This is a genomic window from Escherichia marmotae (assembly GCF_002900365.1).
Taxonomy (GTDB): Bacteria; Pseudomonadota; Gammaproteobacteria; order Enterobacterales; family Enterobacteriaceae; genus Escherichia; species Escherichia marmotae.
In genome coordinates this window covers 573,244-628,816 of the sequence record NZ_CP025979.1, presented here as the reverse complement: position 1 = coordinate 628,816, position 55,573 = coordinate 573,244, and the positions used below count along the sequence as shown (strand labels likewise).

64 protein-coding genes and 4 pseudogenes (2 of these 68 running past the window's edge) are annotated in these 55,573 nt (G+C 50.0%); 28 read left to right on the top strand and 40 right to left on the bottom strand.

The window, feature by feature from the left end:
- Positions 1-86, top strand: the end of a protein-coding gene (dgcJ, locus tag C1192_RS03390) for a diguanylate cyclase DgcJ (RefSeq protein WP_001516279.1). 1,405 nt of this gene lie to the left of the window's left edge; only the last 86 of its 1,491 coding nucleotides appear in the window; its start codon lies beyond the left edge, outside the window; the stop codon is at positions 84-86.
- 42 nt (positions 87-128) lie between these two features.
- Complete coding sequence (gene yeaK / locus C1192_RS03385) at positions 129-623, top strand: mischarged aminoacyl-tRNA deacylase (protein ID WP_038355619.1); 495 nt, start codon at positions 129-131, stop codon at positions 621-623.
- Here the strand turns inward: yeaK and yoaI are convergent, their stop codons facing one another.
- Positions 624-728, bottom strand: coding sequence for a small membrane protein YoaI (gene yoaI / locus C1192_RS03380; protein WP_050558860.1), 105 nt, complete (start codon positions 726-728; stop codon positions 624-626).
- A gap of 168 nt (positions 729-896) precedes the next feature.
- Here yoaI and C1192_RS03375 point away from each other — a divergent pair.
- Both C1192_RS03375 and C1192_RS03370 read left to right on the top strand, forming a co-directional pair.
- Positions 897-1,328: pseudogene (locus tag C1192_RS03375) on the top strand (DUF441 domain-containing protein).
- Between the two features lie 97 nt (positions 1,329-1,425).
- Positions 1,426-1,773 (top strand): DUF488 domain-containing protein, encoded by a 348-nt coding sequence (locus C1192_RS03370; RefSeq protein WP_038355620.1) that lies wholly within the window; start codon positions 1,426-1,428, stop codon positions 1,771-1,773.
- A 21-nt stretch (positions 1,774-1,794) separates the two neighbouring features.
- Here C1192_RS03370 and C1192_RS03365 read toward each other — a convergent pair whose 3' ends face one another.
- A complete protein-coding gene (locus C1192_RS03365) occupies positions 1,795-2,049 on the bottom strand; it encodes a putative hemolysin (protein ID WP_038355621.1) in 255 nt (84 codons plus the stop codon).
- A 184-nt stretch (positions 2,050-2,233) separates the two neighbouring features.
- Between C1192_RS03365 and C1192_RS03360 the strand changes: the two genes are divergently transcribed.
- From C1192_RS03360 to yoaJ, 3 genes are read left to right on the top strand one after another with little or no spacing between them, the layout of a single operon-like run.
- The gene (locus C1192_RS03360; RefSeq protein WP_001516275.1) at positions 2,234-3,259 is read left to right on the top strand and encodes a sensor domain-containing diguanylate cyclase; all 1,026 of its coding nucleotides are present in this window, start codon (positions 2,234-2,236) and stop codon (positions 3,257-3,259) included.
- Positions 3,260-3,291: 32 nt separating this feature from the next.
- Positions 3,292-3,390 (top strand): YoaK family small membrane protein, encoded by a 99-nt coding sequence (locus tag C1192_RS03355; protein WP_001219350.1) that lies wholly within the window; start codon positions 3,292-3,294, stop codon positions 3,388-3,390.
- Between the two features lie 2 nt (positions 3,391-3,392).
- The gene (gene yoaJ, locus C1192_RS03350; protein WP_001386836.1) at positions 3,393-3,467 is read left to right on the top strand and encodes a protein YoaJ; all 75 of its coding nucleotides are present in this window, start codon (positions 3,393-3,395) and stop codon (positions 3,465-3,467) included.
- A gap of 58 nt (positions 3,468-3,525) precedes the next feature.
- Here the strand turns inward: yoaJ and C1192_RS03345 are convergent, their stop codons facing one another.
- The 5 genes and pseudogenes from C1192_RS03345 to C1192_RS03325 all read right to left on the bottom strand — a co-directional run.
- Positions 3,526-3,774, bottom strand: coding sequence for a GlsB/YeaQ/YmgE family stress response membrane protein (locus tag C1192_RS03345; RefSeq protein WP_000512152.1), 249 nt, complete (start codon positions 3,772-3,774; stop codon positions 3,526-3,528).
- A gap of 148 nt (positions 3,775-3,922) precedes the next feature.
- Entirely contained in the window at positions 3,923-4,105 is a 183-nt protein-coding gene (locus C1192_RS03340) for a DUF1869 domain-containing protein (RefSeq protein ID WP_000513737.1), read from the bottom strand.
- Positions 4,106-4,108: 3 nt separating this feature from the next.
- Positions 4,109-4,468, bottom strand: coding sequence for a DUF1971 domain-containing protein YeaR (gene yeaR, locus C1192_RS03335; RefSeq protein WP_000939314.1), 360 nt, complete (start codon positions 4,466-4,468; stop codon positions 4,109-4,111).
- A gap of 171 nt (positions 4,469-4,639) precedes the next feature.
- The gene (leuE, locus tag C1192_RS03330; RefSeq protein ID WP_000457213.1) at positions 4,640-5,278 is read right to left on the bottom strand and encodes a leucine efflux protein LeuE; all 639 of its coding nucleotides are present in this window, start codon (positions 5,276-5,278) and stop codon (positions 4,640-4,642) included.
- A gap of 126 nt (positions 5,279-5,404) precedes the next feature.
- Positions 5,405-5,725, bottom strand: a pseudogene (locus C1192_RS03325) (LysR substrate-binding domain-containing protein); the annotation flags it as partial.
- Between the two features lies 1 nt (position 5,726).
- On the opposite strand from C1192_RS03325, the pseudogene C1192_RS03320 reads away from it, so the two are divergent.
- Positions 5,727-5,835: pseudogene (locus tag C1192_RS03320) on the top strand (tartrate dehydrogenase); the annotation flags it as partial.
- Between the two features lie 97 nt (positions 5,836-5,932).
- Here C1192_RS03320 and rnd read toward each other — a convergent pair.
- The 5 genes from rnd to yoaA all read right to left on the bottom strand — a co-directional run bounded on the left by rnd (position 5,933) and on the right by yoaA (position 12,304).
- Positions 5,933-7,048: a ribonuclease D gene (rnd, locus tag C1192_RS03315; protein ID WP_001516274.1), complete on the bottom strand. Its 1,116-nt coding sequence runs from the start codon at positions 7,046-7,048 to the stop codon at positions 5,933-5,935.
- A gap of 81 nt (positions 7,049-7,129) precedes the next feature.
- A complete protein-coding gene (gene fadD, locus C1192_RS03310; protein ID WP_103194775.1) occupies positions 7,130-8,815 on the bottom strand; it encodes a long-chain-fatty-acid--CoA ligase FadD in 1,686 nt (561 codons plus the stop codon).
- 204 nt (positions 8,816-9,019) lie between these two features.
- Positions 9,020-9,601 (bottom strand): Slp family lipoprotein YeaY, encoded by a 582-nt coding sequence (gene yeaY / locus C1192_RS03305; protein ID WP_000290579.1) that lies wholly within the window; start codon positions 9,599-9,601, stop codon positions 9,020-9,022.
- A gap of 39 nt (positions 9,602-9,640) precedes the next feature.
- Positions 9,641-10,336, bottom strand: coding sequence for a tRNA (adenosine(37)-N6)-threonylcarbamoyltransferase complex dimerization subunit type 1 TsaB (gene tsaB, locus C1192_RS03300; protein WP_001221005.1), 696 nt, complete (start codon positions 10,334-10,336; stop codon positions 9,641-9,643).
- A gap of 57 nt (positions 10,337-10,393) precedes the next feature.
- Positions 10,394-12,304, bottom strand: a complete 1,911-nt coding sequence (gene yoaA / locus C1192_RS03295; protein WP_000128825.1) for a DNA repair helicase YoaA — start codon at positions 12,302-12,304, stop codon at positions 10,394-10,396.
- 131 nt (positions 12,305-12,435) lie between these two features.
- On the opposite strand from yoaA, the gene C1192_RS03290 reads away from it, so the two are divergent.
- Positions 12,436-12,780 carry a RidA family protein gene (locus C1192_RS03290; protein WP_010376144.1) on the top strand — a complete coding sequence of 115 codons (345 nt, stop codon included), beginning with the start codon at positions 12,436-12,438 and terminating at the stop codon, positions 12,778-12,780.
- A gap of 419 nt (positions 12,781-13,199) precedes the next feature.
- Entirely contained in the window at positions 13,200-13,499 is a 300-nt protein-coding gene (locus C1192_RS03285) for a DUF1889 family protein (RefSeq protein WP_001112001.1), read from the top strand.
- 91 nt (positions 13,500-13,590) lie between these two features.
- Here C1192_RS03285 and C1192_RS03280 read toward each other — a convergent pair whose 3' ends face one another.
- Both C1192_RS03280 and C1192_RS03275 read right to left on the bottom strand, forming a co-directional pair.
- Positions 13,591-14,043: a pentapeptide repeat-containing protein gene (locus C1192_RS03280; protein ID WP_038355624.1), complete on the bottom strand. Its 453-nt coding sequence runs from the start codon at positions 14,041-14,043 to the stop codon at positions 13,591-13,593.
- Between the two features lie 6 nt (positions 14,044-14,049).
- A complete protein-coding gene (locus C1192_RS03275; RefSeq protein WP_000457334.1) occupies positions 14,050-14,229 on the bottom strand; it encodes a YoaH family protein in 180 nt (59 codons plus the stop codon).
- A gap of 73 nt (positions 14,230-14,302) precedes the next feature.
- On the opposite strand from C1192_RS03275, the gene pabB reads away from it, so the two are divergent.
- The 4 genes from pabB (at position 14,303) to pdeD (ending at position 19,522) form a co-directional block, all read left to right on the top strand.
- Complete coding sequence (pabB, locus tag C1192_RS03270; protein ID WP_038355625.1) at positions 14,303-15,664, top strand: aminodeoxychorismate synthase component 1; 1,362 nt, start codon at positions 14,303-14,305, stop codon at positions 15,662-15,664.
- 3 nt (positions 15,665-15,667) lie between these two features.
- On the top strand, positions 15,668-16,246 hold the full coding sequence (locus C1192_RS03265; protein ID WP_000456725.1) for a CoA pyrophosphatase: 579 nt from the start codon (positions 15,668-15,670) through the stop codon (positions 16,244-16,246).
- 183 nt (positions 16,247-16,429) lie between these two features.
- Positions 16,430-17,794 carry an L-serine ammonia-lyase gene (gene sdaA / locus C1192_RS03260; protein WP_000624308.1) on the top strand — a complete coding sequence of 455 codons (1,365 nt, stop codon included), beginning with the start codon at positions 16,430-16,432 and terminating at the stop codon, positions 17,792-17,794.
- Positions 17,795-17,923: 129 nt separating this feature from the next.
- Entirely contained in the window at positions 17,924-19,522 is a 1,599-nt protein-coding gene (gene pdeD, locus C1192_RS03255; RefSeq protein ID WP_038355626.1) for a cyclic di-3',5'-guanosine monophosphate phosphodiesterase PdeD, read from the top strand.
- A gap of 3 nt (positions 19,523-19,525) precedes the next feature.
- Here pdeD and yoaE read toward each other — a convergent pair whose 3' ends face one another.
- Together yoaE and C1192_RS25870 are read right to left on the bottom strand one after the other, a co-directional pair.
- A complete protein-coding gene (gene yoaE, locus C1192_RS03250) occupies positions 19,526-21,082 on the bottom strand; it encodes a CNNM family cation transport protein YoaE (protein WP_038355627.1) in 1,557 nt (518 codons plus the stop codon).
- A complete protein-coding gene (locus C1192_RS25870) occupies positions 21,070-21,228 on the bottom strand; it encodes a protein YoaL (RefSeq protein ID WP_269471531.1) in 159 nt (52 codons plus the stop codon). The genes yoaE and C1192_RS25870 overlap by 13 nt, the downstream gene beginning before the upstream one ends.
- Positions 21,229-21,544: 316 nt before the next feature.
- On the opposite strand from C1192_RS25870, the gene manX reads away from it, so the two are divergent.
- The 5 genes from manX (at position 21,545) to mntP (ending at position 25,740) form a co-directional block, all read left to right on the top strand.
- The gene (gene manX / locus C1192_RS03235) at positions 21,545-22,516 is read left to right on the top strand and encodes a PTS mannose transporter subunit IIAB (RefSeq protein ID WP_038355628.1); all 972 of its coding nucleotides are present in this window, start codon (positions 21,545-21,547) and stop codon (positions 22,514-22,516) included.
- Between the two features lie 62 nt (positions 22,517-22,578).
- The gene (gene manY / locus C1192_RS03230; RefSeq protein WP_000406934.1) at positions 22,579-23,379 is read left to right on the top strand and encodes a PTS mannose transporter subunit IIC; all 801 of its coding nucleotides are present in this window, start codon (positions 22,579-22,581) and stop codon (positions 23,377-23,379) included.
- Positions 23,380-23,391: 12 nt separating this feature from the next.
- Positions 23,392-24,243, top strand: coding sequence for a PTS mannose transporter subunit IID (manZ, locus tag C1192_RS03225; RefSeq protein WP_001516270.1), 852 nt, complete (start codon positions 23,392-23,394; stop codon positions 24,241-24,243).
- A 54-nt stretch (positions 24,244-24,297) separates the two neighbouring features.
- Positions 24,298-24,756: a DUF986 family protein gene (locus tag C1192_RS03220; protein ID WP_000156311.1), complete on the top strand. Its 459-nt coding sequence runs from the start codon at positions 24,298-24,300 to the stop codon at positions 24,754-24,756.
- Between the two features lie 417 nt (positions 24,757-25,173).
- Entirely contained in the window at positions 25,174-25,740 is a 567-nt protein-coding gene (mntP, locus tag C1192_RS03210; RefSeq protein WP_001027737.1) for a manganese efflux pump MntP, read from the top strand.
- Here mntP and rlmA read toward each other — a convergent pair.
- The 5 genes from rlmA to mgrB all read right to left on the bottom strand — a co-directional run bounded on the left by rlmA (position 25,737) and on the right by mgrB (position 28,243).
- The gene (gene rlmA / locus C1192_RS03205; RefSeq protein WP_000010094.1) at positions 25,737-26,546 is read right to left on the bottom strand and encodes a 23S rRNA (guanine(745)-N(1))-methyltransferase; all 810 of its coding nucleotides are present in this window, start codon (positions 26,544-26,546) and stop codon (positions 25,737-25,739) included. The genes mntP and rlmA overlap by 4 nt on opposite strands.
- Before the next feature lie 166 nt (positions 26,547-26,712).
- A complete protein-coding gene (cspE, locus tag C1192_RS03200) occupies positions 26,713-26,922 on the bottom strand; it encodes a transcription antiterminator/RNA stability regulator CspE (RefSeq protein ID WP_001062678.1) in 210 nt (69 codons plus the stop codon).
- A gap of 39 nt (positions 26,923-26,961) precedes the next feature.
- Positions 26,962-27,078 (bottom strand): DUF2627 domain-containing protein, encoded by a 117-nt coding sequence (locus C1192_RS03195; RefSeq protein WP_032141266.1) that lies wholly within the window; start codon positions 27,076-27,078, stop codon positions 26,962-26,964.
- A gap of 659 nt (positions 27,079-27,737) precedes the next feature.
- Positions 27,738-28,025: a YebO family protein gene (locus C1192_RS03185; RefSeq protein WP_001006870.1), complete on the bottom strand. Its 288-nt coding sequence runs from the start codon at positions 28,023-28,025 to the stop codon at positions 27,738-27,740.
- Positions 28,026-28,099: 74 nt separating this feature from the next.
- Positions 28,100-28,243 (bottom strand): PhoP/PhoQ regulatory lipoprotein MgrB, encoded by a 144-nt coding sequence (mgrB, locus tag C1192_RS03180; protein WP_000714549.1) that lies wholly within the window; start codon positions 28,241-28,243, stop codon positions 28,100-28,102.
- 157 nt (positions 28,244-28,400) lie between these two features.
- Here mgrB and C1192_RS03175 point away from each other — a divergent pair, with 157 nt between their 5' ends.
- Entirely contained in the window at positions 28,401-28,640 is a 240-nt protein-coding gene (locus C1192_RS03175; protein WP_001211005.1) for a YobH family protein, read from the top strand.
- A gap of 154 nt (positions 28,641-28,794) precedes the next feature.
- Here the strand turns inward: C1192_RS03175 and kdgR are convergent, their stop codons facing one another.
- Positions 28,795-29,586, bottom strand: coding sequence for a DNA-binding transcriptional regulator KdgR (kdgR, locus tag C1192_RS03170; RefSeq protein ID WP_001262177.1), 792 nt, complete (start codon positions 29,584-29,586; stop codon positions 28,795-28,797).
- Between the two features lie 176 nt (positions 29,587-29,762).
- Here kdgR and C1192_RS03165 point away from each other — a divergent pair, with 176 nt between their 5' ends.
- Positions 29,763-31,136, top strand: a complete 1,374-nt coding sequence (locus C1192_RS03165; RefSeq protein WP_010376166.1) for an MFS transporter — start codon at positions 29,763-29,765, stop codon at positions 31,134-31,136.
- Positions 31,137-31,182: 46 nt separating this feature from the next.
- Here the strand turns inward: C1192_RS03165 and htpX are convergent, their stop codons facing one another.
- From htpX to msrC, 4 genes are all read right to left on the bottom strand, one after another.
- Entirely contained in the window at positions 31,183-32,064 is an 882-nt protein-coding gene (htpX, locus tag C1192_RS03160; RefSeq protein WP_038355629.1) for a protease HtpX, read from the bottom strand.
- 191 nt (positions 32,065-32,255) lie between these two features.
- Positions 32,256-34,304 (bottom strand): carboxy terminal-processing peptidase, encoded by a 2,049-nt coding sequence (gene prc / locus C1192_RS03155; protein ID WP_001516268.1) that lies wholly within the window; start codon positions 34,302-34,304, stop codon positions 32,256-32,258.
- A gap of 19 nt (positions 34,305-34,323) precedes the next feature.
- Positions 34,324-35,022: an RNA chaperone ProQ gene (gene proQ, locus C1192_RS03150; RefSeq protein WP_000431382.1), complete on the bottom strand. Its 699-nt coding sequence runs from the start codon at positions 35,020-35,022 to the stop codon at positions 34,324-34,326.
- 96 nt (positions 35,023-35,118) lie between these two features.
- Positions 35,119-35,616 carry a free L-methionine (R)-S-oxide reductase MsrC gene (msrC, locus tag C1192_RS03145; RefSeq protein ID WP_024193572.1) on the bottom strand — a complete coding sequence of 166 codons (498 nt, stop codon included), beginning with the start codon at positions 35,614-35,616 and terminating at the stop codon, positions 35,119-35,121.
- Between the two features lie 129 nt (positions 35,617-35,745).
- Here msrC and yebS point away from each other — a divergent pair, with 129 nt between their 5' ends.
- The 5 genes from yebS to C1192_RS03120 all read left to right on the top strand — a co-directional run bounded on the left by yebS (position 35,746) and on the right by C1192_RS03120 (position 41,798).
- Entirely contained in the window at positions 35,746-37,029 is a 1,284-nt protein-coding gene (gene yebS / locus C1192_RS03140) for a membrane integrity lipid transport subunit YebS (protein ID WP_001516266.1), read from the top strand.
- On the top strand, positions 36,998-39,631 hold the full coding sequence (gene yebT, locus C1192_RS03135) for a lipid-binding membrane homeostasis protein YebT (RefSeq protein ID WP_038355630.1): 2,634 nt from the start codon (positions 36,998-37,000) through the stop codon (positions 39,629-39,631). The genes yebS and yebT overlap by 32 nt, the downstream gene beginning before the upstream one ends.
- 79 nt (positions 39,632-39,710) lie before the next feature.
- Positions 39,711-41,150: a 16S rRNA (cytosine(1407)-C(5))-methyltransferase RsmF gene (gene rsmF / locus C1192_RS03130; protein WP_061090891.1), complete on the top strand. Its 1,440-nt coding sequence runs from the start codon at positions 39,711-39,713 to the stop codon at positions 41,148-41,150.
- A 115-nt stretch (positions 41,151-41,265) separates the two neighbouring features.
- Complete coding sequence (locus C1192_RS03125) at positions 41,266-41,502, top strand: YebV family protein (protein ID WP_001516264.1); 237 nt, start codon at positions 41,266-41,268, stop codon at positions 41,500-41,502.
- 104 nt (positions 41,503-41,606) lie between these two features.
- Positions 41,607-41,798 (top strand): YdfD/YebW family protein, encoded by a 192-nt coding sequence (locus C1192_RS03120; protein WP_001516263.1) that lies wholly within the window; start codon positions 41,607-41,609, stop codon positions 41,796-41,798.
- Here C1192_RS03120 and pphA read toward each other — a convergent pair whose 3' ends face one another.
- A complete protein-coding gene (pphA, locus tag C1192_RS03115; RefSeq protein ID WP_038355631.1) occupies positions 41,799-42,455 on the bottom strand; it encodes a protein-serine/threonine phosphatase in 657 nt (218 codons plus the stop codon).
- A 509-nt stretch (positions 42,456-42,964) separates the two neighbouring features.
- On the opposite strand from pphA, the pseudogene C1192_RS03105 reads away from it, so the two are divergent.
- Positions 42,965-43,070 (top strand): annotated as a pseudogene (locus C1192_RS03105) (YkgJ family cysteine cluster protein); the annotation flags it as partial.
- A 74-nt stretch (positions 43,071-43,144) separates the two neighbouring features.
- Here the strand turns inward: C1192_RS03105 and C1192_RS03100 are convergent.
- Genes C1192_RS03100 through tnpA form a run of 3 tightly spaced genes read right to left on the bottom strand, consistent with a single transcriptional unit; the run spans position 43,145 to position 45,760 of the window.
- Positions 43,145-44,716, bottom strand: coding sequence for an IS66-like element ISCro1 family transposase (locus C1192_RS03100; protein WP_000381395.1), 1,572 nt, complete (start codon positions 44,714-44,716; stop codon positions 43,145-43,147).
- Between the two features lie 19 nt (positions 44,717-44,735).
- Positions 44,736-45,083, bottom strand: coding sequence for an IS66 family insertion sequence element accessory protein TnpB (gene tnpB, locus C1192_RS03095; RefSeq protein WP_000624622.1), 348 nt, complete (start codon positions 45,081-45,083; stop codon positions 44,736-44,738).
- Positions 45,083-45,760: an IS66-like element accessory protein TnpA gene (tnpA, locus tag C1192_RS03090; protein WP_001339397.1), complete on the bottom strand. Its 678-nt coding sequence runs from the start codon at positions 45,758-45,760 to the stop codon at positions 45,083-45,085. Before tnpA ends, tnpB begins: the two co-directional genes overlap by 1 nt.
- A 472-nt stretch (positions 45,761-46,232) precedes the next feature.
- On the opposite strand from tnpA, the gene C1192_RS03085 reads away from it, so the two are divergent.
- Entirely contained in the window at positions 46,233-48,056 is a 1,824-nt protein-coding gene (locus tag C1192_RS03085) for an NEL-type E3 ubiquitin ligase domain-containing protein (protein ID WP_103194773.1), read from the top strand.
- A gap of 70 nt (positions 48,057-48,126) precedes the next feature.
- On the opposite strand, the gene C1192_RS03080 is transcribed toward C1192_RS03085, so the two are convergent.
- The 10 genes in view from C1192_RS03080 to C1192_RS03035 are tightly spaced (at most 12 nt apart) and all read right to left on the bottom strand, a layout consistent with a single transcriptional unit that may run on beyond the window.
- Positions 48,127-48,654, bottom strand: a complete 528-nt coding sequence (locus C1192_RS03080) for a tail fiber assembly protein (protein ID WP_103194769.1) — start codon at positions 48,652-48,654, stop codon at positions 48,127-48,129.
- Position 48,655: 1 nt separating this feature from the next.
- Positions 48,656-50,041 carry a phage tail protein gene (locus tag C1192_RS03075; RefSeq protein WP_103194772.1) on the bottom strand — a complete coding sequence of 462 codons (1,386 nt, stop codon included), beginning with the start codon at positions 50,039-50,041 and terminating at the stop codon, positions 48,656-48,658.
- Entirely contained in the window at positions 50,028-50,633 is a 606-nt protein-coding gene (locus tag C1192_RS03070) for a DUF2612 domain-containing protein (protein ID WP_038354845.1), read from the bottom strand. Before C1192_RS03070 ends, C1192_RS03075 begins: the two co-directional genes overlap by 14 nt.
- A 1-nt stretch (position 50,634) precedes the next feature.
- Positions 50,635-51,876, bottom strand: coding sequence for a baseplate J/gp47 family protein (locus C1192_RS03065; protein ID WP_038354844.1), 1,242 nt, complete (start codon positions 51,874-51,876; stop codon positions 50,635-50,637).
- Positions 51,873-52,229 (bottom strand): contractile injection system sheath initiator, encoded by a 357-nt coding sequence (locus C1192_RS03060; RefSeq protein ID WP_038354843.1) that lies wholly within the window; start codon positions 52,227-52,229, stop codon positions 51,873-51,875. The genes C1192_RS03065 and C1192_RS03060 overlap by 4 nt, the downstream gene beginning before the upstream one ends.
- Positions 52,230-52,241: 12 nt before the next feature.
- Complete coding sequence (locus tag C1192_RS03055; protein ID WP_038354842.1) at positions 52,242-52,919, bottom strand: Gp138 family membrane-puncturing spike protein; 678 nt, start codon at positions 52,917-52,919, stop codon at positions 52,242-52,244.
- Positions 52,900-53,769 carry a baseplate hub protein gene (locus tag C1192_RS03050; protein WP_038354841.1) on the bottom strand — a complete coding sequence of 290 codons (870 nt, stop codon included), beginning with the start codon at positions 53,767-53,769 and terminating at the stop codon, positions 52,900-52,902. Before C1192_RS03050 ends, C1192_RS03055 begins: the two co-directional genes overlap by 20 nt.
- Positions 53,766-54,068 (bottom strand): phage baseplate plug family protein, encoded by a 303-nt coding sequence (locus C1192_RS03045; RefSeq protein ID WP_000890114.1) that lies wholly within the window; start codon positions 54,066-54,068, stop codon positions 53,766-53,768. Before C1192_RS03045 ends, C1192_RS03050 begins: the two co-directional genes overlap by 4 nt.
- On the bottom strand, positions 54,068-54,778 hold the full coding sequence (locus C1192_RS03040; RefSeq protein ID WP_038354840.1) for a phage baseplate protein: 711 nt from the start codon (positions 54,776-54,778) through the stop codon (positions 54,068-54,070). The genes C1192_RS03045 and C1192_RS03040 overlap by 1 nt, the downstream gene beginning before the upstream one ends.
- A protein-coding gene (locus C1192_RS03035; protein ID WP_038354839.1) for a lytic transglycosylase domain-containing protein crosses the window boundary here: on the bottom strand, positions 54,775-55,573 show its end. Its footprint extends 1,223 nt past the window's final position; the window shows 799 of its 2,022 coding nt (coding positions 1,224-2,022); its start codon lies off the right edge, out of view — the gene reads right to left on this strand; it ends in the stop codon at positions 54,775-54,777. The genes C1192_RS03040 and C1192_RS03035 overlap by 4 nt, the downstream gene beginning before the upstream one ends.

Here is a 55,573-nt window from a genome sequence, read left to right as displayed (position 1 = left end):
AAGAAAACGATACGTTACATGATGCGTATAAAGCTTCTGATGAACGTTTATATGTCAATAAGCAGAACAAAAACAGCCGTTCATGATAATCTTCTGTGGTTATTTGGTTATAATTCCAGGAGCGTGAAATGACTAAAGGAAGCGTGACGCATCAGCGGTTAATCGCTTTATTATCACAAGAAGGTGCTAACTTCCGCATCGTTACCCACGAAGCGGTAGGTAAATGCGAAGCGGTGTCAGAAATTCGTGGCACCGCTTTGGGTCAGGGAGCTAAAGCACTGGTGTGTAAAGTCAAAGGTAATGGCGTAAATCAGCATGTTCTGGCGATCCTCGCAGCCGATCAACAGGCTGATCTTAGTAAACTCGCCAGTCACATCGGTGGGCTACGCGCTTCGCTGGCCAGCCCGGCGGAAGTCGATGAACTGACAGGCTGTGTCTTTGGCGCTATCCCCCCCTTCAGCTTCCACCCAAAACTCAAACTGGTTGCCAACCCACTACTCTTTGAGCGATTCGATGAGATTGCCTTCAACGCAGGCATGCTGGATAAATCTGTAATTCTGAACACCACAGATTACTTGCGCATTGCGCAACCAGAACTGGTCAAATTCCGCCGTACTGCGTAACTAGCTGGTCCGTTCAATAAGCAGAACGGACAGTACTAACACAACTGCAATGGCAAAAAACGATGACGTGATAATCAGTGTCTCAACGAGCATTTGATCGTTCATGGTTTTCCCCCAGAAGATACCTGTTTTCACGTTATTGTTAGCGTGTACAAGTGGCAATTTGATGACAATTTGCCTGATTTTTTATGCATAACACGTAATTTTTTTCTGCTTCCTTTCAGCAGCAGGCGTAAAGTAGGCGGGTTATTATTTTTTGGCAAGGAAACCACGATGTTTGATGTCACTTTGCTGATCCTGCTCGGCTTAGCTGCGCTGGGCTTTATCAGCCACAACACCACTGTCGCCGTTTCAATTCTGGTGTTGATCATTGTCCGCGTCACACCGTTAAGCACCTTTTAACAGGGACTGAGTATCGGGATAATCATTCTGACCATTGGCGTAATGGCCCCTATTGCCAGCGGAACACTGCCCCCCTCGACACTGATTCACTCGTTTCTGAACTGGAAATCGCTGGTAGCGATTGCCGTGGGAGTGATTGTCTCCTGGCTTGGCGGACGCGGCGTGACGTTAATGGGCAGCCAGCCGCAACTGGTCGCCGGGCTGCTGGTAGGCACAATTTTAGGTGTGGCACTGTTTCGCGGTGTACCGGTCGGCCCGCTTATTGCCGCGGGACTGGTCTCTCTGATCATCGGGAAACAGTAGACTGTTTTCGAACTCAGAACTGGCACAACAAAAAACCAACAGCCACAAAGTGCTATAGTGACGTGGTAAATCATGCGTGAAAGGGAGAACAAACACGATGAATATTCAGTGTAAACGCGTTTATGATCCGGCTGAACAGAGCGATGGTTATCGCGTACTGGTCGACCGCCTCTGGCCGCGTGGTATCAAAAAAACTGATTTAGCACTTGATGAGTGGGATAAAGAGATCACACCATCAACAGAGTTGCGCAAAGCCTTTCACGGAGAAGTGGTCGATTTTAAAACCTTTCGCGAACAATATCTTGCTGAACTGGCGCAACACGAGCCGGAAGGGAAACGGCTGGCGGAAATCGCTCAAAAACAGCCGCTGACCCTGCTCTACTCGGCAAAAAATACCACGCAAAACCATGCACTGGTCCTGGCCGACTGGCTACGCAGCTTGTGATTTTAGCATGGCATCCGGCTGTTATTTTTCACCAGCCAGATGCTCCCGCCGCCATAACGCCCATTCATCAATCGTTTCACCACCCGGCAATTTGCAATTGTTACTGACCCCTTGCGGTGTCTGCACCGGAATGAGCGTACCGCCTTTCTGCTGACAGTAGACCGAAGCCGGATTCGCCATGCCAACCTGCGGCGGTTTTGGCGCATCCGGCTGAGAAGTAGTTGAACACCCTGCCAGAATTAGCAGGCAAGGCAGAGCAAAACTGAGAATTTTCATATATTGATCCCGCACATTTATCTACGCCTTAGAATATCGCGGTATCGTTTTGTTTTGCAGCACTATTTCTTTTACATTCACTTAAAATATATTACAGCTAGTTTCATCTTCGTTGATGATGTTTTATCATGCCTGTAAAGATTAAATAATCAGCATTTTACCCGCAGCATCCTGGAGTTCTTTCGTGTCAGATCAGATCATTGCCCGCGTTTCGCAGTCACTCGCCTCAGAACATTCTCTCGAAAGTCTGGTTCGGCAGCTTCTGGAGATGCTGGAAATGGTCACCGACATGGAGTCGACTTATCTGACAAAAGTGGATATTGACGCGCGCCTGCAACATATTCTGTTCGCCCGTAATAGCCAGAAAATGCACATTCCGGAGAATTTTACTGTCTCGTGGGATTACTCGTTGTGCAAACGCGCCATTGATGAAAACTGTTTTTTCAGCGATGAAGTTCCCGATCGTTGGGGTGACTGCATCGCAGCCCGCAATCTCGGCATCACGACATTCCTGAGCACGCCGGTTCACTTACCGGATGGTTCATTCTATGGCACACTTTGCGCCGCCAGCAGCGAGAAGCGTCCGTGGAGTGAGCGCGCAGAGCAGGTTTTACAGTTATTCGCCGGGCTGATTGCACAATATATTCAAAAAGAGGCGCTGGTTGAGCAATTACGTGAAGCCAATGCCGCTTTGATTGCGCAGTCGTATACTGACTCTTTAACTGGGCTACCTAATCGGCGGGCGATTTTTGATAACCTGAAGACGCTGTTTTCTCTTGCCCGGCATCTGAAGCGTAAAGCCATGATTGCCTTTATCGACCTGGATAACTTCAAACTAATCAATGACCGTTTTGGCCACAATAGCGGCGATCTGTTTCTTATTCAGGTTGGTGAGCGCCTCAATAAGCTGCATCAAAATGGCGAGATTATTGGTCGTCTCGGCGGCGATGAATTTTTAGTCGTATCTCTGGTTAATGAAAACGCGGATATCCCGTCACTGCGTGAGCGTATTCAACAGCAAATACGTGGAGAATATCACTTGGGCGATATTGAGCTGTTTTATCCTGGTGCCAGTCTTGGCATAGTTGAAGTGGATCCTGAAACAACCGACGCAGACAGTGCCCTGCATGCTGCCGATATCGCGATGTATCAGGAGAAAAAACACAAAGAGAAAACACCTTTTATCGCGCATTCAGACAGGCATTCCTGAGGCATATTCACATCCTTTTCTTTGGTGGTAACATGCGAATCGGTATTATCTTTCCCGTCGTAATCTTTATTACGGCAGTCGTATTTTTAGCGTGGTTTTTTATTGGCGGCTATGCGGCCCCGGGGGCATGAAGATGAAAAAAACAACGATTATCATGATGGGCGTGGCGATTATTGTCGTTCTTGGCACCGAGCTGGGATGGTGGTAACACTACGTCGGTAAAAATAGCAAAGACTGCCTGTCGGCAGCCTTTGTGTTTTTCAGCATTAACTTTTGACTTTTCTGTAGATAAACAACACGACAAGCGCACCAATCACGGCAACAACAAAACTACCAAAGTTAAAGCCATCGACTTTGCCAAAACCAAACAGTGTACTGATCCATCCACCAACTACGGCACCGATAATTCCCAGCAGGATGGTCATAAAGAATCCACCACCATCTTTACCAGGCATGATCCACTTCGCCAGAATACCGGCAATAAGTCCAAAAATAATCCATGACAGAATGCCCATTGTTTCCTCACTTATCTGTTTTGCATTAGCGGGTTAGTCGCTGATAAAAAGCATAGCACAACATAAGAGAAGCAAGAATTGTGATGTGTGTCACAGAGGATTTTTTTTGCGATGGCGCTGAATTAGCGCCATCTGACATTAGCAATTATTACCAACCACAAACATCATGTTCGTTTTCCGTGTCATATGAACGCACGGTATTGACGAGATCTTTTATTACTTCAGCCGCCACTTCTGGCACCAGCAAGGTCATCGGCGTCTCTGTTTCGTAATCGACAGAAACACCATTACTGTTATTGGTGACGGTTACGGTATACGTTGCTTTGCCCATGATTCATTTCCCGCTATGAATGACTTTCCGTTGTTTTGCACCTTCCATCAGGACTTCAGGAGCAACGAAGAAGTCAATGTTGAAATAAGTATCGTCAGTCATGGCTTCAATATTGTGCCACTTTTCTGGCGGGAACACCGCGAATTGACCTGCTTCGATGAGGATCACCTGATCAGGTTCTGCGCTGTGTTCATCGGCGTAGCCGAGATATTTGACCGCCCCATGCATAACGGACAGGCGTGGATAAACACCCGGACGCGTTCCTTTATCAAGATGACGTTCGAATATTCCGGCAGGCGCAGTTTGTTTATTCCAGAAAGGTGTTGAGCGCGTATGAATGTAGTTCTGTGGGATTTGCAGCATCCTTTTCCCTCCTTCAGTAAATATGCTGAAAACCATTTATTTCAGCCGTTTCAGAGTACGCCTGATAATTTGCATTTTAAATACCATTTATTGGTTACTTTTTAGCATCATCAAACGGTGAATACAGATGCATTTCAGGAGGGAAGCCCGCAGCATCGCGGGCTGAAAGCATTAAGACTGCAGCGTCGCCAGTCGTGCGGCAAAACCAACAAACATCAGACCAATCAGCGAGTTGCCCACTTTGGCTAGTTTCTTCTTGGTGCGAATGTATTGCGTGACAAATGCACCTGAAATAATCAGGAAGCTCAAATAACAGAAGCTTACCAATTCCAGTGTTGTCGCCAAAATAAAGAATGAAATCCCAGTATGTGGCGCATTGACATCAATAAACTGTACGAAAAACGACACATAGAACAAAATGGCTTTCGGATTGGTCAGACTCAAAATTAATGCGCGCTTGAAGATGGCACCATATTGTGGCTCATCTGATTTAGCCTCGTTATTTTTACCTTTCAGGGTGGCGTAAAGAATTTTACCCCCCAGATAGAGCAAATAAAACGCGCCAAGATAACGTACGATATTGAATAATATCGGTGTGGTCTTAATTAAGGTTGCGACACCAGCCCACGCCAGAAACATCAATACCGCGTCACCGATAAATACACCGCAGGCCGCAAGATAACCGCCTTTCACTCCACTGCTGACGCTATTTTTAAGCACAAACAGGGTATTCGGCCCAGGCACCAACACGATAAAAATGGCACCAACCAGATAGGTCCAGTAATTCAGAACCCCATATTCTGCGAACACATTAACCTCTTTAATTCTCTTTGGATCATGCGCGATTAAAGGTGAATATGCTAACCAATCCGCAACGGCTTAGAAAGGAGAAAATCAGGTTTTAACCTGACAATAACTGGACAATTGAATTGTTATTCATGCCTGGTCCAGTGAAAAATTCGGATAGTGTTGGGAAAAATACTGGCGTAAAAACTCTACCGTTATCCGCACCTTCGCTGACATCGCCAGCCTTGATACATATACCGCCCAGACATTCGCTGGCTGGTAATATTCCGGTAGCACTTGCGCTAAATGACCACTGGCAATATTTTCACTGACATCCCACCAGGAACGCAGCGCAATCCCCTGGCCATCGAGGCACCACTGATGCACAATTTCCCCATGATTAGACAACATCGGCCCGGTAACTTTAATCGTATGCTGCCCTTCTTTATTGCGCAATTGCCAGACACCAAACCTGGAAGCGATTGAAGATGTGATTACTCACGGGCCAAAAACACCGGATATGAAAGGCAGCCACCACGCCACAATTTACTGACGCTATTTGCAAAATTATTTTGCGTTAAGGTCAAACCAGTTTATTTGAACCGACTGGTGTTGGATTTGTAGTTTATCCGAAGCCGGATGCAGCGCATAACGCACCTTGTCCGGCTTACGCACGTTTTATTGCGGATATTCCTGCAATAAATTGTGTAATGCTTCCGCCATCAGCGCACCACGCCAGCCGGAAATCAGCTCTGGCAAATTATTCTGTGGTTTTAATTTCCAGTGCCAGTTCAGCAGTTGGTTGATTTGCCGACGCGATGCCAGCAATTCGACGCTGATCTTGTGCGTTTCACTCACGTCAGTAATCAGCGACTTAATCGCTTTAAACGCTTTGCGATAACCGGGCATATCCATCAGGTTAAGCATCGGCTGCGGCAAGGCCTCTTCTGGCAATGCCTGCGCTTTCTCTACCAGCGCCAGCAACGTCTTACCGTGGAAGCGGATTTCGCTACCGGATAAGCCCAGGCTATCCAGCTCGCCCAGACTGCCCGGCATATAACGCGCTACCGACCACAAATGCTCTTCACGCACGACAAAGTTCACCGCCAGATCGCGCTCCCGAGCCTTACGCAGCCGCCAGTCGGCTAGCAGTTGCAGACAGGCGAGTTGGCGCGTGCGTAATTGCCAGGCATTGGTGATATCACGCCATGCGTCTTCTGGCGCAACGATCTCCTGACGACGCGTTTGCATCAGGCGGCATTCATCCAGTGCCGCAGGTAGCCAACCAGAGGCTTCCGTTTCAACCATCAGCTTTGCGGCGATCGGTAACAGATACCAGACGTCCGCCGCCGCGTATTCGCATTGACGCTCGGTTAGCGGTCTGGCCAGCCAGTCGGTGCGCGATTCGCTCTTGTCGAGCGTAACGCCGGAATACTCTTCCACCATAGAGGCAAAGCCCCATGACATCGGGCGTCCACAGAATGCGGCGAGGATTTGCGTGTCAATCAGAGGTTGTGGTAACTCACCAAAGACATTGAGGAACACTTCCAGATCTTCACTGCCCGCATGGAGAAATTTGGTGATGGAAGGATCGCGCAGGATCGCTTTCAGCGGTGACCAGTCGGTGATCCCGAGTGGATCGATTAGCGCCAGATGTTCGCCATCAAAAAGTTGAATCAACCCAAGTTGCGGGTAATAGGTGCGCGTACGTACAAATTCAGTATCCAGGGCTATCGCCGGAAAGGCACGGACGGCTTCACACAAAGAAGCCAGCGCATCGTCCGTGGTAATCATTTGGTAATTCAAATTGTATTCTCTTTAGTGGGCGTCAAAAAAAACGCCGGATTAACCGGCGTCTGACGACTGACTTAACGCTCAGGCTTTATTGTCCACTTTGCCGCGCGCTTCGTCACGTAATTCTCGTCGCAAAATTTTTCCGACGTTAGATTTCGGTAACTCATCACGAAACTCCACCAGCTTCGGTACTTTATAGCCTGTGAGCTGACGGCGGCAAAAAGTCACCAGTGATTCTTCCGTGAGTGACGAGTCTTTTTTCACCACGAAGATTTTCACCGCTTCACCGCTGGAACCGGAAGGTACGCCAACAGCCGCCACTTCCTGTACACCTGGGTGCTGCATGACCACATCTTCAATCTCATTGGGGTAGACGTTAAAGCCAGAAACCAGAATCATGTCTTTTTTACGATCGACAATGCGCAGGAATCCTTCTTCATCCATCACCGCGATGTCGCCGGTGTGTAACCAGCCATTTTTGATGATTTCATCGGTAGTATCCGGACGCTGCCAGTAGCCCAGCATCACCTGCGGCCCTTTGACACAAAGCTCACCCGGTTGACCCGGCGGTACTTCGTTATCGTCGTCATCAACCAACTTGGCTTCGGTCGACGGCACCGGCAAACCAATGCTACCGCTATGATAATCAATATCATACGGGTTAACGCTGACCAGCGGTGCACACTCGGTCAGGCCATAACCTTCCAGCAGATATTGTCCGGTCAGTTTCACCCAGCGTTCTGCCACCACTTGCTGAACAGGCATCCCACCACCAGCGGAAAGATGCAGACTGGAGAAATCCAGTTGCTGGAATTCTTTATTGTTCAGCAACGCGTTGAACAACGTGTTAACGCCGGTGATCGCGGTAAACGGATATTTCGCCAGCTCTTTCACCAGCCCCGGAATATCACGTGGGTTAGTAATAAGCAGATTCTGCCCGCCCAGTTCGATAAACAGCAGGCAGTTAATGGTCAATGCGAAAATGTGATACAGCGGCAATGCCGTCACCACCAGCTCTTTACCCGGATACAACAGCGGCCCGTAGGTCGCGTTAACCTGTTCCAGATTTGCCAGCATATTGCGGTGAGTCAGCATTGCGCCTTTCGCCACGCCAGTGGTGCCGCCGGTGTATTGCAGGAAGGCTAAATCTTCCGGCACCAGTTCAGGTTTTACGTACTGCATCCGGTAACCATTATGCAGAGCGCTACGAAATGAAATGGCATCTGGCAGATGATATTTCGGCACCAGACGCTTGATGTATTTAACAACGAAGTTAACCAGCGTCCCTTTCGCCGTAGAAAGCTGATCGCCCATACGTGTCAGAATCACGTGCTGGACAGCGGTTTTATCAACCACTTTTTCCAGGGTATGGGCAAAGTTGGACACGATGACAATCGCAGATGCGCCGCTGTCGTTGAGCTGATGCTCAAGCTCGCGCGGGGTATATAACGGATTGACGTTTACGACGATCATCCCGGCGCGCAAAATGCCGAACAGCGCCACCGGATATTGCAATAAGTTAGGCATCATCAGCGCAACGCGATCGCCCTTCTTCAGCCCCAGCCCTTGTTGTAAATACGCGGCGAACGCACGGCTGCGCTCTTCCAGTTTGCGGAAGGTCATCACCTCCCCCATATTCACAAACGCGGGCTTGTCGGCATAGCGCGCGACCGATTGCTCAAACATATCTACCAGAGATTGATAACGGTCAGGGTTGATCTCCGTCGGAACATCCGCGGGATAACGGTTAAGCCAAACCTTCTTCAATTCTTCACCTCTAAAATGCGTGTTCGTCGTCATCGCAACCCCAAGTGATATACATGTTATTAACATAATATTAACTCATCATACCAGCTTGATAATTCCCCAACGAAAAGGTTGCGAAGCGCGTCACTATTTATTTTTATCTTTACTCTAAGAATGCAGAAACAGCGGACCAGCCGCTGTTTCTTTTTCTTTAAAAACAAGCAATTATTCAGTTACAACTGTTTGTACTCTTGCAGGGCCGGGATTATACCAGCCCCATCCGCCGTAGCCATAGGGCCAGCCACGGCCACCATAAAACCACGGATCAATCGGCTGCGGCGGCATAATCACCTGCTGGGTTAAATGCCAACGCTTATAGCCCGTTACCTGCATAACCATAAATTTATAGGGTGTATTGCCGATTTTACCGTCAACCGTACCGGTGATTGGCCCGACAACCGTCACCAGTTGTCCGCGGAAATCAACTGGATCAAGAAAACCGTTCACATCGGCATAAATGCGCCCGCGAGAAGGTTCCCCCAGCGTCGGCCTGGCTCCGCTATCGAGCGGTACGGTGGCAATTTCCAGACGGGTTTTCCCCTGCTGGTTTTGTACCGCGACCACTTTGCCGCCAAAGCGCGCTTCCTGACCAACATACAATTGCGGCGCGCTCATCACCCGAACTAAATCTTGTTGCGGCGTGGGACTGCTGCCTTTAATGGCATCCGGCACAGTGACACAACCGCTCAACATTAGCGCAAACGTACCTGCCAGTATGCCTTTGATAACATTCTTTTGAACCGCCATGATGCGACTCCTTTTTTTCTCAGGGCATATTCTTAAGATTCATTCTTTGCCCGGAAGTTTCTTCCACGCGACGTTGTTACGCAAATAAACCGGCTCGGCATGTTCCACTGCCACCGTTTTGCCTTCAGCAAAGAGCTGGCAGGCAATCGGCAGCATATCTTCTGCGGCGGGCAGTAACACTTCGCCATCGCGCAAAACCAGCCCGCTCTCTTTACCGAGATCCGGCCAGGCTTGCCAGCCTGTCCCCACCGTCACCCATTCACCGGAAAGCTGCTGCATCCGCTCATGAACGAGTTCTGGTTTGAGTACAGCTTCGGTTTCTTCACCGTGCCAGATACCATTTTCATCACGCTGATATTCGGCCCAGTAAACTTCGCCCATTCGCGCGTCAATGGCCGCCAGCACGCGGGTCGCGCCATTTTTGCGCCATGCCCCTTGCGCCATGGTCATTAGCGTGGAGACGCCAATCATCGGCAGCTCCGCGCCAAGCGCCAGCCCTTGTGCAATACCAATACCGATACGCACACCGGTGAAGCTACCGGGACCACGCCCGTAAGCTAATGCGTTTATGTTAGTCAGGGAGGTTCCGCTGGTGGTCAGGATATCCTGCACCATCGGTAAGATTCGTTGAGTATGTTCACGTGGGCAAAGCTCAAAATGAGCGTTGACAGTGCCGTCATTCCACAGGGCGACAGAGCAGGCCTCTGTCGCGGTATCGATAGCCAGAATTCGCATGGGTCTTCGTGCTTAGATCAATAAAAAGGCGCGCATCATACCATACTCCATCACAAATTACCTGGAGGAAGGTATCGCAAGGAAACGAACCGCACGGGCTATATCACGGGTGCGCGGCGCAGGCGGCAGGCTGGCGAGGAACGTCGCGCCGTAAGGGCGCATCACCAGCCGATTGTCGCAAATCACCAGCACACCGCGATCGTCGGCGTCGCGAATCAGTCGCCCTACCCCCTGTTTGAGAGTAATGACCGCATCTGGCAGTTGCACTTCATCGAACGGGTCGCCACCGCGCAAACGACAATCTTCCATTCGCGCTTTTAGTAGTGGGTCGTCCGGCGAGGTAAACGGCAACTTGTCGATAATCACCAGTGACAGCGTATCGCCGCGCACATCCACCCCTTCCCAGAAACTACTGGTTGCGACAAGAAGCGCGTTACCGGCACTGACAAACTGCTGCAACAATTGCCCTTTACTGGTTTCACCCTGCAACAAAACGGGAAGCGTCATGGTGGCACGGAACTGCTCGGCCAGATCACGCATCATGGCGTGTGAGGTGCAAAGCATAAAGCAGCGCCCATTGTTGGCTTCGATGAGCGGTCGCAACATTGCTGCCAGTTGCCGTGCGGAACCCGGTTGATTAGTTTGCGGCAGGTTACGCGGCACACAGAGTAACGCCTGGCGGCTGTAATCAAATGGGCTGGGTAACAGCAACGACTCGGCCTGTTCGATGCCAAGCCGGGAGGTAAAATGATGCAGATCGTCATTCACTGACAACGTTGCCGAGGTAAAAATCCAGCTTCCGGGTTTTTGTGCCATTAACTCTTTGAATTTATCCGCCACGCTGAGCGGCGTCAGCGCCAGAGTGAAATGACGTGAGGTGCATTCGTACCAGTAACTGTAGCCCGGTTGGTTGATCTCTTTCAGCCGCTTCAGACGTGTGCGATATAACGTGGCACGTTCAAATGCCGCATCCAGCAACGCGGAACGACCCAGCGACAATTTCGCCACGTCGTAACAGAGTTCAAGCGTGTCATCGAGCAGTAAAAACGCCCGCTGAATTTGCGGATTGGCTAACAATTCGCGCAGATTGCCACGATAACCCGGCTCACCGAGTTGCAGGCGAAAATCCTGCGCACTCTGAGCAAGGCGGTCGGCGCACTTTTGTAACTGTTGAGTGTCTTTTAATTCAGTGCGATAGGCGATGGTGATGTCTTTTGCCAGGTCGAGCAGTTGTCGGCTGGAAAGTGACTGACCAAAGTACTGGCTGGCAATATCCGGCAACTGATGGGCTTCGTCGAAGATCATCACGTCCGCTTCCGGGATCAGTTCGCCAAATCCGCTCTCTTTGACCACCATATCCGCCAGAAACAAATGATGGTTTACCACCACTACATCGGCGTCCATCGCTTTTTTGCGTGCTTTGACCACAAAGCAATCTTTATACATCGGGCAGTCGCTGCCGAGGCAGTTATCGTTAGTGCTGGTGACCAGCGGCCATGCCTGAGAATCTTCCGCAACGCTGACGCAGGTGCTGATATCACCATCGACGGTTTGATTGGACCAGGAGCGTAGCAGGATCACATCGCTTAAGATTTGTACCGGCAGATCGCCGCCCGCCAGCGCCTGCTGTTCGAGACGTTCGAGACAGAGGTAGTTTGAACGTCCTTTCAACAATGCCACATTGCCGGTGTATTTCAGCGCCTTTGACACCGTCGGCAAATCACGGCTGTAGAGTTGATCTTGTAATGCTTTCGAGCCAGTCGAGATAATGACTTTCTTTTTCGCCCGCAGCGCAGGGGCAAGGTAAGCGTAGGTTTTGCCCGTACCGGTTCCCGCTTCCACCACCAGCGGTTGGCTTTTTTCTATCGCCCCGGTGACGGCTACCGCCATCTGTCGCTGTGGTTCACGCGGCTTAAAGCCTGGTATCGCTTTCGCCAACTGACCGTCTGGTGCAAAATCGTCCGTCACACTACCCCCTGTTGATTTGAACAGGGATTATGTCAGGCCAGGCTATTTTTCGCCAGTTGAAGTGATGACGGCGACTTCACATTGTGGCAGTCTTTGCAGCACAAAAATGGAATGATAATGAGGACAAAATGATGACTATCGTTCGTATAGACGCCGAAGCCCGCTGGTCTGATGTGGTGATCCACAACAACACGCTCTACTACACTGGCGTACCGGAAAACCTCGACGCCGATGCTTTTGAGCAAACGGCAAATACACTGGCGCAAATTGACGCGGTGCTGGAAAAACAGGGCAGCAATAAGTCGAGCATTCTGGATGCCACCATTTTCCTGGCCGATAAAAACGACTTTGCGGCAATGAATAAAGCGTGGGATGCCTGGGTTGTCGCGGGTCATGCTCCGGTACGCTGCACGGTGCAAGCGGGACTGATGAATCCGCAGTATAAAGTTGAAATTAAGATTATTGCGGCGGTTTAATTCCGGAAGAGAATTATCGAAAATACTGGTCGATCATGAACAAATCGACCAGTGCTTAAGCTCTTACTTTAGATGGACGGTGCCCCAGTCGGGGGCTTTATTATTTATTTTTTTGATTTCAAGTTTATTTATAAAGAAACGATATTAATCATAAAAACTAAACCACGTGTTAATCACTCAATTAACCTAACCTGTTTTCCGCTGTTGCCCTTACTTACCTGAACAACCAGGCTACGGTACTACGATTCTCTGTTAATTTCGGCACATCACTAGATAACCCGCCATGACCTGCTACCTTTAAAATACCTGAATGTCAACAGGTTAACGAATGAGATATTGTCATAATCCTTTTGATATTAGGCACAATTTAATGTCATATATAGCCTTATCGAAAACGTGGTTAATTTAAGGACAAGAATATGCCTGCTGTAATAGATAAAGCCCTGGATTTCATTAGTGCTATGGATATATCAGCACCAACCCCCAGCTCTATGAATGAAAGTACGGCGAAGGGAATATTTAAATATTTGCATGCTCTGGGTGTACCCGCGACGGCCACCGATATTACTGCGCGAGCTGAACAGGAAGGCTGGAATCCTGGATTCACGGAAAAAATGGTTGGCTGGGCAAAAAAAATGGAGTCTGGTGAACGCGTGGTGATTAAAAACCCTGAATACTTCTCGTCTTATATGCAGGAAGAACTTAAAGCCCTTGTGTGAGTCAAAACTCCAGCACTAAAAATCAATCCGGACGCTTTCATTGATCTTAGAAAAGCGTCCTTTTTTCTCGTTATCAATAAAACCGCTGAATTCAATCAAGCAAAACAGCCCCGCGTTTCTTTGGTTCAAACGCTGCAGGCCAAATGGTTCGCTTGTCATAATGCACCCCGTTGAAACAAACATTCTGAAGATCTGTCCCAGCGAAATTAGCACCTCTTAAATCGGCAGCGGTAAAATCTGCCCCACAAAGTCGTGAATGTCTAAAATCAGCAGCAATGGGGCGTGACTGATAAAAATTACAATTCGTCAGATCGGTGTGATTTAGCCAGGCACACATCAGGGCGGCAGACGAGAGGTCGGCCCCAATAAGGGAGGATGTGATAAAACTGATATTACGCAGATGTGCATCATTAAACCGAGCACCATCCAGACACATGCCATCAAAAATAGCGCGATGTAAATTCATGCCGGAAAAATCCCAGCCGATGAGGCTATCCGTATCAAGATACAGAACGTCATCCGTGACGAAATCGATACGGATCATTGTGTATTACTCGTCTTCATCCTCAAAACGCGCCACAATCCGTTCGCCGGAATGGTTGGCGCGTAACTCTTCGGCTACCAGTGCGATTGCCTGACCGCTGCTCATCCCCTGTGCCATCAATTCCTGAATCCGCTCAACGGCTTTTTGCTGCTGTTCATGGGTGAGTGAAGGTAAACCTGCAAACATTGTTAACTCCTGCTAAATTGTTGGCGCTAATTATTTCATGCTACCCGGCACATAGCCAGTAGAGTCAGGACTAATGAAGACGTTATCTCCCGCTGTGATTACTTTACCCTGGCGTCAGGACGCCGCTGAATTTTATTTCTCCCGCTTGAGCCACTTGCCGTGGGCGATGCTTTTGCACTCCGGCTATGCCGATCATCCGCATAGTCGGTTTGATATTGTGGTGGCAGACCCCGTTTGCACCTTAACAACTCACGGTAATGAAACCGTGGTGTGTGAAGGAGAAACCCGTACAACGACCACTGATGACCCGCTAAAGGTACTCCAACAGGCGCTGGAGCATGCAAACATTCACCCGTTGCATAATGGTAATTTGCCATTTCAGGGTGGCGTACTGGGTTTATTTGGCTATGACCTGGGCCGCCGTTTTGAGTCCCTGCCGGAATTGGCGCTGAGAGATATCAACCTTCCTGATATGGCGGTAGGTATCTACGACTGGGCGTTGATTGTCGACAACCAGCACCGGGTTGTTTCTTTGCTGAGTCATAATGATGTCAATGCCCGTCTGGCGTGGCTGGAAAACCAGCAAATTACACCGCAGGGTGATTTCACGCTAACCTCTGCCTGGCAATCTAATATGAGCCGCGAACAGTATGGCGAGAAATTTCGCCAGGTGCAGGAATATCTGCACAGCGGCGATTGTTACCAGGTGAATCTTGCCCAGCGTTTTCAAGCTACCTATTCTGGTGATGAGTGGCTGGCGTTCGTTAAACTCAACCAGGCCAACCGTGCACCATTTAGTGCCTTCCTGCGCCTGGAGCAAGGTGCGATTTTAAGCCTCTCGCCAGAACGTTTTATTCTTTGTGCTGATGGTGAGATCCAGACCCGTCCGATTAAAGGCACTCTGCCGCGTCTGGCCGATCCTCAGGAAGATAGCAAACAGGCAGAAAAACTGGCGAACTCACCGAAAGATCGCGCCGAAAACCTGATGATTGTCGATTTAATGCGTAATGATATTGGCCGTGTTGCCGTCGCAGGTTCGGTAAAAGTGCCGGAGCTGTTCGTGGTGGAGCCCTTCCCTGCAGTGCATCATCTGGTCAGCACCATAACGGCACGCCTTCCCGAGCAGTTGCATGCCAGCGATCTGCTGCGCGCGGCTTTTCCCGGAGGCTCAATCACCGGCGCACCGAAAGTACGGGCAATGGAAATTATCGACGAACTGGAACCTCAGCGACGCAACGCCTGGTGTGGCAGCATTGGCTATTTAAGTTTTTGCGGCAATATGGACACCAGCATCACTATCCGCACCCTGACCGCGGTTAACGGGCAAATTTACTGCTCTGCGGGCGGCGGTATTGTCGCCGATAGCCAGGAAGAGGCGGAATATCAGGAAACTTTTGATAAAGTTAATCGTATTCTGAAGCAACTGGAGAAGTAAGACGTGGAATACCGTAGCCTGACGCTTGATGATTTTTTATCACGCTTTCAACTTTTGCGCCCGCAAATTAACCGGGAAACCTTAAATCATCGTCAGGCTGCTGTGTTAATCCCCATCGTGCGCCGACCGCAACCGGGTTTGTTACTTACTCAGCGTTCAATTCACCTGCGTAAACACGCCGGACAGGTGGCGTTTCCAGGTGGCGCAGTAGATGACACCGACGCGTCAGTTATCGCCGCCGCGCTACGCGAAGCCGAAGAAGAAGTCGCTATACCGCCTTCAGCCGTTGAAGTTATCGGCGTGCTGCCGCCCGTCGATAGCGTAACGGGTTACCAGGTAACCCCAGTCGTCGGTATTATCCCGCCCGATTTACCCTATCGCGCCAGTGAAGATGAAGTCTCCGCTGTGTTTGAAATGCCGCTCGCTCAGGCATTACATCTGGGGCGCTATCACCCTTTAGATATCTACCGCCGTGGCGATTCACATCGGGTATGGCTTTCCTGGTACGAACAGTATTTTGTATGGGGAATGACCGCAGGCATAATTCGTGAGCTGGCACTGCAAATTGGTGTGAAACCCTGACTATACTTATCTTTACATCTACAAAACACTACTTGAGACAATCATCGCAATATTAGTTAAATCGCGGTTTTTGATTAGTTTAATTCATGTGAATAGTTAAGCCGATCGCCGCGTTCCCTCTTACACTATGCGCTGTTATTAGTTCGTTACTGGAAGTCCAGTCACCTTGTCAGGAGTATTATCGTGATTAGTCTATTCGACATGTTTAAGGTGGGGATTGGTCCCTCATCTTCCCATACTGTAGGGCCTATGAAGGCGGGTAAACAGTTCGTCGATGATCTGGTCGAAAAAGGCTTACTGGATAGCGTTACCCGCGTTGCCGTGGACGTTTACGGTTCTCTATCGCTGACGGGTAAAGGCCATCATACCGATATCGCCATTATTATGGGTCTTGCAGGTAACGAACCTGCCACCGTGGATATCGACAGTATTCCCGGTTTTATTCGCGACGTAGAAGAGCGCGAACGTCTGCTGCTGGCGCAGGGACGGCATGAAGTGGATTTCCCCCGTGACAATGGGATGCGTTTTCATAACGGCAACCTGCCGCTGCATGAAAACGGGATGCAGATCCACGCGTATAATGGCGATAAAGTTGTTTACAGCAAAACTTATTATTCCATCGGCGGCGGTTTTATCGTCGATGAAGAACATTTTGGTCACGATGCCACCAACGAAGTCAGTGTGCCGTATCCGTTTAAATCTGCAACCGAGTTGCTGGCGTACTGTAATGAAACTGGCTATTCCCTTTCCGGCCTGGCAATGCAGAACGAACTGGCGCTGCACAGTAAGAAAGAGATCGATGACTATTTCGCGCATGTCTGGCAGACCATGCAGGCGTGTATCGATCGCGGAATGAATACCGAAGGCGTATTGCCTGGGCCGCTGCGTGTTCCGCGCCGTGCATCTGCCCTGCGCCGGATGCTGGTTTCCAGCGATAAACTGTCTAACGATCCGATGAATGTTATCGACTGGGTGAACATGTTTGCGCTGGCAGTGAACGAAGAAAACGCCGCAGGTGGTCGCGTGGTGACAGCGCCTACCAACGGTGCGTGCGGCATTGTTCCGGCAGTGTTGGCCTATTACGACCACTTTATTGAATCGGTCAGCCCGGATATCTATACCCGCTATTTTATGGCCGCTGGGGCAATTGGCGCGTTGTATAAAATGAACGCTTCTATTTCCGGTGCTGAAGTGGGTTGTCAGGGCGAAGTCGGCGTAGCCTGTTCAATGGCCGCCGCAGGCCTGGCTGAATTGTTGGGCGGTAGCCCGGAACAGGTTTGTGTGGCAGCGGAAATTGGGATGGAACACAACCTCGGTCTGACCTGCGATCCGGTGGCCGGTCAGGTTCAGGTGCCATGCATTGAGCGTAATGCTATTGCATCGGTGAAGGCGATCAACGCCGCACGCATGGCTTTACGCCGCACCAGTGCTCCGCGCGTCTCGCTGGATAAAGTCATCGAGACAATGTACGAAACCGGTAAGGATATGAACGCCAAGTACCGTGAAACCTCTCGCGGTGGTCTGGCAATAAAAGTCCAGTGTGACTAATACTTTTCTTTCGCCCATCTGCAACGGATGGGCGAATTTCCCCCGCTTTCTCGTCTGCTGTAAATTTCCCCACTACACTTCCACTGTTGCGTCAGGCGTTTGTTGCCATACGCTTACAGGGCGGCCCGCATGCAAAAAGCACAACGGATCATCAAAACTTATCGCCGTAATCGAATGATTGTTTGTACAATTTGCGCACTCTTTACGCTTGTGGCGACACTAAGCGTGCGATTTATTTCACAGCGTAATTTAAATCAACAGCGGGTGATACTTTTCGCCAATCACGCGGTTGAAGAGCTGGATAATATATTGCAACCCCTTCAGGCGGGACGCGAGATGTTACTTCCGTTGATTGGCCTCCCTTGCTCAGTCACTCATTTGCCTCTACGCAAACAAGCCGCAAAACTGCAAACGGTGCGTTCTATTGGTCTGGTACAAAACGGTACACTTTACTGCTCCAGTATCTTTGGCTATCGCAATGTTCCGGTTCATGATATTCAGGCCGATTTGCCCGCCCCACAGGCTCTTTTGCGCCTTACCACCGATCGCGTGTTGATTAAAGGTAGTCCAGTGCTGATCCAGTGGTATCCCTCTCAATCACATACTGGCGATGGCGTTCTGGAGATGATCAACATTGACCTATTGACGACGATGTTACTGGAACCGCAGTTGCCGCAAATTAGAAACGCCAGCCTGACGGTGGCTGATCGCCATTTACTCTATGGTGACGGTCTGGTTGACGCTTTACCTCCACTTAATGGCAATGAACGTTACCAAGTTTCATCGCAGAACTTCCCTTTTACCATCAGCGTTAGCGGCCCTGGTGCGACAGCGCTGGCGTTACATCATCTTCCCAGCCAGTTTCCACTGGCGGTACTGTTGAGTTTACTGGTGGGTTACATCGCATGGCTGGCAACCGCCCATAGAATGAGCTTTTCGCGCGAAATTAATCTTGGCCTCGCGCAACATGAATTCGAGCTATTCTGTCAACCTTTACTAAACGCTCGTAGCCAGCAATGTGTTGGTGTAGAAATATTGCTGCGCTGGAATAACCCGCGTCAGGGGTGGATCTCACCAGATGTATTTATCCCTATCGCGGAAGAACATCATCTGATAGTGCCGCTTACCCGTTATGTGATGATGGAAACCATCCGCCAAATCCACGTTTTTCCAATGAGCAGCCAGTTTCACATTGGGATTAACGTCGCCCCCAGCCATTTTCGCCGCGGCGTGTTATTGAAGGATCTCAATCAATATTGGTTTAGTGCTAACTCGATTCAGCAACTCATCCTCGAAATCACCGAGCGCGATGCCTTACTGGATGTCGATTATCGGATTGCCCGCGAACTGCATCGTAAAAACGTCAAACTGGCGATTGATGACTTCGGCACCGGCAACAGTTCGTTTTCCTGGCTGGAAACGTTACGCCCTGATGTGCTGAAAATCGATAAGTCTTTCACCGCTGCAATTGGTTCCGATGCGGTTAACTCGACGGTAACCGATATCATCATCGCATTGGGGCAAAGACTGAATATTGAACTGGTGGCGGAGGGCGTAGAAACGCAAGAACAGGCGAAGTATTTACGCCGTCATGGGGTGCATATTTTACAAGGGTATTTGTACGCGCAGCCGATGCCACTGCGTGATTTCCCAAAATGGCTGGCGGGCAGCCAACCGCCGCCCGCCCGGCATAATGGGCATATCACGCCCGTCATGCCATTTCGTTAATGATTATTCGTCTTCGTCGTGCGCCAGTTGCTCTTTAACAATGCGAACCAGATCAACACGATAATCGTTAGCTTCAACAATGGTGATATGTAACGGCCCTACGTCAATCACATCGCCAGCACGCGGGATGTGACCATTTGCAGAAATCACCAGACCTGCCACCGTCGCGATATCATCGTCATCGGCAAGGTGCTCAACATCAAGCACCTGCTGTAAGGCATGTAAGTCTGTACCGCCTTTTACCAGCCAGCCGTCGCCGTCAGTAATGATTTCCGGCGTTTCATCAGCGTCCGGGAACTCACCGGCAATGGCTTCCAGCACATCCAGAGGCGTGACCAGGCCTTGCACCACACCAAACTCGTTGGTAACGATAACAAAACTACCGCGAGCACGACGCAGCACGCCCAGCAGGTTGATCGGATCGAGGGTTTCCGGAACGATAATCGCCGGAGAAGCCGAGGCAATTGCTGCGACATCAACGCCATCTTCCAGCGCCACCAGCAGTTCTTTAGCACGCACGATACCGATGATTTCATCCAGTTCACCGCGACATACCGGGAACAGACTATGTGGCGAAGAAAGCAACTGCTCACGGATTTCATCAACACCAAGATTAGCGTCAACCCAGCTAATTTCGCCGCGCGGTGTCATAATCCCACGCAGAGAGCGAGACGCCAGTGTCAGCACACCGTTAATCATATATCGCTCTTCTTCCGCAAACGCGCCTTCCGGCACAGGGATCGGCATCGGGTTATCGGCATCGTGCTGAACGTTCGCCTGACGTTTACCCCCCATCAAACGCAGGATGGCATCGGCAGTACGCGCACGCAGCGGTAAAGCTGACTGATGACGAATAAAGTTACGGCGCGCAATTTGGTTAAACACTTCGATGATGATCGAGAAGCCAATCGCGGCATACAGGTAACCTTTCGGAATATGGAAGCCAAACCCTTCAGCAACCAGGCTCAGACCAATCATTAACAAGAAGCTCAGGCAGAGCACCACCACTGTAGGATGCTGGTTAACGAATCTCGTCAACGGTTTCGACGCCAGCAACATGACCGCCATCGCAATCACCACCGCCGCCATCATCACCGGCAGGTGGTTGACCATCCCAACTGCGGTAATCACCGCATCCAGCGAGAAGACGGCATCGAGAATGACAATCTGCGTTACTACCACCCAGAAGCTGGCATAACCTTTACCGTGACCGGAATCATGATCGCGGTTTTCCAGCCGTTCATGCAGCTCCGTTGTCGCTTTAAACAGCAAGAATATCCCCCCGAACAACATAATCAGGTCGCGACCAGAGAAGGAAAAATCCATCACGGTAAATAGCGGTTTGGTCAGCGTGACCATCCATGAAATCAGCGACAGCAGTCCCAGACGCATGATCAGCGCCAGCGACAGTCCTAACAAACGAGCTTTATCACGTTGTTTCGGTGGCAGTTTGTCGGCAAGGATGGCGATGAAAACCAGGTTATCGATACCCAGCACGATTTCAAGAACGACAAGCGTGAGTAGCCCCACCCAAATCGAGGGGTCCATTAAGAATTCCATGACAAGCTCCTGCTTAAGGAATAGCTATTCGGCGCCAGAAATAATGCAGGCGTAACAACAAAATGCAAACAAAAGGTGCGGCAAAAAGTGCCAGAAAGGCAGGCGCTGAAAGGCCTGATGCTGAAATGACGTCGGTGACGATCCATACTGCGGGCTGCTGCCCTATACTCCTTGGTTGTTAAACGGGAGTTAAACATATCAGAGAGACCTCTGATTTGGCAAAGATTTACCTTCCTTTGCAAACAAATGTGACGAAAATATTTTCTCTTCCGGAATTTTGATAATTCAAAGTTAAATTACGGATCTTCATCACATAAAATATTTTTTTCGATATCTAAAATAAATCGCGAAACGCAGGGGGTTTTTGGTTGTAACCCTTATCTGAATCGATTCGATTGTGGACGACGATTCAAAAATACATCTGGCACGTTGAGGTGTTAACAATAATAAAGGAGGTAGCAAGTGACCATTGCTATTGTTATAGGCACACATGGTTGGGCTGCAGAGCAGTTGCTTAAAACGGCAGAGATGCTGTTAGGCGAGCAGGAAAACGTCGGCTGGATCGATTTCGTTCCAGGCGAAAATGCCGAAACGCTGATCGAAAAGTACAACGCTCAGTTGGCAAAACTCGACACCACTAAAGGCGTGCTGTTTCTCGTTGATACATGGGGAGGCAGCCCGTTCAATGCTGCCAGCCGCATTGTCGTCGACAAAGAGCATTATGAAGTGATCGCAGGCGTTAACATTCCAATGCTGGTGGAAACGTTAATGGCTCGTGATGATGACCCGGGCTTTGATGAACTGGTGGCGCTGGCAGTAGAAACAGGCCGTGAAGGTGTGAAAGTACTGAAAGCCAAACCGGTTGAAAAAGCAGCTCCCGCCCCCGCTTCGGCGGCACCCAAAGCGGCCCCAACTCCGGCAAAACCAATGGGACCAAATGACTACATGGTTATTGGCCTTGCGCGTATCGACGACCGTCTGATTCACGGTCAGGTAGCTACCCGCTGGACCAAAGAAACCAATGTCTCCCGTATTATTGTTGTTAGTGATGAAGTGGCTGCGGATACCGTTCGTAAGACACTGCTCACCCAGGTCGCACCTCCGGGCGTAACAGCACACGTGGTTGATGTTGCCAAGATGATTCGCGTCTACAACAACCCGAAATATGCTGGCGAACGTGTAATGCTGTTATTCACCAACCCGACAGATGTTGAGCGCCTCGTTGAAGGCGGCGTGAAAATTACCTCTGTTAACGTCGGTGGTATGGCATTCCGTCAGGGCAAAACCCAGGTGAATAACGCGGTTTCGGTTGATGAAAAAGATATCGAAGCGTTCAAGAAACTGAATGCACGCGGTATCGAACTGGAAGTCCGTAAGGTTTCCACCGATCCGAAACTGAAAATGATGGATCTGATCAGCAAAATCGATAAGTAACGTATTGTGTTGATTATCACTCAGTTTTCACACTTAAGTCTTACGTAAACAGGAGAAGTACAATGGAGATTACCACTCTTCAAATTGTGCTGGTATTTATCGTAGCCTGTATCGCAGGTATGGGATCTATCCTCGATGAATTTCAGTTTCACCGTCCGTTAATCGCCTGTACCCTGGTGGGTATCGTTCTTGGGGATATGAAAACCGGTATTATTATCGGTGGTACTCTGGAAATGATCGCTCTGGGCTGGATGAATATCGGTGCCGCAGTTGCGCCTGACGCCGCTCTGGCTTCTATCATTTCGACCATTCTGGTTATTGCAGGTCATCAGAGCATCGGTGCCGGTATCGCGCTGGCAATCCCGCTGGCCGCTGCGGGCCAGGTGCTGACCATCATCGTTCGTACCATCACCGTTGCTTTCCAGCACGCTGCGGATAAGGCGGCTGAGAATGGCAACCTGACGGCAATTTCCTGGATCCACGTTTCTTCGCTGTTCCTGCAAGCGATGCGTGTGGCTATCCCGGCCGTAATTGTTGCGCTGTCTGTAGGCACCAGTGAAGTTCAGAACATGCTGAACGCCATTCCGGAAGTGGTGACCAATGGTCTGAACATTGCTGGCGGCATGATCGTGGTTGTTGGTTATGCAATGGTTATCAACATGATGCGTGCAGGCTACCTGATGCCGTTCTTCTACCTCGGCTTCGTAACCGCAGCATTCACCAACTTTAACCTGGTTGCTCTGGGTGTAATTGGTACTGTTATGGCAGTGCTCTACATCCAACTTAGCCCGAAATATAACCGCGTAGCTGGTGCGCCTGTTCAGGCTGCTGGTAACAACGATCTCGATAACGAACTGGACTAACAGGTGAGCGAAATGGTTGATACAACTAAAACTACCACCGAGAAAAAACTCACTCCGAGTGATATTCGTGGCGTCTTCCTGCGTTCTAACCTCTTCCAGGGTTCATGGAACTTCGAACGTATGCAGGCACTGGGTTTCTGCTTCTCTATGGTTCCGGCGATTCGTCGCCTCTACCCTGAGAACAATGATGCCCGTAAACAGGCGATTAAACGTCACCTCGAATTCTTTAACACCCAACCGTTCGTGGCTGCGCCAATTCTGGGCGTAACCCTGGCGCTGGAAGAACAGCGTGCTAACGGCGCAGAGATCGACGACGGTGCTATCAACGGTATCAAAGTAGGTCTGATGGGTCCGCTGGCAGGCGTGGGTGACCCGATCTTCTGGGGTACGGTACGTCCGGTTTTTGCAGCACTGGGAGCCGGTATCGCGATGAGTGGCAGCCTGTTAGGTCCGCTGCTGTTCTTTATCTTGTTTAACCTGGTGCGTCTGGCAACACGTTACTACGGCGTAGCGTATGGTTACTCCAAAGGTATCGATATCGTTAAAGATATGGGTGGCGGCTTCCTGCAAAAACTGACGGAAGGGGCGTCTATTCTCGGCCTGTTTGTCATGGGGGCGTTGGTTAACAAGTGGACACATGTCAACATCCCTCTGGTCGTCTCTCGCATCACCGACCAGACGGGTAAAGAGCACGTTACCACTGTCCAGACCATTCTTGACCAGTTAATGCCAGGCCTGGTGCCGCTGCTGCTGACCTTTGCCTGTATGTGGCTGCTGCGCAAAAAAGTTAACCCGCTGTGGATTATCGTTGGCTTCTTCGTCATTGGTATCGCTGGTTACGCTTGCGGCCTGCTGGGACTGTAATACTGTTGTACACTACCGGGGCCTTTTGGCCCCGTTTTTTTATCTGGAGGATTAATGACAATCACGGAACTGGTACTGATTCTGTTCATCGCCGCACTGCTTGCTTTTGCGATATACGATCAGTTCATCATGCCCCGCCGCAACGGCCCCACCCTGCTGGCAATTCCTTTGCTCCGGCGCGGTCGCATCGATAGCGTTATCTTTGTCGGGCTGATTGTCATTCTTATCTATAACAATGTAACCAGCCATGGCGCACAAATAACCACCTGGTTATTAAGTGCACTGGCGCTAATGGGATTTTATACTTTCTGGATCCGGGTTCCGAAAATCATCTTCAAACAAAAAGGGTTTTTCTTCGCCAATGTTTGGATTGAATATAGCCGAATTAAAGCGATGAACTTATCGGAAGATGGTGTACTGGTGATGCAATTAGAACAGCGCCGTTTGTTAATCCGCGTCCGAAATATCGACGATCTGGAAAAGATTTATAAACTTCTAGTTTCAACTCAATAAGTTATCAACTTAGCCAAAGCTATGTGTAGTGTATTTTTAATAACCAGACATAGCTTAGGCTATATTACGCCGTCCCTTATTTGTTATTATTTTTAACGTTTTATTGATATATAAATCTAAATGAAAATCGTTATCAGCAATAGCAATAGAATAATATATTCTGACAGTTGTTTTATATTCTCAAAATATGTTAAGGTTGCGCCCTCATTTGGGGAGTAGCCGATTTCCAGACTCCGGAAATGTACGTGTCAACATACTCGTTGCAAAACGTGGCGCGTACGGACTGAACATTTTCAGTCAGGCGAGACCATATGCACATCAATCGCTATGCCTGCATGAGCGCTTCTTGTCGTTCGTGTATGCATGTTTGCTGGGAGCGATGATGTGTTTTATGGATACCCCGGTCAGGACATTGTCATGAATATCACTGCTACTGTTCTTCTTGCTTTTGGTATGTCGATGGATGCCTTTGCTGCATCAATCGGTAAAGGTGCCACCCTCCATAAACCGAAATTTTCTGAAGCTCTGCGAACTGGCCTTATTTTCGGTGCCGTCGAAACGCTGACGCCGCTGATTGGCTGGGGGATGGGCATGTTGGCCAGCCGTTTTGTCCTCGAGTGGAACCACTGGATTGCGTTTGTACTGCTGATATTCCTCGGCGGGCGAATGATTATTGAGGGTTTTCGCGGTGGAGATGATGAAGATGAAGAACCGCGTCGTCGTCACGGTTTCTGGTTGCTGGTGACTACCGCAATTGCCACCAGCCTGGATGCAATGGCTGTTGGTGTTGGTCTGGCCTTCCTGCAAGTGAACATTATCGCGACTGCGCTGGCGATTGGCTGCGCTACCTTAATCATGTCAACATTAGGCATGATGGTGGGTCGCTTTATCGGTTCAATTATTGGGAAAAAAGCGGAAATTCTTGGCGGGCTGGTGCTTATTGGCATTGGCGTCCAGATCCTCTGGACGCACTACCACAGCTAATTTATTCGTTGCCAGACGTGAATATTAAAATCCGTCTGGCAATTAAATTCTTCTTTTGCTGCCAACGCTTGCCAGACCTCTGGCTTTGCGCGCCAGGCAAACGGCGTCATCTGTAACAACGCAACCGCCTCATCTCCGCGCAGGCGCATCGGATAATGTAATTCATTACTCCGCTGCAGCTCAAAACCATCCAGTTTCTCAGCATGGGGCGCATGTAGATGTACTTCGTCGTAAATTAAACCCTTCAGCTCCATTAAATGCCGTGGCCCAGGAGTAGCGGTAATGACCCACCCACCCGGTTTGACTACTCGCGCTAATTCTTCTGCTTTGCACGGTGCGTAGATACGGATAATGGCATCCATACTGGCATCAGAAAACGGCAGACGGTGGCTGGAAGCGACACAAAAGGTGACCTGCTGATAGCGTTTCGCAGCAGCTTTAATCGCGACCTTAGAGACATCCAGACCAAAAGTCGTCACGCCAGGTAAGACATCGGCAAAAGCATGGGTGTAGTACCCTTCCCCACAACCAATATCCAGTATCGCCGTTGCGTGCTGCTCAAGACATTCACACAATTGAGCGACAATCGCATCGCGAAGCGGCTGATAATGACCGGCATCTAAAAATGTACGCCGCGCTTGCATCATTTCCGCACTATCGCCCGGATCGCGAGAACGTTTATGCTGAACGGGCAGCAAATTAACATATCCCTCTTTCGCCATATCAAATTGATGCCGTTGGGGACAGATATAGCTGTTTTTTTCAAGCGCTAAAGGCTGATGACAAAGTGGACAGGAAAATGACATGACAACTCCGGCAGGATACTAAAGGCCGCAAGTGTAACGCGAATCGCACGACTGGCAAATATCCGGAGACAGGAGCGAAAATAAAACAAAGTAAAAAGCCTCGTAAATTCGACGAGGCTTTATAGCGAGATTGAAGCGCGTTTACACTTCAGATCAGTGGATTCGATCAGATAGCTGTTACGTTAACAGCCGCCGGACCTTTCTGGCCGTCCTGAATTTCGAACTCAACGTTCTGGCCTTCGGCCAGAGTTTTGAAGCCATTACCCTGGATAGCAGAGAAGTGTACGAACACATCTTTGCTGCCATCTGCCGGAGTAATGAAGCCAAAACCTTTAGACTCGTTGAACCACTTAACCTGACCTTTAATCTTTGCCATTTGAAAAATTCCTTAGATTGTTTTCTTCGCCCGCAGGCATTACAGAGATAAAACTGACACATTACTGCATGAGGCACTAATATAAGGCTCGGCAGAGAAGCGGTATTCAACGACAACGTGTTTACTCAGGACTTCTTTACTGAAAATGCCACACATAAACAGAACTGTACCTCGTTTAACCCGAAACTGTTATCACATACAACGTTAATTATGGCAAGCCATTTTTAAACATGTCTCGATCAGCCGCACAAATCTCGATACGCCTTCCACTTTTTTTGCACACTTATGCAACGGAATACGTGCCGATATATCGATGCACTTAACCATACCATTACACGCAGATACTTGACCTGATGCAGTTTCTAACATAGTTCAATAAGTTCAGTTCTTCCAGAGCAGCAGTACAAGTTATTACGCAATGCGAGCGATATCACTTTTTATGATATATAACGAATAAAATGTTATATAACTTCACCCAATAAAACAGATAGTTAACAACATACACAGGTGAAATGAAGAAACCAGACTTAATGCTCATTATTAATTTAAAATAAGAAAAATTGATGAATTACTAAAAAGTGAAGGGAGAAACGTTTCGCTAATAAATAATACCGCAATTGATCACAATTCCGATGTAAACATCCCAATAGCTTAGTGCGATTAATATCTTTTTCCGATACCGCTATTATGAAATAAATAACACGATAAATAATCGAAGTCAGACCAGAGTATTAATTTGAATCAATTGCACCACTATAGTGCGGATAAGATGAGTAACCCATCAGCATTAGGGCTACTCAAATTTTGAGGAAAGATTACCGTTCCGCTACCAGGCGGATGATATCTTCATCTTCAGCCGTTTTTAGGTTCTCAGCAGTATTCGCATCCGTTTTTTCAGGTTCGTTTGCTTCGCACAAACGACGTAACAGTGCATTTTGCCGTTTTTGCTGTTCCAGCAATGCCTCAAGAAGTTCAATCTGTTCGTTAGTCCGTGAACTGGCACGGTTGATGAAAAACCACAAGATGAGCCCAATAGCGAGAATTACCACCGATACAACCAAAGACGCAACGTTCATTACGCCTGAATTTACAACTTCGTTCATTTCACCACCTCTAAGTAGAGGTGTCATTCTACCACTGCCACACAGGAAGGAAATCTACTGCTGAAAAAATGATATCACCACGGGATAAATTGATTGATGGCACAAATTCCGCTGAAAAATTGTACATCCTGATCGCACATCATGTTGAATACCTGCGCCCATAGCAGCAAGCAAGCCAGCACAGCAACAACCAGAACGACCCATCGAAACTTTTTCACTCCATTCTCCGTTTAACCTACCTTATGTCATTAAACTATCATGCGTTAGTTAAACAGCGCCTAACCATGTCGATATTCGTGCTTTTTCGGAACTATACGCTTGCTTCAGTCCATATTACCGCTACGATTAAGCGAACAAAAAAGAGAAGAGGTCATAATGCGATTCATTATTCGCACAATTATGTTGATAGCACTGGTATGGACAGGATTATTACTAAGCGGATATGGTGTTCTGATTGGAAGCAAGGAAAATGCCGCTGGGTTAGGGTTGCAATGCACCTATCTGACGGCCCGGGATACCAGTACGGTACAATACCTGCACACTAAAAGTGGTTTTTTCGGGATAACCGATTGCCCACTGTTACGTAAAAACAATATCGTCGTCGATAATGGCTAATAGATTAAGGTATAAATACCCACATTAAACTCAATGAATAAAACGTACACTTATCACCAACGTATACGATATTACGCCAGCCATCAGTAACTTTATTTAACCCCCACCAGATAAGAACCTGTCTGAATATTATACAGACAGGTTCTAACTCTAATCAGAACGGATAGTCGTGATACCCCATTTGCGAGGAAATTTTACGTGCGGCCGTATGCAACATAGCTACGTACTCCTGCAAACGCTCTTCAGAGAAACGCAGCGTTGGGAAGGAGATGCTCAGACCGGCAATAACCACACCAAAGCGGTCAAATACCGGAACCGCGATACAACGTAGTCCTTCTTCCTGCTCTTCGTTATCTTCACCATAACCTTGCTCGCGCACCTGGTCCAACACCGGTAGTAACGCTTCGGTACTGGTAATGGTACGATCGGTACTGCGTTTATACTCAACGCCCTCAAGGATCTGCTTCACTTCATCACGATCGCGCCAGGCCAGCAGCACTTTACCAATCGCGGTGCTGTAAAGCGGATTACGACGACCAATCCGTGAATACATGCGCAAATTGTACATAGAGTCAATTTTGTGGATGTAAACAATGCTGTCTTCGTCCAGTGCGCCAAGGTGGATGGTTTCTTTCGTCAGGCGGGAGATTTCGCGCATCTGGATATCTGCGCTACGAATGAGATCGACGTTTTGTAAGGCACGAGCCCCCAACTCAAACAATTTCAGGGTCAGAGAATATTTCTCCGACTCCCCTTCCTGCGCCACATACCCCAGGGTTTTCATGGTCTGTAAAAAGCGATAAACGGTGCTTTTTGACATCATGACGCGCTGTGACAGCTCGGTTATCCCTATTTCGCGCTCTTCGCCCAGCGCCTGTAAAATGCCAAAAACCTTCAGTACAGAAGATACAGAATCAGGCTGTTTATCCAGATCTGCGTTAGCCATTTATCACCTCATTGCGAGTGTTTTATAAAAATCAGAACTGTTTTTTATTATAATTTCGCGCCTGGGTGGTCGCAATCCATCTTTTGCCGGTTAGTTACAATTCTGCGACATCCGCCGTGAATATCAGTGCTAGAATCATAACCCTGTTGATTATCATCCAAAGATATAAAATTCCTATGCCAAAAGTTCAGGCCGATGGCCTGCCGTTGCCTCAGCGATACGGCGCGATTTTAACCATTATTATCGGTATTTCGATGGCGGTCCTCGACGGCGCTATCGCCAACGTCGCCTTGCCAACTATTGCTACTGATCTTCACGCCACGCCAGCCAGTTCTATTTGGGTGGTGAATGCCTATCAAATCGCGATTGTCGTCTCCCTGCTTTCGTTTTCGTTTCTGGGAGATATGTTTGGCTATCGACGCATTTATAAATGCGGCCTGGTCGTATTTCTGCTGTCATCGTTGTTCTGTGCCCTTTCTGATTCGCTGCAAATGCTAACTCTGGCGCGTGTAATACAAGGTTTTGGTGGCGCAGCACTAATGAGCGTCAATACTGCTCTTATCCGGCTAATCTATCCACAGCGTTTTCTGGGGCGGGGAATGGGAATTAACTCGTTTATTGTCGCCGTCTCCTCTGCTGCCGGGCCAACTATCGCCGCGGTAATCCTCTCCATCGCGTCATGGAAGTGGCTATTTTTAATCAACGTACCGTTGGGTATTATCGCCCTGCTTCTGGCAATGCGTTTTCTGCCACCTAATGGTTCTCGTGCCAGTAAACCACGTTTTGACCTGCCCAGCGCCGTGATGAACGCGTTAACATTTGGTCTGCTTATTACCGCGTTGAGTGGTTTTGCTCAGGGGCAATCGCTGACGTTGATTGGTGTAGAACTGGCGGTAATGGTTGTCGTTGGTATTTTCTTTATTCGTCGTCAGCTTTCTCTTCCCGTGCCGCTGTTGCCAGTGGATTTACTGCGTATTCCGCTTTTTTCACTGTCTATTTGCACGTCTATTTGCTCTTTCTGCGCACAGATGCTGGCAATGGTCTCCCTGCCCTTTTATCTGCAAACGGTGCTCGGACGTAGTGAAGTGGAAACAGGTCTACTTCTGACCCCATGGCCGCTGGCAACAATGGTGATGGCACCGCTGGCTGGTTATCTGATAGAACGCGTGCATGCTGGGTTACTTGGAGCTTTAGGGTTGTTTATTATGGCGGCGGGGCTTTTTTCGCTGGTTCTCTTGCCTGCTTCACCTGCCGATATCAATATCATCTGGCCTATGATCTTGTGCGGTGCCGGTTTTGGATTATTCCAGTCACCCAATAACCACACCATTATTACTTCCGCCCCGCGGGAACGTAGCGGCGGTGCCAGTGGCATGTTAGGTACGGCTCGTCTGCTTGGTCAGAGTAGTGGCGCAGCGTTGGTGGCACTGATGTTAAATCAGTTTGGTGATAATGGTACGCACGTCTCGCTGATGACCGCGGCTATTCTGGCAGTAATCGCTGCCGGTGTTAGTGGTTTACGGATCACCCAGCCACGATCCCAAGCATAAAAAAAGCGCGTCAACCTGGACGCGCTTTTTGAGTATTTATTTCATCTTACTTCAGGTATTCACCCGTGCGCAGAGCCTCAATACGTTTATCCAGCGGCGGGTGGGTCATGAACAGCTCGCTCAGCGATTTTGACTTACCGTTAATGCAGAAAGCCATCATGCTGGTTGCTTCTTGCGGTTCATAGCTGGTTTTCAGGCGCTGTAGCGCAGCAATCATTTTTTCACGGCCAACCAATTTGGCTGAACCGGCATCAGCGTGAAATTCACGGTGACGCGAGAACCACATGGTGATAATGCTCGCCAGAATACCAAACACTAACTCCAGTACCGTCGCAACTGCAAAGTAGATCAGCGGGTTGCCGTTACTCTCTTCGCCTTCGTCGCGGTTACCGCCCATGAAGCCAGCGGCCAGTTGTGCCAGAATACGGGAAATAAAGATAACAAAGGTGTTCAGCACGCCCTGAATCAGCGTCATGGTAACCATGTCACCATTAGCAATGTGGCTAATTTCGTGGGCAATTACCGCCTCGGCTTCATCCGGGCTCATGTTTTGCAACAAACCCGTGCTGACAGCAACCAGAGAGGCATCCCGGCGCGCACCGGTTGCAAAAGCGTTAATGTCCGGCGCATGGTAGATAGCCACTTGTGGCATAGCAATCCCAGCCTGACGCGCCTGGGTTGCAACAGTATTGATCAGCCAACGTTCCCTTTCGTTACGCGGTTGCTCGATCACTTCCCCGCCAACAGATCGTAATGCCATCCATTTGGACATCAGAAGCGAAACGAAGGAACCACCGAAGCCGAACAGCAAGGCCATAATCATCAGCCCCTGAACGCTGCTCGACTGTATCCCTGTCAGGCTCAGTACCAGCCCGAAAACGACCATAACGGCCAGGTTCGTTAGCAGGAAGAGCGCGATTCGCATCATAATTTTCTTTTTACCTCAGTTTAACAAAACGCAATATGCGATACCCACATCGTATGGGTTACTCGACTATTTTCAAGTCTGGATAGAGCGTAAGTCACCAGAAAGACACAACTTTACATTTTGTAGCATCTGATTTACGGCATCTTGCCGCTGTAAAAAAATCAGGCACAATTTCTTGTGCCTGATTGATGTTACTTGACGGGAGCGGGCTGTTCCGCGGGTCTGGCTTTTTCCAGACGCGCCAAATCAAGCGCGATGTTCACTGTCTCATCCAGATATGGATCCGGCTCCTTATAATCTTTTGGCAGATCATCCAGTTTCTTCAATGCCGGTTTTCCTTCGCGTTTAAAGCGATCGTTCAACCGCGCCAGACGCGTCGCATCATCTTCGTTATTCTCTTTTTCACGCACGGCGTAGTTCAGAGAGACGATGTTACGCTTATCCTTCATGGCGTTGAAGCGAGCGATATCCTTCATGATATTCTGGAATTCAGGATCCTTCGCGATACGCGCATTATGTTCCTTCAACAACTCCGGCTCAAATGCCGTTAAGTCTCCTGATTTCACATAGGTTGCTGCGTCGATGCTATCCCACGGCAGCGCATTATCTTCGAATTTCTCACCCGTTTCCGTCTCTTCATTGCCCGTAGGCATGATGATATCTGGCGTTACGCCCTTACGTTGCGTACTGCCACCGTTAACGCGATAGAATTTCTGGATTGTATATTGTACTGAGCCTAACGCAGGCCATTCTGGGCGCAACATCTGATCGTAGATGCGGTTCAGAGAGCGATACTGCTGGACTGTGCCTTTACCAAATGTCGGCTCGCCCACAACCAGCGCGCGACCATAATCCTGCATTGCGGCAGCAAAGATTTCCGAAGCCGAAGCACTGAAACGATCAACCAGCACCACCAGCGGGCCTTTATAGAAGACCTGGCCGTCGGTATCACTGTCTTCACGGACTTTACCGTTGTTATCGCGAACCTGCACAATCGGACCTGATGGGATAAACAAACCAGAGAGCGATACCGCTTCAGTCAACGCACCGCCACCGTTGCTACGCAGGTCGATGATGACACTGCTGACATTTTGTTTTTCCAGTTTCTGCAGTTGAACTTTGACATCGTCCGTCAAGCCAACATAGAAGCCCGGAATATCCAGCACACCGACTTTTTCTTTGCCAACCGTCTTCACAGACATTTTAACGGCACGGTCTTCCAGACGAATGCGCTCACGCGTCAACGTCACCGTGCGGGTTTTAGTGCCTTTACCCGCAGGTAAAATTTCCAGACGAACCTTACTGCCCTTCGGCCCTTTGATTAAGGCAACAACATCATCAAGACGCCAACCGATCACATCAACCATCGGTTTACCGGTTTGTCCGACCCCGACAATTTTGTCACCAACGCTAATCGCTTTACTTTTCGCAGCCGGACCACCCGCCACCATCGAATTGATAACGGTGTAGTCATCATCCATTTGCAACACTGCGCCAATACCTTCCAGCGATAAACTCATTTCAGTATTGAACTGTTCGGTATTGCGCGGGGAAAGGTAGTTGGTATGCGGATCAATTTCGCGTGCGAAAGCCGTCATTGCCAGCGAGAAAACATCTTCGCTGTTAGTTTGTGCCAGGCGGCGAATAGCAAATTTGTAACGACGCGTCAGGGTTTCACGAATTTCTTTATCCGTTTTTCCCGCCAGCTTCAGGCTTAACTCGTCGAATTTAACTTTGCTGTCCCACAGCGCGTTTAACTCAGCCTCATTTTTCGGCCAGGGCGCTTTGCTGCGGTCAAGGTTATAAGAATCATTACCGGTAAAATCCATCGGTTTTTCCAGTACCGACAACGCATACTGGTAACGTTCGAAGCGGCGTTTTTGCGCCAGATTGTAAAGATCGTAGAAAACGTCGAGTTTGCCGGAACGAAGTTCATCGCCCAACTCGGTTTTCTTTTTCGCGAATTGTTCGACATCGCTAGCCAACAGCACGTTGTGGCTGTAATCAAGCAGATTCAGGTAGCGGTCAAAGATTTTGGCCGAGAACGCCTGATCGAGGTCGAATTGTCGATAATGGGAACGGGTGAAGCGCGACGTTACGCGCTCACTCACAGTTGCATGCTGCGTCTCTTCCTTTAATACCGGAATCTGATCAGCACGCGTAATATCTTCTACAGCGAAGGTCTGGCCTGCTATTGCAAGCAGGCCAGCTAACGCGGTAAGCCTAAAAAACATGTTCATGCCTGGCCCGGCCTCCGTTTCAGAACACCAGGTGTTCTGCGCGCACAATCAAAGACATACCCGAATTCAGTTGGACGCGGACGCCGTCTTTGGTGATTTCTAATACGGTGGCATCCATCGCGTTTTGACCAGCTTTCACCTTCAGGGCTTGTCCGACAGTCAGAGCTGAAATGTCAGAAACCGGGGTATGCTGTTCTTCGCGAGGTGCTTTTACTGTTTTTGGCGCTTTCTCAGCCGGTTTTTGCGCACGAGGTTTGCGCTCGGCGCCTTCTTTACGGCGTTGCGCAGCAGGACGTGGTTTACGTTCACGACGTGGTGCATCTTCTTTCTCACCAGCAGCGATGGCAGCTTCGCGTTTTTTAGCTTGCTGTTCAGCACGCTGGGCCTGAACGCGCGCTTTCGCTTCTTCAAGCTGCTTGCGAGCATGTTCTACATGTTGCTCGTCCAGCTCACCGCAAGGGTTGCCGTCAAGATCGACACGCGTCGCGCCTGGTTTAACACCATACAGGTAGCGCCAGCTCGAAGTGTAGAGACGTAAAGCGGATCGCAGTTGCGTTTTGCTCAGGTTCATTTCCCCGGCAACACGATCGACCAAATCCTGAAAAATACCGATTTTCAGCGGACGCGCTTCACCTTCCGCACTGAAACAGTGGGGAAAACGTTCGGCCAGAAACGCGATTACTTCTTTACTGCTATTCAACTTAGGTTGATTTTCCATGAAATTTCCTGATTACAACGGACGTAGCCAACAAGCGCAGGCATGAACAGGCGTCATTATAATGACGCCATCAGTAAATGCTACGTTATCCGTTGATTATCCTGCGACGCTCGCAAAGAATTTTTTGTAATCCGTCGTTGCAAGCACCTTTTCAAGCTGTGCCACAAGCTGACGTAAGCCTTGTTCGTCCTCGTCGGTGAAGCGACCGAAAACGGTACTGTCGATGTCGAGAACGCCAATAATCTGATTTTTCACCACCAACGGTAGAACAATTTCAGAATTACTCGCCGCATCACAGGCAATATGTCCATCGAATGCGTGAACATCCTCGATTCGCTGTACTTCGTTACGGGCAACCGCGGTGCCACACACGCCGCGCCCGATGGGGATCCTTACGCAGGCAATTTTGCCCTGAAACGGTCCGAGAACCAACGTCTCATCTTCGAGTAGATAAAACCCCGCCCAGTTTACGTCGGCCAGACGTTCGTATAATAACGCGCTGGTATTAGCCAGTGTTGCCAGAAAACTGGTTTCTCCCGCCATCAGCGCATTAAAGTCGCGGTTTAAGTCCGCGTAAAATTCTGTTTTGTTCATTATATAATCACTTGGTTGTCTTACCTGGAACTGCCAGCCTATTAAAATAAGCATTAAATGCGTTAATGCTCAAGATCATTCCCATCATGAGTTAAGATTAGTGTTAATTCTTATTACATTTGGCGCGTCATGGCTCTTTACACCCCACAAGTTACGCCAACAAAAAAAATAACAGTGAGATCAATTGGCGAAGCGTTGCCGCATGGTGATTACCAACGCTGCCCGCAATGTGACATGCTGTTCAGCCTGCCAGAGATAAATTCACACCAAAGTGCCTATTGCCCACGCTGCCAGGCAAAAATCCGTGACGGACGCGACTGGTCGCTAACGCGCCTGGCGGCAATGGCCTTCACAATGCTGTTGCTGATGCCTTTTGCGTGGGGCGAACCACTATTGCATATCTGGTTGTTAGGTATTCGTATTGACGCCAACGTAATGCAAGGCATCTGGCAAATGACCAAACAGGGAGATGCGGTAACGGGCGCAATGGTTTTTTTCTGCGTTATCGGTGCCCCCCTCATTCTGGTGACATCTATTGCCTGGTTGTGGTTTGGTAATCGGCTGGGAATGAATTTACGTCCGGTGTTGCTGATGCTTGAGCGGCTGAAAGAGTGGGTAATGCTGGATATCTACCTGGTCGGCATTGCCGTTGCCTCTATAAAGGTGCAGGACTATGCCCATATCCAGGCCGGTGTCGGCCTATTCTCTTTTGTAGCGCTGGTTATTTTAACGACGGTGACGTTGTCACATCTTAATGTTGAACAGTTGTGGGAGCGATTTTACCCTGAACGCCCTGCCACGCGTAGGGATAAAAAACTACGCGTTTGTCTGGGGTGTCACTTTACCGGCTACCCTGATCCGCGCGGTCGCTGTCCCCGTTGCCATATCCCGCTTCGCCTGCGTCGCCATCATAGTATTCAAAAATGTTGGGCGGCGCTGTTAGCTTCAATCATCTTGTTGTTTCCTGCCAACCTGTTACCTATTTCGATCATTTATCTGAACGGTGGTCGACAAGAAGATACGATCCTTTCCGGGATTATGTCGCTGGCGAACAGCAATATTGCCGTTGCCGGAATCGTATTTATCGCCAGTATTCTGGTGCCATTTACCAAAGTGATTGTTATGTTCACTTTATTGTTGAGCATTCATTTTAAGTGTCAACAGGGGTTACGTACGCGAATAATGTTACTGCGAATAGTGACCTGGATTGGCCGCTGGTCGATGCTGGATCTGTTTGTCATTTCTTTAACCATGTCGCTGATTAATCGCGATCAAATCCTCGCTTTTACTATGGGACCGGCTGCGTTTTATTTCGGCGCAGCGGTTATTTTGACTATTCTTGCAGTGGAATGGCTGGACAGCCGCTTACTTTGGGATGCACATGAGTCAGGAAACGCCCGCTTCGACGACTGAAGCGCAGATTAAAACTAAACGCCGTATCTCACCTTTCTGGCTACTGCCATTCATCGCGCTAATGATAGCAGGTTGGCTAATTTGGGGGAGTTATCAGGATCGAGGCAATACCGTCACCATCGATTTTATGTCAGCGGATGGCATTGTTCCGGGTCGCACACCTGTTCGCTATCAGGGCGTTGAAGTCGGAACGGTGCAGGATGTCAGTCTGAGCGACGATCTGCGTAAGATTGAAGTGAAGGTCAGCATCAAGTCCGATATGAAAGATGCGTTGCGCGAAGAGACGCAGTTCTGGCTGGTGACGCCAAAAGCTTCGCTGGCAGGTGTTTCCGGGCTGGATGCGCTGGTCGGCGGAAACTATATCGGCATGATGCCAGGTAAAGGTAAAGAGCAAGATCACTTTGTCGCCCTCGATACCCAGCCCAAATATCGGCTGGATAATGGTGATCTTATGATCCATCTGCAAGCCCCCGATCTTGGTTCGCTGAACAGCGGCTCGTTGGTCTATTTCCGCAAAATCCCGGTGGGGCGAGTCTATGACTATGCGATCAATCCCAATAAGCAAGGCGTGGTGATTGATGTCCTGATTGAGCGGCGCTTTACCGACCTGGTGAAAAAAGGCAGTCGCTTCTGGAACGTTTCTGGCGTTGATGCCAATGTCAGTATCAGTGGCGCGAAGGTGAAACTGGAAAGTCTGGCTGCTCTGGTTAACGGTGCGATTGCCTTCGACTCGCCGGAAGAGTCGAAACCTGCCGATCCGGAAGATACCTTTGGTCTGTATGAAGATCTCGCCCACAGCCAGCGTGGGGTGCTCATAAAACTGGATCTGCCAAACGGAGTCGGATTAAGCGCCGATTCAACGCCGCTCATGTACCAGGGACTGGAAGTCGGGCAACTGACCAAACTGAATTTAAATCCAGGTGGCAAAGTTACTGGTGAAATGACCGTTGATCCCAGCGTAGTTACCCTACTTCGTGAAAATACTCGCATTGAGTTACGTAACCCGAAATTATCCCTCAGCGATGCCAATCTGAGTTCCCTACTGACCGGCAAAACCTTCGAACTGGTGCCAAGTAATGGCGAGCCACGCAAAGAGTTTGTTGTTGTGCCTGGCGAGAAAGCCCTGCTGCATGAACCGGATGTTATGACGCTGACCCTGACCGCGCCGGAAAGTTACGGTATTGATGCCGGTCAGCCGTTAATTCTGCATGGTGTACAGGTAGGCCAGGTAATTGAACGTAAACTTACCAGCAAAGGCGTCACCTTTACCGTTGCCATCGAACCGCAGCATCGTGAACTGGTAAAAGGTGACAGCAAATTTGTCGTTAATAGCCGTGTTGACGTGAAAGTGGGACTGGATGGCGTCGAGTTCCTCGGTGCCAGCGCCTCAGAATGGCTCAACGGTGGCATCCGCATTCTGCCGGGCGAAAAAGGAGAGATGAAAGCCAGCTATCCGCTGTATGCCAATCTGGAAAAAGCCCTGGAAAACAGCCTGAGCGATTTGCCTACAACGACCGTGAGTTTGAGCGCGGAAACGCTGCCAGATGTGCAGGCGGGATCGGTAGTGCTGTACCGCAAATTTGAGGTTGGTGAAGTTATTACCGTACGTCCTCGGGCCAATGCCTTTGATATCGATCTGCATATTAAGCCGGAATATCGCAATCTCCTGACCAGCAACAGTGTGTTCTGGGCGGAAGGTGGCGCAAAAGTTCAGCTTAACGGCAGCGGCCTGACCGTACAGGCATCACCGCTTTCACGGGCATTAAAGGGGGCTATCAGTTTCGATAACCTCAGCGGTGCCAGCGCCAGTCAGCGTAAAGGCGACAAGCGAATTCTATATGCTTCCGAAACAGCCGCTCGTGCGGTTGGCGGGCAGATTACGCTCCATGCTTTCGATGCCGGAAAACTGGCTGTTGGTATGCCAATTCGCTATCTCGGTATTGATATCGGGCAGATCCAGACGCTGGATCTGATCACCGCACGCAATGAAGTACAGGCAAAAGCGGTGCTCTATCCGGAATATGTCCAGACCTTCGCCCGCGGAGGTACGCGCTTCTCGGTGGTCACACCACAGATTTCGGCAGCGGGCGTTGAGCACCTTGATACCATCCTTCAGCCGTATATCAATGTCGAACCTGGTCGGGGTAATCCTCGCCGTGACTTTGAGTTGCAAGAAGCCACCATTACCGATTCTCGTTACCTTGATGGCTTAAGCATTATTGTTGAAGCGCCAGAAGCCGGGTCATTAGGCATTGGTACTCCGGTACTGTTCCGTGGTCTGGAAGTAGGTACGGTTACCGGAATGACGCTGGGGACATTGTCAGATCGGGTGATGATTGCGATGCGCATCAGTAAGCGATACCAGCACCTGGTGCGTAACAATTCCGTCTTCTGGCTGGCATCGGGCTACAGTCTGGACTTTGGCCTGACGGGTGGTGTGGTGAAAACCGGCACCTTTAATCAGTTTATCCGTGGAGGGATCGCCTTCGCTACCCCACCAGGAACGCCACTGGCACCGAAAGCTCAGGAAGGCAAACACTTCCTGTTGCTGGAAAGCGAACCGAAAGAGTGGCGTGAATGGGGCACCGCCCTGCCTCGTTAATCTCCTCCTGCTCCGGCGTGCCTGCGCCGGAGCGTTTATGCTAAACTGCGCGCCTGTTTTTTTCCGCTGGTACATACTTGTGGCTCAACACACCGTTTATTTCCCGGACGCCTTTCTGACGCAAATGCGCGAAGCGATGCCTTCGACACTCTCTTTTGATGATTTTCTCGCCGCCTGCCAGCGCCCGTTGCGCCGCAGCATTCGCGTTAATACGCTGAAAATCTCCGTTGCTGATTTCCTGCAATTAACCGCACCTTACGGCTGGACGTTAACACCGGTTCCCTGGTGTAAGGAAGGTTTCTGGATTGAACGCGACGATGAAGAGGCATTACCGTTGGGCAGTACCGCCGAACATTTAAGTGGCCTGTTTTATATTCAGGAAGCCAGTTCGATGTTACCGGTTGCGGCGTTGTTTGCCGATGGTAACTCCCCGCAACGGGTGATGGATGTGGCGGCTGCGCCGGGATCAAAAACCACGCAGATTGCTGCGAGTATGAATAATGAAGGCGCGATCCTTGCCAATGAGTTTTCCGCCAGCCGGGTAAAGGTGTTACATGCCAATATCAGCCGCTGCGGTATCAGTAACGTAGCTTTAACGCATTTTGATGGCCGCGTGTTTGGTGCAGCATTGCCAGAAATGTTCGACGCCATATTGCTGGATGCTCCCTGCTCCGGCGAAGGTGTGGTACGTAAAGACCCCGACGCGCTGAAAAACTGGTCACCGGAAAGCAACCTGGAAATCGCCGCCACCCAGCGTGAACTGATTGACAGTGCATTTCATGCCTTACGTCCTGGCGGTACGCTGGTTTACTCGACCTGTACCTTAAACCGTGACGAAAACGAAGCCGTTTGCCTGTGGCTGAAAGAGACTTATCCCGATGCAGTAGAGTTTTTGCCGTTGGGCGATCTCTTCCCTGATGCAAAAAAGGCGCTGACCGAAGAAGGCTTCTTGCACGTCTTCCCACAAATTTATGACTGCGAAGGCTTCTTCGTTGCTCGTCTGCGTAAAACTCAGGCCATTCCTGCCTTACCCGCACCGAAATACAAAGTGGGCAATTTCCCGTTTAGCCCAGTGAAAGATCGCGAAACCGCACAAATTCGGCAGGCGGCTGCGAATGTTGGCTTACAGTGGGACAAAAACCTGCGTCTCTGGCAGCGTGATAAAGAAATCTGGTTATTCCCGGTGGGCATTGAAGCGTTGATCGGTAAAGTCCGATTTTCTCGTCTGGGAGTAAAACTTGCCGAAACGCATAACAAAGGTTACCGCTGGCAGCATGAAGCGGTCATTGCCCTTGCCTCACCCGACCACGCTAACGCGTTTGAACTAACACCACAAGAAGCAGAAGAGTGGTATCGTGGGCGCGATGTTTACCCGCAGACCGCACCAACCGGGGATGATGTGTTGGTCACCTTCCAGCGCCAGCCAATCGGTTTAGCCAAACGTATTGGCTCGCGACTGAAAAACAGTTACCCGCGTGAGCTAGTGCGCGACGGAAAACTTTTTACGGGTAAAGCCTGACAGTACACAAAAAGCGCACGTTTTGACTGGCGAATCTGACTGCCTTGACTAGGCTGAAAAATGGTGCGATCGGACTGGTCGTACCACAACCAGCACTTCAATGGAGAGCACGAAGATGAAAACCAGTGTGCGCATAGGCGCTTTTGAAATCGATGACGGCGAGTTACACGGCGAATCGCCTGGTGACCGAACGTTGACCATTCCCTGTAAATCTGATCCGGATTTATGTATGCAACTGGATGCCTGGGACGCCGACACCAGCATTCCTGCCCTGCTAAACGGCGAACACTCTGTCCTTTACCGTACCCGCTACGATCAACAGTCCGATGCCTGGATTATGCGTCTTGCCTGATCCAAAAAGAACCCGTCGGCATGACGGGTTATTTATCCCGGTTATTTTCCCGTTGTAAAATATCTCCTAAACTTAACGGTACGGCAACGCACTTCGAGGATGAAATGTTCGCGCTGGTACTTTTTGTTTGCTATCTGGACGCTGGTTGTGAAGATATTGTGGTTGATGTCTACAATACGGAACAGCAGTGCCTCTACTCAATGGACGATCAACGGATCCGCCACGGTGGCTGTTTTCCCGTTGAAGATTTCATTGATGGGTTCTGGCGGCCTGCGCAAGATTACAGTGACTTTTAATTACTGGAGTCGTTCCAACGTGAGTGTTCCACCAAAGACCGCGTCGGTATCAATATAATGCAAGTTACCGATATCTACGCGATGGCGTAATGGCGTATGACCAAACCAGAAATGATCAGCGCCGGTAATTCCCTGCCCTTTTCGGCCTTCACGCAATCGCGAGCGACTCCACAACACCTGATGCAGATCGACTTCCTTATGCCACTCATAAATATCATTGGGGTAATCCGCATGGGCGATGACATGCAGTCCGCTACTACAGCTTAATTCAATTATCCACGGCAAAGACCCGCACTTTTCCAGCGCCCTTCTCGCTTGCTCACGTTGGTGCTCTGTCAGTGCGGCAAACCAGTCGCCACCATTCATAAACCACAAAGACATCTGCTGCGATGCCAGCGCATCCATCGCCATCTGCTCATGATTGCCTCTTACCGCCCTGACCCAGCGTTGATCCAGTAATTGCAGGCAACGCAAACTCTCCGGGCCACGATCGATAACGTCACCAACCGAGATTAACAAGTCTTGCCACGGGTCAAACCGGCAGAACCATAATTTCTCTCGCAGTTGCGCCAGGCAGCCATGAATATCACCCACCAGCCAAATATGTCGCCACTGACTACCATCAATTCTCTGATAGATGTGGCCTGCCTGTTTCATCAATTCCTTACTCCCGCGCATAAGATCACATTATTTTAACAAAAATGTTAAAAAAGCCTGGACTGAAGCAGTAGAGTGTGTGTTATGGTTGATTGTGAAGTCAGTGAGGGAAAAGCAGTAATGCCATTATCAAACTGGCTTTATAGATAAAAAGAGACCGAACACGATTCCTGTTCTCGTCAACAAAAAAGAAAACCTTTTTAAATTAATACGTTAACCAAAATTACGCTCATCTTTTAATCCCAAACACGTGCCATTGCATGTTAATGCATTCAATTAGTTACCATTTTTTTCGAGTTTTTTAGAGAAAATTTCGGGACTATTTCAGACCAATCCAGGCAGAAATAAACAATCTATGAGTTGAATAATTTCACAGCAATTATGTAAGATTATTTCCGGCTGACTTTCATTCAATTTCGCACTATCGAGCGTACGTCAGCCAGCCGCAGTACGTTCTTGCATACGACGTGCCGCGGCTTCTTTACAATTTATAGCGGTACTGGTGAATTATGCGCAATCTGAACCCATACATGACATATGGCACCCCGCGTCTCTTTTTACTGGGCCAAAGCCGATGATGCTGGCGGTACTATCCCCTCCAGACTTACTGAACAAGATCATCTTTTCACTGATACATGAGCGACACAAAACTCCCGATGGTAAGCGGCTCGTCAGAACCGTATTGATATTTACTGAGAGCTCAGATCAACTTTCCAGGGCAACAGATCGCGTACCCGGTTTGCCGGCCAGTCCTGGATATGTTCAATGACGTAACGCAGCCACTTTTCTGGCTCCACATTGTTCAGACGGCATGTGCCGATCAGCGAGTACAACACCGCCGCATGTTCACCACCGCTGTCGGAACCCGCGAACATCCAGTTTTTCCGGCCTACGGCCACTCCCCGTAAGGCGTTCTCTGCGATGTTGTTGTCGATTTCCACCCAGCCATTACTGCAGTACACGTTCAGTGCATCCCACTGTTTCAGCAGGTATGCGAACGCTTTTGCCGTATCTGAGTGACGCGACAGTGTTTTCATCTGTTGCTGTATCCAGTCATACAGTGACTGCATCAGTGGCGCGGCTCTGGCTTTTCTTGCCGCCAGACGCTGTTCTGCTGAACAGCCCCGGACCTCTGCCTCGATGGCATACAGTTCACCGATACGCTGCAGGGCTTCCGTGGTGATGTAGGTGGGCGCTCTTGCATGCACATCGTGGATTTTTCTCCGGGCATGAGCCATACACGCGGCTTCCGTTATTCTGCCGGATTCGTATAACGCCCGGTAACCACCGTAAGCATCGGCCTGAAGCACACCGCTGTAACCGGCCAGGTGATTTTGTGGATGGATACCTTTCCGGTCCGGACTGTACGCGAACCAGACCGCCGGGGGCATCTGTGAACCGGCGTTACGGTCATCACGGACGTAGACCCACAGCCGGGCTGTCCGGGTTTTACCGCTGCCCGGCTCCTGGACCGGGACGGGGATATCATCAGCATGGACTTTACCGGGCATCAGCACATACTGGCGCAGGACGTCATACAGCGGCTCCAGCAGTTCAGCAACAGCACCTGTCCAGCGCCCCAGTGTGGCACGGCTCAGCTCCACTCCCTGACGACGGTATATTTCTGACTGGCGGTATAACGGCAGATGGTCTGCATATTTCCCGGTGACAACATGGGCCAGAAGCCCCGCTCCGGCATAACTGCGTGCAATGGGTTTTGAAGGTACTGGTGCCTGCACGATATGGTCGCACCGGCAACAGGCCTGTTTCGGACGTTGTGTTTCGATAACCTTAAAGGCGCTGCTGATAAGCTCCAGTTGCTCTGACACATCACATCCCAGAGAACTGAGTTCACCACCACAGGCAGGACAGCATTCCTCTTCCGGCCGGATAACCCGGGTTTCACGGGGAAGTGAGGCCGGTAACGGTTTACGGGCTGAAGACTGGCGCAGGGCGGATGGCAGTACCGGGTCATATTGCTCACCCAGCGTTTCCGCCATTTCTTCCTGAAGTGCGCTGATTCGCTCCTGTGCTTCCTGTATCTGCCGTTCGGTTTTTGCACGAAGTTTTTCTGAGCTTTTACCGAACTGCATACGTTGCAGTTTCGCAACCAGCGCCTTCAGCCGGTTGATTTCGGAAGCATAAGCCGCCACCCGCTGTGAGAGCAGGCGGTTGTATTCAGCCATCTGGCGGATGGTGTCCTGTTGCGTCTGCAACAGTGCCCGCAGGCGGGCGTTCTCATGAGCAAGTGAGGTGTCCATATCCTCACTTTACAACGGGTTATATGCGGATTCCAGCGCGTTCCGTTCGTTTCGGGTGCTTCCAGTTGATACCTTCAAGAAGCATGGATAACTGAGCCGGAGTAAGGTGCACCTTGCCGTCACGGGTGACTGGCCAGACGAAGCGGCCCCGCTCCAGGCGTTTGGTGAAGAGGCACAGTCCGTCACTGTCAGCCCACAACACTTTTATCTGGTCACCCCGGCGTCCGCGGAAGATGAACAGGTGTCCGGAGAACGGGTCATCCTTCAGGACGTTCTGAACTTTTGATGCCAGGCCGTTAAAGCCATTTCGCATATCGGTGATACCTGCAACCAGCCAGATACGCGAACCTGCAGGGAGAGATATCATCAGTGGCTGCTCCCTTTTATTTCGCGGATAAGTGTCTGTAATAACGCCGGCGTCAGTTTACCTTTAAGCCTGAGAGTTCCGGCCGGCAGAACCAGCTCACAACACAGACTGTCGGACGGTGTATTTATCTGCTCTGGTTCCTGTGCGGGGGCCGGGATTTTATTATCCGGCTCCGGCGTTAACGTCACGGGAAGCAGTGCCGGCATATTTTTTCCGGAAGGCAGCAGGCCACCTTTCCGGTATTGATGGCGCCAGTTGAAGAGCAGGTTATCGTTGATTCCGTTTTCCCGGGCGATCTGCGCCACACAGGCTCCGGGCTGCAGTGACTGCTCCACTAAGGCGATTTTAAACTCATAAGGGAAGTTGGGCCGCCGGGGACGTTTTTTTACCACGGGGGCTTCGGATATAACGGTGCTTTCAGGACGTACGACTGGTACCGTGGAAAATTGTCCGTAAAGGCAGGCATCAAGTTCCTGCTCCGACATGCCTGCGGGCAAAGGCCACGAAAGGCCAGCTCTCCGAAAGCGCACGAACATACTACAAACTGTTGATTTTGGTACACCCAGGCGACGCCCGGCCACAACCCGGGGTAAATGTTCTTCAAAGTGAAGACGTAAAGCTTCAGTGATCCAGGTCCGGTGTTTCATACGATAGTGTCCATTAAAAATGATGGACATTATTTTTGTAGAGCCGGAGGAAACAGACCAGACGGTTTAAATGAGCCGGTTACCCCGATGTATTTCTCTTGCAGAAACTCCGGGCAAAAACTCCTGCCGTACGATATATGAAACTCGATCATCCACATTCAGAAAATTCACCATGCAGGGAGAAGACAGTAAAGTTAACGAAGAATATCCTTGGTGTTGCTTCTCTCTTCTCCTGACAAGGGGTTGTGACGTTGCCACCATTGAGAATGCATTCCGACTGAGCATTCAAATATTAAGCATAACACTTAACCGACTGAAAAAAACAAGAACAATACGGTGAAAACAAGCGACTCATCATAAAAACAGTATCGCTTTTTGACAGCAAAATCACCTGGTCTTTTTTAAATTAGCAATATAAATTTCAAGACTGAAGCAATCAATTTTTCCTTATTATTCTCTGATACCACATTTCTCATGATGTTCACCTTTCAGCGAGGTTATTATGAATCCTGTTAATAATACAACACCATCAACTGGAAACTTTTCTTTTCCCAGAACCGCATTAATTAATAATGATCACCATCATTCTCTCTCCGAATGGGCTGAATGGGCTCAAAGCAGCACGCCAGGAGAAAATAGAGAAACAGCCCTGATCCGGCTACAATTATGTCTGAAAAATAATGAAGAATCTCTGGATTTATCCTCATTAAAGCTGACATCTCTCCCTTCATTGCCTGAGCATGTCACATCACTCAAAATTAATAACAATGCTTTAACTTCACTTCCCAGGTTACCCCCTGCCCTTGAAAAAATCGAGGCATCATATAATCAGCTGACAACTCTCCCGGAATTGCCTGGGTCATTGCAAGTCCTTAATGTGGGGCGCAATCGTCTATCCACACTTCCTGAACTACCCGCATCACTGAATTTTCTTAACGTGAATAGCAATCGTCTATCCACACTTCCTGAACTGCCCGCATCACTGAAAAAACTTAATACGGGATACAATCAACTCTCTGCCCTTCCTGAATTACCATCATCACTGAAAACACTTAATGCATACCGTAACAATCTCTCCGTCCTCCCCGGCCTGCCTGCATCGCTGGAATTTCTTAATGTACACAATAATCACCTGACCTCACTCCCTCCCTTACCTGCCATGCTGGGAGCGGTTAATGCGGAGAATAATGCGCTGGAAAGTCTGCCTGATTTTCCTGCGGAGCACCGTTCAGGCGCGAGAGCGTACTGGTTCAACCACAACCGGCTCACAACTGTTCCGGAAAACATACTCAGCCTCAGCCCAGAGAGTACTGTCATTATCGCGGAAAACCCCCTGTCTTCCCGGACAAGACAAACGCTGTTAAGACAAACGACAGGACTAAACTACCGGGGACCCCAGATTCATTTCTCCATGAGTGACGGACAACAGCATACGTCTGTTCGTCCCCTCCCTGAGGCTGTGGCCGCCTGGTTCCCGCAAAACAAACAATCTGATGTATCACAGATATGGCTTGCTTTTGAACGTGAAGAGCACGCCAACACCTTCTCCGCATTCCTTGACCGTCTGGCTGACACGGTCTCCGCCCGTAATGCACAGGGATTCCGTCAGCAGGTCTCTGCATTCCTGGAAAAACTCAGTACCTCTGCGGAGCTTCGACAGCAGTCTTTCGCTGTTGCTGCTGATGCCACAGAGAGCTGCGAAGACCGTGTCGCGCTCACATGGAATAACCTGCAAAAATCTCTCCTGGTCCATCAGGCCTCAGAAGGCCTTTTCGATAATGACACCGGCGCTCTGCTCTCCCTGGGCAGGGAAATGTTCCGCCTCGAAATTCTGGAAGACATTGCCCGGGATAAAGTCAGAACGCTCCGTTTTGTGGATGAGATAGAAGTCTACCTGGCCTTCCAGACCATGCTCGCAGAGAAACTGCAGCTTTCCACTGCCGTGAAGGAAATGCGTTTCTATGGTGTGTCGGGGGTGACAGAAAATGACCTCCGCACTGCCGAAGCCATGGTCAGAAGCCGTGAAGAGAATGAATTTACGGACTGGTTCGCCCTCTGGGGACCATGGCATGCTGTACTGAAACGCACGGAAGCTGACCGCTGGGCACAGGCAGAAGAGCAGAAGTATGAGATGCTGGAGAATGAGTACCCTCAGCGGGTGGCTGACCGGCTGAAAGCATCCGGTCTGAGCGGTGATGCGGATGCGGAGAGGGAAGCCGGAGCACAGGTGATGCGTGAGACTGAACAACAGATTTACCGTCAGCTGACTGACGAGGTACTGGCCCTGCGATTGCCTGAAAACGGCTCACGCCTGCACCATTCATAATCACATCGCATAAACCGCAGACCGGACTGATTCCGGAAAAACGCAGGCCCGAATCCCCGGGCCTCATTAATCACTCTGGTTTATCCGGCCAGTCAGGAGCTGCGGTGCCCACTCGACTGACCAGAACGCTGTAGCGTTCCCATGACTCCAGTCGTGCGCGTTCCTCATCCGTTGCCATATTCAGCCTGACAGCGCGCTCCAGTTGCCGAATAACGCTTTCCGCTTCGGAAAGTAACGCGGCCTTTTGTGATTCTGCCTGTTGTTGCTGTTCGTCTGCCGTATAAATCCGCTTAACCACAGCTCCGTCCTTAAACATCCACTTCCCTGAATCATCGGCACGGCGATTAGCTGTAATATCAGGAACTTCAACGACGCTATAGCCTTCAGGGTTAAGTGTGGAGGCATCTTTGGTGATGGCGACAATAATATTATTTTCGTCGTAAACCATTTTTATTGTGTCTGACTGAAAGTTCTTCACTTCCTCATACCAGTTTTTCCCGTCTTCAGCGTAAAGCCAGATGACTCCGTGCTTCTTTGTTAACTCATACTGTTCCAGTGTTTTAGCGTTACCCGCTTTTATGTTCTTTAAGTGCATCATATTAAACGCTCGCTACGTTATACCAGGTGCCATTAATCAGTTTTTGCAGCGGTCGGTAATACACACCGTTAACGTTATCCGCTGAGTTACGGTGGGTATCCGATATCGATATCCCTGACAGCCCGTGTCCCGAAGGTGCGCGAAATGTCCACGAAACGGTGTTACTGCCAGGGGTGTAATACATTTCGGAACCATAACGCACATCCTGCACGCCGCCATTTCGCTGCTGATAGCGGGCATCGAAATTTCCATAGTTTGATGGGGTCATCTGTCCGTTTACAGCGAATGTGATACTGCCATCGGTATTTCTCTGGCTGTAGAAATGCCAGCCGGAATCATCACCAAGCTCTGCAACTACGGGACGGGATGAATTACCCCATAAATTAAACGTTGCGTTTTTCGTGGAGTTGTTGGCGCTGGATAACGTGAATTTTCTGGCAGTTCCGGCCTGAATATTCTTAAAAGCAATAGTCACACCATTCTGAAAACGGAATACTCGCTGGCCATTTGCATAAACATCAAGCAGACCATCGCCGTTCTGTTTCAGGCCGGTATCGTTATCCCCGAAAGCAATTGAATTTCCGCCCAGCGCGTTCTGAACGCCGATACCCAGCGCACCATTGACCTGCAAACCACCGCCAACAGACACTTTATGCGACATGGATATTTCACCCGTCCGCAGATTAATAGTGAACGGACGAAGTGGACCAATATCGCCATTCTCGCCCTGATTTTCCCAGGTAGGAATGAGGTGCAGACACTCTTCCGAACGACGAAAAATAAGACCAAAAGCGTCGTTGAAAATCCTCAGCGCATTAACACCACGGATTTTCAGCTCTCCGGTTATTTTATCGCCTTCCCGATGAACATAGCGTTGATCTGACTGCTCTTTACTGTAAACCTGAAGATTATCCCGTGCCGTCCCTTTATTCTGAAGGTCTGACAGATTGTTCTTCTGCCGCAGGAATATCCTTTTCGGATCCTCAAGAAGATTTACCCAGCCCGCACTGTCGGAGCCTTCAGGATCGGTCAGGTTATCGTCTGTGGTATTCAGCCAGACCGCTGTTGTTGCGACTCCGGCGAGAATGGCTCCTTTTGCATATCCACCAATGGCCCCCGCAAAACCGGCATTATACGTGTACAAACCGCCAGCCTGGGCGAACCGTATTGCTGCGGTAATATCGTACATCAGACCGTTAAAATCCTTGCCGTGTGGCGGTATACCTCCCGCTGAGACCGCTGTCATGGTCACCGGAGGAAAACCTGAATCATACGCAGCATTACCGCTCTCTCTGGTCTGCTGTGTCGCCTTGTCCGGGATACGGTTTTTATCTCCGGTACTCGCAAAGGGGACCGTCAGCTGGCGGGGGTTATCACTGGCCTTCATTACGGGGCTCCTTTAAAACCACTGAAACATAAACACCCGGCGGGGATGGCAGTGCACCCGACGACTGGATAATCGCCAGTTCTGCCAACGAGAGCGCGGACTCAAAGATGTAACTCATCCTCAATCCACCATTATTCAGAACATAAGCCCGGCGTTTTTTTCCGAACATAAATCTCAGCATCCGGTTAATATCCGGAACGGAACAGTCAGTAATGTTCGACATGGCTTTCATCAGTATCAGCCGCCGGTATACAGCATCAGACAGGTCAACAGTCCGGGTATCCGATTTTCCGTTGTAAAACGGTGCCTGATTAAACGGACGGGGATCATCCATTACCGGGGTGTCCATCCTGGACTCGCTGAAGCCCAGGTAATTAAAATCGTCCTTTACCGTCAGCCGGCGACTGACACCCACAATCTTCCCCCAGACATCAAGACCGTACTTTTCTGCGGTATCGATGTTCCAGATAAGACCATAAAAATCACTGATAAAACTGTCGGGGGAAAGCGCTGCGTTAAAGCTGTTAATGAGGGCATTGAGTCGGGGGCTGGCAGCATACTGCGCAAGCACAGTGGCAGCCACATTCTGCACGTTATGCCTCCTGGAGTTTCACACTGATATCCGACACATCCAGAACCGGAATCTCATCTATCCCGAAAGTGACAGCCGTTGTCCATGACGAACCGTCACGGCTCACAGTAAGGCCCAGAATATCAATATGTTCCGGATAGGTTTTGTAAATGCCGGCATAGTAGCGCCCGGCAGAGACAACAGAGGCAACCCTTGCCCGCAGACCACCATCTGTACCATTAAATGCGTCCAGCACGGATTGCTGTACCTGTCGGGTAATATCTGAAGGCAGGTAGTCACTTTTTTTCAGCGTCACACTGACATGCAGACTGACGGGTTTAAGTGTCTGCCAGCTGATCACGTATTCAGGATACGGCGGATCGTACTCCTTATCTGCAACAGTGAACGTTGTGTTGCCATTCATATCAATACCCGGCGGAGCCTTACGCCAGATGGCCGCCGCGATATCTGCCGGGCTGCCGCCGTACACGCCAACATAAAGCGAACCGGGTGTTAATGGATACTGACTGACTCCGGCTTTTTGTTCTGTTTTTTTCGGATTATGGGTGACGTAAACATCCACCACGTTTTCTATCGTGGAGAGTATTTCACCCCGGATGGCTTCCAGAATATTCCGGGCATTACGGGCAACTGAATCGCGTCGGCGGTTTTCAAAGTCCGCACGGGTTTCCTCATCGCTGCCCGGCACACCGGCACTGGCGTTAGTGACACCTGACCAGCCAGGTATTGCCTTATAAATTTTATTCAGCGTCCCCACAGAACAGCCGACGGGGCCGGTGGACAAATTCAGAAATACCGCATCAACCTGCCCTGATGCGCCGATAGTGACGTCTGACTGACTGACATACTTATAACCGGCCTCATCCTGCGCCATACTGCCCGCCGGGATCAGCGTGCCAACCAGCCCGGTACAGGTCGCTGTTACTGTCGTACCTGTGGCCCCGCGGCGCTCCAGGAAATAAATCCTGCCTATTGCATCCTGAAAGCGACCACTGGAAAAGTCAGGGTTGATCTGGTTAACGATATACAGCAACTGATCGTTTTTATCCGCAATAATGGCGCTTTCGCTGGATGCAAGTTGTCCCTGCGGACTGCTCAGACTGGTACTCATGGCCCCGCCCAGCGCCGCCGAAAAATCAGCAAGCCTGCCGCTCAGAATATCCGCTTCATCCGGCACATTCAGCCCGCTATCCGAAATCTGTACAGCGGGCACTGCGGTAGAAAAAGATTTATTTTCACTCATAGCAGTACCGTAAAAATGTCATTATTGGTATCTGTAATACGCAGCACACCTGTTACTGTCCGGGTTTGATCAGCTGTGACCTGGCAGACAGCGGCGCTCACGGTCGGCAGTTTAAGTGCTTCCTGTTGCAGAGTGGCATTCACCAGTTGTGTGCCGGGCCAGTGTCCGAGGATGCGTGGCCAGTAAGGTATGCCAGCCGTTGAGTCGTACCAGCACTCCCCCAGAAAAGTACTGCACGCACACGCCACATCCTGAGCTACCGCATGGGGATTATCAGTAATGGCAAGATTTCCGGTATCATCAAGCAGGATATCCCATGTCCCGGTGTCAAGAAGAAATGATCGTGACTGCATGTTTTCTCCTGTTTACCGGGGTCCCTGCGTGGTTGAGCCGCCGGACTCAACGCCGCCGTGAACGTGGTTTCCAAAATCAATACCCCCGATGTTCGAACCGCCGGAAAGCCTGGACTGCCCGGTAACGTTAAGCCCCTTACTGACGGAGGTATCGCCGTTCAGCGCAATTTGTGGTGAGTTAACGGTGAAGCTTTTCGGCGCATTAATCACACCCTCAGGCGCGGATATCTCCACTTTCCAGGGAGATACAATCCGTATCTGGTTGTCATCAAATACCACAAACTGGACGGGATCACCGTTGAGCACGCCACCCAGCCAGATGGCATCAGCATAATTATGGGTACGCTTTGATCCCGGCATCGCAGCCTGACGCGTGGCTTTTACCGCACTGATATCCCGATCGCAGATGGCAAGAAAACCGATATCCCCCACATGTGGCGGCATAATCACCGCATTACCGCCCCCCTGTAGTCGCCATACGGGAATGTTATAAATCACCTCATGTTCAACCGGGGAACCGTCTGCTGCAACGCCCATTACCATCGGTCGGGCCTCAATAAATTCCTCTTCCACGGCTACCACCCGTCCCAGAGTGATAAACGCATGACGTCCGAGAAACTGCCGCAGCATAAAGTCCTGTGCATTGATTTCGCTGTTCACGTCTGTCGGGTTACTGAGTGGTTGTGCCATTTTCTTCAGCCCTCATCATGGTACAGTTGGAACTCCACGGACCGCCCACGGTTCGCGAAGTAATGGTGTGTATCACCCCTGTGATCGTATAATCGCCCGTCATATCAGGCAGTGACGATTCCAGATGCGCTGGCCTGCCAGTAAAGAGATCGGGGCAGAATATCGTGGTGGCGCTGAGTCCGGTCATGGTGTAAACCGGATAGCCAGTCAGTCCGTGATCCGGCGAAATCAGTACCGGCGGAATATTCCGGTTCTGCCCTTTCGGCCAGATGGTGACTTTCTCCACATTCCCCAGATCAATGTTAATATCGGCGGCTGAAGCGACATCCAGCATTTGTTGTACAACATTACCGGAAAAATGCGGGTCAGACAGACTGCGGCTGACCCCCTGGTTTTCAAATCCAAGCCCGACAGTTGACGCCAGCGCACGGATAATATCTGCAACCGCAACATCGCCCTTTGCGCTGAAATCTGCCGCCGTCTGATTACGCAGATTAAAATGAATCTGTCCTGTCAGAATGAGCGGAATATCCGGTGCCTGGTTGTAGTCGGCGTATGCATCAGTAATATCACCTTCAAAAATAAGCCGCCCGTCGGCCCACAGCCGCATTTTATTTGCGGTACTCTGCTCCTGTCGCCACACACCGCGCCAGCTTAAATTCGTCATATGCGCCGGTGACATTCCCCAGATATACAGCGTGATTTGTGTACCAGCCACCCCTCCATATACGGCAATACTGGCAAAACAGCTTGCGTCGGTAATGGTCAGCATATTGCCCTGGCCATTACCAAACGTTCGCCCGTCTGAAAGAGTGAACTCCACCGTTATTTTACGTTGTCTGTAGCTCATATCAGTTCCTCAGGTAACAGCCAGTAGAGCCGGTACCGGGATCCGAGCCCCCGCCAGTCAGGGTCACTATTCCCCTCCGTGTCGGTAAAAAACAGGTCCCCCTGAAACGGCAGGTATCCGTACCGGACAATCCGGTTATTATTCAGACACAGCACGCCATACAGGCACGGTTCACCATTAACAATGATATCGATATACATCCCCGTAGTACGCTGATTCAGGCGAATGGTGCAGACCTGAGCGCCCAGTGTCACCGTAAACTGCTGGGCTTTAACGGGAGATAAAACAATTTCCAGCATCAGGTGATCTCCCTGTTCGTGGCACTTCGTCTGTCAGCGTCTGACGGTTGTGTCACCGACGCCGTAACTGGCTGCGTTTTAACCGATGCGGCCCCTTTTGCTTTATCGTTGTCCGTGGGAGACGACCTATCCGTACTTCCCACTGACACCTCTCCTGTATTCATTACGGTCTGAAATACCGCAGTAACCGTCAGTAAGGTCGGACCATTATTACTTCGCATTCGGTAGTCATATTTCACAAGGTCGCAGGATGTCCATGTCTTGTCCGGCGTCTCAATATCGTAGAGTCCTGCCGTGGTACGCATCCTTTCAAGCGTTTCCAGCACATTCGTCCGCGAGGTGGTGGAAAAATTTGTCAGATTCGGGACAACCCCGGAAAACGCCGTCCAGCCCTCTACAGTGAAAGTCACATGCAGTTCCTGCGATCTCTGGATTTTATTAAAGGTGGTATAAGCCCCCTGCTCCACGGGGACGGTGGAAACAGAAGCCTCCGCGCCCACCTCAACGGCAACAAAAGAATCCGGGGAAAAAGGTTTTTCCCCCTTCTGGTAAGCACCTGCCGGATCATTTACTGCGTAATAAATACCGAATGATGGTGCCAGTACACTGTTAATGAGTCCCAGTACCCCGCCACCACGAACGGCACTCAGTACATTACTTTCATTGAGTGAAAAGTTATTCAGGGAAAAATTATCGAAAGAAAAACTCATCCTGTTACCCCGCTGGAATAAACCGACACAAGCGCCGAATTCCTTATACGCTGACGTGCATCATCGGTGATCCCCTTCACATTGTCTGAAGTTGTGGTGACATTCAGCGTCCCGATATGCGTGGTTTCCGTTACGGTGGGCTGCGATACAGGCGCAGGATGGCGCGACCGTATGGCCATTGCCGCACCCGGATAAGGCAGGTTCGCCAGCACCCGCGGAATATAGTTGCGGGTCTCCTCCGGAGCAGCAGCCAGTCCCTTACGCTGAACATTTCCCTCTCCCCAGTTATATGCCGCCAGAGCCTTAGCCAGATCGCCATGAAAAAAACGCATCAGACCACCCAGTTTTCTCGCGGCAGCATCTGCGGATTTTTCGGGATCAAAGGGGTCGTTCCCCCTCAGACCAAATTCCCTGGCCGTCTGCGGCATAAACTGAAACAGTCCCATCGCACCAGCAGGTGAGACGGCAAACTGATTACCACGGGATTCGGTGATCGCAACGCTGCGCAGCAGTCCGGGCGGCAGGTTATATTTTTCCTCCAGTTGAGACAGTTTCGGTTGCAGCCAGCCTAACAGGGCTTCCCCGGTCTTCGTCGGTCGCTGGCGGTTTTGCATGGCATTACCGAGTTTTTCCTGCGTCGCACGCATACCCTGTAGCCAGGATTCACCGAAGGCTGCTTCCCTCCCGGTTGCCTGAGAAGCCTGAGTATCCAGCATTCCCTGCTGCCATACTGTGGATGATTGTGCCCGGGTGATGTTGCCAGGCTTTTCTCCGGCATCCAGTTTTGTCTGATAC

Coding starts and splice junctions, on each gene's coding strand:
- C1192_RS03100 (WP_000381395.1), bottom strand. CDS start 44,716: ATGGACACCTCACTTGCTCATGAGAACGCCCGCCTGCGGGCACTGTTG.
- yoaI (WP_050558860.1), bottom strand. CDS start 728: ATGAACGATCAAATGCTCGTTGAGACACTGATTATCACGTCATCGTTT.
- prc (WP_001516268.1), bottom strand. CDS start 34,304: ATGAACATGTTTTTTAGGCTTACCGCGTTAGCTGGCCTGCTTGCAATA.
- pabB (WP_038355625.1), top strand. CDS start 14,303: ATGAAGACGTTATCTCCCGCTGTGATTACTTTACCCTGGCGTCAGGAC.
- C1192_RS25870 (WP_269471531.1), bottom strand. CDS start 21,228: ATGGATCGTCACCGACGTCATTTCAGCATCAGGCCTTTCAGCGCCTGC.
- C1192_RS03040 (WP_038354840.1), bottom strand. CDS start 54,778: ATGAGTTTTTCTTTCGATAATTTTTCCCTGAATAACTTTTCACTCAAT.
- C1192_RS03355 (WP_001219350.1), top strand. CDS start 3,292: ATGCGAATCGGTATTATCTTTCCCGTCGTAATCTTTATTACGGCAGTC.
- C1192_RS03080 (WP_103194769.1), bottom strand. CDS start 48,654: ATGATGCACTTAAAGAACATAAAAGCGGGTAACGCTAAAACACTGGAA.
- msrC (WP_024193572.1), bottom strand. CDS start 35,616: ATGAACAAAACAGAATTTTACGCGGACTTAAACCGCGACTTTAATGCG.
- tnpA (WP_001339397.1), bottom strand. CDS start 45,760: ATGTCCATCATTTTTAATGGACACTATCGTATGAAACACCGGACCTGG.
- C1192_RS03165 (WP_010376166.1), top strand. CDS start 29,763: ATGCCAAAAGTTCAGGCCGATGGCCTGCCGTTGCCTCAGCGATACGGC.
- tsaB (WP_001221005.1), bottom strand. CDS start 10,336: ATGCGAATTCTGGCTATCGATACCGCGACAGAGGCCTGCTCTGTCGCC.
- C1192_RS03050 (WP_038354841.1), bottom strand. CDS start 53,769: ATGAGCTACAGACAACGTAAAATAACGGTGGAGTTCACTCTTTCAGAC.
- C1192_RS03060 (WP_038354843.1), bottom strand. CDS start 52,229: ATGCAGTCACGATCATTTCTTCTTGACACCGGGACATGGGATATCCTG.
- C1192_RS03220 (WP_000156311.1), top strand. CDS start 24,298: ATGACAATCACGGAACTGGTACTGATTCTGTTCATCGCCGCACTGCTT.
- yebT (WP_038355630.1), top strand. CDS start 36,998: ATGAGTCAGGAAACGCCCGCTTCGACGACTGAAGCGCAGATTAAAACT.
- C1192_RS03120 (WP_001516263.1), top strand. CDS start 41,607: ATGTTCGCGCTGGTACTTTTTGTTTGCTATCTGGACGCTGGTTGTGAA.
- C1192_RS03290 (WP_010376144.1), top strand. CDS start 12,436: ATGACTATCGTTCGTATAGACGCCGAAGCCCGCTGGTCTGATGTGGTG.
- manZ (WP_001516270.1), top strand. CDS start 23,392: ATGGTTGATACAACTAAAACTACCACCGAGAAAAAACTCACTCCGAGT.
- manY (WP_000406934.1), top strand. CDS start 22,579: ATGGAGATTACCACTCTTCAAATTGTGCTGGTATTTATCGTAGCCTGT.
- C1192_RS03175 (WP_001211005.1), top strand. CDS start 28,401: ATGCGATTCATTATTCGCACAATTATGTTGATAGCACTGGTATGGACA.
- C1192_RS03275 (WP_000457334.1), bottom strand. CDS start 14,229: ATGTTTGCAGGTTTACCTTCACTCACCCATGAACAGCAGCAAAAAGCC.
- C1192_RS03195 (WP_032141266.1), bottom strand. CDS start 27,078: ATGTGTGGCATTTTCAGTAAAGAAGTCCTGAGTAAACACGTTGTCGTT.
- pdeD (WP_038355626.1), top strand. CDS start 17,924: ATGCAAAAAGCACAACGGATCATCAAAACTTATCGCCGTAATCGAATG.
- proQ (WP_000431382.1), bottom strand. CDS start 35,022: ATGGAAAATCAACCTAAGTTGAATAGCAGTAAAGAAGTAATCGCGTTT.
- C1192_RS03065 (WP_038354844.1), bottom strand. CDS start 51,876: ATGAGTGAAAATAAATCTTTTTCTACCGCAGTGCCCGCTGTACAGATT.
- htpX (WP_038355629.1), bottom strand. CDS start 32,064: ATGATGCGAATCGCGCTCTTCCTGCTAACGAACCTGGCCGTTATGGTC.
- pphA (WP_038355631.1), bottom strand. CDS start 42,455: ATGAAACAGGCAGGCCACATCTATCAGAGAATTGATGGTAGTCAGTGG.
- mntP (WP_001027737.1), top strand. CDS start 25,174: ATGAATATCACTGCTACTGTTCTTCTTGCTTTTGGTATGTCGATGGAT.
- yeaK (WP_038355619.1), top strand. CDS start 129: ATGACTAAAGGAAGCGTGACGCATCAGCGGTTAATCGCTTTATTATCA.
- C1192_RS03365 (WP_038355621.1), bottom strand. CDS start 2,049: ATGAAAATTCTCAGTTTTGCTCTGCCTTGCCTGCTAATTCTGGCAGGG.
- yebS (WP_001516266.1), top strand. CDS start 35,746: ATGGCTCTTTACACCCCACAAGTTACGCCAACAAAAAAAATAACAGTG.
- tnpB (WP_000624622.1), bottom strand. CDS start 45,083: ATGATATCTCTCCCTGCAGGTTCGCGTATCTGGCTGGTTGCAGGTATC.
- C1192_RS03370 (WP_038355620.1), top strand. CDS start 1,426: ATGAATATTCAGTGTAAACGCGTTTATGATCCGGCTGAACAGAGCGAT.
- yeaR (WP_000939314.1), bottom strand. CDS start 4,468: ATGCTGCAAATCCCACAGAACTACATTCATACGCGCTCAACACCTTTC.
- yoaE (WP_038355627.1), bottom strand. CDS start 21,082: ATGGAATTCTTAATGGACCCCTCGATTTGGGTGGGGCTACTCACGCTT.
- C1192_RS03345 (WP_000512152.1), bottom strand. CDS start 3,774: ATGGGCATTCTGTCATGGATTATTTTTGGACTTATTGCCGGTATTCTG.
- cspE (WP_001062678.1), bottom strand. CDS start 26,922: ATGGCAAAGATTAAAGGTCAGGTTAAGTGGTTCAACGAGTCTAAAGGT.
- C1192_RS03055 (WP_038354842.1), bottom strand. CDS start 52,919: ATGGCACAACCACTCAGTAACCCGACAGACGTGAACAGCGAAATCAAT.
- C1192_RS03045 (WP_000890114.1), bottom strand. CDS start 54,068: ATGCTGGAAATTGTTTTATCTCCCGTTAAAGCCCAGCAGTTTACGGTG.
- C1192_RS03280 (WP_038355624.1), bottom strand. CDS start 14,043: ATGATCCGTATCGATTTCGTCACGGATGACGTTCTGTATCTTGATACG.
- C1192_RS03340 (WP_000513737.1), bottom strand. CDS start 4,105: ATGGGCAAAGCAACGTATACCGTAACCGTCACCAATAACAGTAATGGT.
- rnd (WP_001516274.1), bottom strand. CDS start 7,048: ATGATTACCACGGACGATGCGCTGGCTTCTTTGTGTGAAGCCGTCCGT.
- kdgR (WP_001262177.1), bottom strand. CDS start 29,586: ATGGCTAACGCAGATCTGGATAAACAGCCTGATTCTGTATCTTCTGTA.
- rlmA (WP_000010094.1), bottom strand. CDS start 26,546: ATGTCATTTTCCTGTCCACTTTGTCATCAGCCTTTAGCGCTTGAAAAA.
- C1192_RS03075 (WP_103194772.1), bottom strand. CDS start 50,041: ATGAAGGCCAGTGATAACCCCCGCCAGCTGACGGTCCCCTTTGCGAGT.
- C1192_RS03125 (WP_001516264.1), top strand. CDS start 41,266: ATGAAAACCAGTGTGCGCATAGGCGCTTTTGAAATCGATGACGGCGAG.
- C1192_RS03185 (WP_001006870.1), bottom strand. CDS start 28,025: ATGAACGAAGTTGTAAATTCAGGCGTAATGAACGTTGCGTCTTTGGTT.
- yeaY (WP_000290579.1), bottom strand. CDS start 9,601: ATGGCGGTTCAAAAGAATGTTATCAAAGGCATACTGGCAGGTACGTTT.
- C1192_RS03285 (WP_001112001.1), top strand. CDS start 13,200: ATGCCTGCTGTAATAGATAAAGCCCTGGATTTCATTAGTGCTATGGAT.
- C1192_RS03085 (WP_103194773.1), top strand. CDS start 46,233: ATGAATCCTGTTAATAATACAACACCATCAACTGGAAACTTTTCTTTT.